General features: G+C 39.7%; 56 protein-coding genes and 1 pseudogene (2 of these 57 running past the window's edge). 28 read left to right on the plus strand and 29 right to left on the minus strand.

The genetic code is table 11. The features are described from left to right. Positions 1–797, minus strand: partial view of an aldo/keto reductase gene (locus SULAR_RS02485; RefSeq protein ID WP_008242662.1) — the 5' portion only. It extends 229 nt beyond the left edge of the window; 797 of the gene's 1,026 nt are visible here — the first part of the coding sequence; its start codon is at positions 795–797; its stop codon lies off the left edge, out of view. Between the two features lie 258 nt (positions 798–1,055). Between SULAR_RS02485 and SULAR_RS02490 the strand changes: the two genes are divergently transcribed. Then, complete coding sequence (locus SULAR_RS02490; protein WP_081501822.1) at positions 1,056–3,992, plus strand: hypothetical protein; 2,937 nt, start codon at positions 1,056–1,058, stop codon at positions 3,990–3,992. Between the two features lie 180 nt (positions 3,993–4,172). Continuing rightward, positions 4,173–4,940 (plus strand): hypothetical protein, encoded by a 768-nt coding sequence (locus tag SULAR_RS02495; RefSeq protein ID WP_008242665.1) that lies wholly within the window; start codon positions 4,173–4,175, stop codon positions 4,938–4,940. On the opposite strand, the gene SULAR_RS10835 is transcribed toward SULAR_RS02495, so the two are convergent. Next, positions 4,933–6,072, minus strand: coding sequence for a GGDEF domain-containing protein (locus tag SULAR_RS10835; protein WP_008242667.1), 1,140 nt, complete (start codon positions 6,070–6,072; stop codon positions 4,933–4,935). The two genes, SULAR_RS02495 and SULAR_RS10835, sit on opposite strands and share 8 nt — an antisense overlap. A gap of 171 nt (positions 6,073–6,243) precedes the next feature. On the opposite strand from SULAR_RS10835, the gene SULAR_RS02505 reads away from it, so the two are divergent. From SULAR_RS02505 to SULAR_RS02520, 4 genes are all read left to right on the plus strand, one after another. After that, on the plus strand, positions 6,244–6,684 hold the full coding sequence (locus SULAR_RS02505) for a hypothetical protein (protein WP_008242669.1): 441 nt from the start codon (positions 6,244–6,246) through the stop codon (positions 6,682–6,684). Between the two features lie 756 nt (positions 6,685–7,440). After that, entirely contained in the window at positions 7,441–8,094 is a 654-nt protein-coding gene (locus SULAR_RS02510) for a TetR/AcrR family transcriptional regulator (protein WP_008242670.1), read from the plus strand. Between the two features lie 29 nt (positions 8,095–8,123). Next, on the plus strand, positions 8,124–8,732 hold the full coding sequence (locus SULAR_RS02515; protein WP_008242671.1) for a class I SAM-dependent methyltransferase: 609 nt from the start codon (positions 8,124–8,126) through the stop codon (positions 8,730–8,732). A gap of 16 nt (positions 8,733–8,748) precedes the next feature. Continuing rightward, positions 8,749–9,360, plus strand: a complete 612-nt coding sequence (locus SULAR_RS02520) for a DUF2238 domain-containing protein (protein ID WP_008242674.1) — start codon at positions 8,749–8,751, stop codon at positions 9,358–9,360. A 39-nt stretch (positions 9,361–9,399) separates the two neighbouring features. Here the strand turns inward: SULAR_RS02520 and SULAR_RS02525 are convergent, their stop codons facing one another. Then, positions 9,400–10,935 (minus strand): cache domain-containing protein, encoded by a 1,536-nt coding sequence (locus tag SULAR_RS02525; RefSeq protein ID WP_081501824.1) that lies wholly within the window; start codon positions 10,933–10,935, stop codon positions 9,400–9,402. Positions 10,936–11,259: 324 nt separating this feature from the next. On the opposite strand from SULAR_RS02525, the gene SULAR_RS02530 reads away from it, so the two are divergent. Then, complete coding sequence (locus SULAR_RS02530) at positions 11,260–11,712, plus strand: hypothetical protein (RefSeq protein ID WP_008242678.1); 453 nt, start codon at positions 11,260–11,262, stop codon at positions 11,710–11,712. Between the two features lie 389 nt (positions 11,713–12,101). Here SULAR_RS02530 and SULAR_RS02535 read toward each other — a convergent pair whose 3' ends face one another. From SULAR_RS02535 to SULAR_RS02550, 4 genes are all read right to left on the minus strand, one after another. Beyond that, on the minus strand, positions 12,102–12,674 hold the full coding sequence (locus SULAR_RS02535; protein ID WP_008242680.1) for a DUF3365 domain-containing protein: 573 nt from the start codon (positions 12,672–12,674) through the stop codon (positions 12,102–12,104). Between the two features lie 38 nt (positions 12,675–12,712). Continuing rightward, positions 12,713–13,648 (minus strand): class I SAM-dependent methyltransferase, encoded by a 936-nt coding sequence (locus SULAR_RS02540; RefSeq protein ID WP_008242682.1) that lies wholly within the window; start codon positions 13,646–13,648, stop codon positions 12,713–12,715. 222 nt (positions 13,649–13,870) lie between these two features. Continuing rightward, complete coding sequence (locus tag SULAR_RS02545; RefSeq protein ID WP_008242684.1) at positions 13,871–14,164, minus strand: EF-hand domain-containing protein; 294 nt, start codon at positions 14,162–14,164, stop codon at positions 13,871–13,873. Between the two features lie 200 nt (positions 14,165–14,364). After that, positions 14,365–15,015, minus strand: coding sequence for an EF-hand domain-containing protein (locus tag SULAR_RS02550; protein WP_008242686.1), 651 nt, complete (start codon positions 15,013–15,015; stop codon positions 14,365–14,367). Between the two features lie 148 nt (positions 15,016–15,163). Here SULAR_RS02550 and SULAR_RS02555 point away from each other — a divergent pair, with 148 nt between their 5' ends. After that, positions 15,164–16,399: an NAD(P)/FAD-dependent oxidoreductase gene (locus tag SULAR_RS02555; RefSeq protein WP_008242688.1), complete on the plus strand. Its 1,236-nt coding sequence runs from the start codon at positions 15,164–15,166 to the stop codon at positions 16,397–16,399. A gap of 241 nt (positions 16,400–16,640) precedes the next feature. On the opposite strand, the gene SULAR_RS02560 is transcribed toward SULAR_RS02555, so the two are convergent. From SULAR_RS02560 to SULAR_RS02575, 5 genes are all read right to left on the minus strand, one after another. Then, positions 16,641–18,146: a DUF2254 family protein gene (locus SULAR_RS02560; protein ID WP_008242690.1), complete on the minus strand. Its 1,506-nt coding sequence runs from the start codon at positions 18,144–18,146 to the stop codon at positions 16,641–16,643. Positions 18,147–18,492: 346 nt separating this feature from the next. Then, complete coding sequence (locus SULAR_RS02565; protein ID WP_037999891.1) at positions 18,493–18,714, minus strand: YMGG-like glycine zipper-containing protein; 222 nt, start codon at positions 18,712–18,714, stop codon at positions 18,493–18,495. Positions 18,715–18,864: 150 nt separating this feature from the next. Then, the gene (locus SULAR_RS02570; RefSeq protein WP_008242692.1) at positions 18,865–19,086 is read right to left on the minus strand and encodes a hypothetical protein; all 222 of its coding nucleotides are present in this window, start codon (positions 19,084–19,086) and stop codon (positions 18,865–18,867) included. Positions 19,087–19,175: 89 nt separating this feature from the next. Continuing rightward, the gene (locus SULAR_RS11100; RefSeq protein ID WP_008242693.1) at positions 19,176–19,325 is read right to left on the minus strand and encodes a lmo0937 family membrane protein; all 150 of its coding nucleotides are present in this window, start codon (positions 19,323–19,325) and stop codon (positions 19,176–19,178) included. Between the two features lie 306 nt (positions 19,326–19,631). Next, positions 19,632–20,087: a hypothetical protein gene (locus tag SULAR_RS02575; RefSeq protein WP_008242694.1), complete on the minus strand. Its 456-nt coding sequence runs from the start codon at positions 20,085–20,087 to the stop codon at positions 19,632–19,634. A 385-nt stretch (positions 20,088–20,472) separates the two neighbouring features. On the opposite strand from SULAR_RS02575, the gene SULAR_RS02580 reads away from it, so the two are divergent. Further along, the gene (locus SULAR_RS02580) at positions 20,473–21,477 is read left to right on the plus strand and encodes an endonuclease/exonuclease/phosphatase family protein (RefSeq protein ID WP_008242695.1); all 1,005 of its coding nucleotides are present in this window, start codon (positions 20,473–20,475) and stop codon (positions 21,475–21,477) included. A gap of 15 nt (positions 21,478–21,492) precedes the next feature. On the opposite strand, the gene SULAR_RS02585 is transcribed toward SULAR_RS02580, so the two are convergent. Next, complete coding sequence (locus tag SULAR_RS02585; protein ID WP_008242696.1) at positions 21,493–22,170, minus strand: uracil-DNA glycosylase family protein; 678 nt, start codon at positions 22,168–22,170, stop codon at positions 21,493–21,495. A 147-nt stretch (positions 22,171–22,317) separates the two neighbouring features. Here SULAR_RS02585 and SULAR_RS02590 point away from each other — a divergent pair, with 147 nt between their 5' ends. From SULAR_RS02590 to SULAR_RS02605, 4 genes are all read left to right on the plus strand, one after another. Further along, entirely contained in the window at positions 22,318–23,901 is a 1,584-nt protein-coding gene (locus SULAR_RS02590; RefSeq protein WP_008242697.1) for a SulP family inorganic anion transporter, read from the plus strand. A gap of 123 nt (positions 23,902–24,024) precedes the next feature. Further along, on the plus strand, positions 24,025–24,717 hold the full coding sequence (locus SULAR_RS02595; RefSeq protein ID WP_008242698.1) for a rhodanese-like domain-containing protein: 693 nt from the start codon (positions 24,025–24,027) through the stop codon (positions 24,715–24,717). An 81-nt stretch (positions 24,718–24,798) separates the two neighbouring features. Next, positions 24,799–25,485 carry a rhodanese-like domain-containing protein gene (locus SULAR_RS02600; protein ID WP_008242699.1) on the plus strand — a complete coding sequence of 229 codons (687 nt, stop codon included), beginning with the start codon at positions 24,799–24,801 and terminating at the stop codon, positions 25,483–25,485. Positions 25,486–25,629: 144 nt separating this feature from the next. Then, entirely contained in the window at positions 25,630–26,328 is a 699-nt protein-coding gene (locus SULAR_RS02605; RefSeq protein ID WP_008242700.1) for a rhodanese-like domain-containing protein, read from the plus strand. A gap of 161 nt (positions 26,329–26,489) precedes the next feature. On the opposite strand, the gene SULAR_RS02610 is transcribed toward SULAR_RS02605, so the two are convergent. From SULAR_RS02610 to SULAR_RS11320, 5 genes are all read right to left on the minus strand, one after another. Further along, positions 26,490–26,699 carry a hypothetical protein gene (locus tag SULAR_RS02610; protein ID WP_008242702.1) on the minus strand — a complete coding sequence of 70 codons (210 nt, stop codon included), beginning with the start codon at positions 26,697–26,699 and terminating at the stop codon, positions 26,490–26,492. 16 nt (positions 26,700–26,715) lie between these two features. Further along, entirely contained in the window at positions 26,716–27,249 is a 534-nt protein-coding gene (gene mog / locus SULAR_RS02615) for a molybdopterin adenylyltransferase (protein WP_008242706.1), read from the minus strand. Positions 27,250–27,323: 74 nt separating this feature from the next. Beyond that, complete coding sequence (locus tag SULAR_RS02620) at positions 27,324–28,142, minus strand: SDR family NAD(P)-dependent oxidoreductase (RefSeq protein WP_008242707.1); 819 nt, start codon at positions 28,140–28,142, stop codon at positions 27,324–27,326. A gap of 4 nt (positions 28,143–28,146) precedes the next feature. Further along, on the minus strand, positions 28,147–28,824 hold the full coding sequence (locus tag SULAR_RS02625) for a 3-methyladenine DNA glycosylase (protein WP_008242708.1): 678 nt from the start codon (positions 28,822–28,824) through the stop codon (positions 28,147–28,149). Positions 28,825–28,833: 9 nt separating this feature from the next. Next, positions 28,834–29,646, minus strand: a complete 813-nt coding sequence (locus SULAR_RS11320; RefSeq protein WP_008242709.1) for an NUDIX hydrolase — start codon at positions 29,644–29,646, stop codon at positions 28,834–28,836. A 312-nt stretch (positions 29,647–29,958) separates the two neighbouring features. Here SULAR_RS11320 and SULAR_RS02640 point away from each other — a divergent pair, with 312 nt between their 5' ends. The 4 genes from SULAR_RS02640 to SULAR_RS02655 all read left to right on the plus strand — a co-directional run bounded on the left by SULAR_RS02640 (position 29,959) and on the right by SULAR_RS02655 (position 34,375). Then, entirely contained in the window at positions 29,959–30,354 is a 396-nt protein-coding gene (locus SULAR_RS02640; protein ID WP_008242710.1) for a DUF2391 family protein, read from the plus strand. A 141-nt stretch (positions 30,355–30,495) separates the two neighbouring features. Beyond that, positions 30,496–32,292 carry a sodium:proton antiporter gene (locus SULAR_RS02645; protein WP_008242711.1) on the plus strand — a complete coding sequence of 599 codons (1,797 nt, stop codon included), beginning with the start codon at positions 30,496–30,498 and terminating at the stop codon, positions 32,290–32,292. Further along, positions 32,289–33,353: an AI-2E family transporter gene (locus SULAR_RS02650; RefSeq protein WP_008242712.1), complete on the plus strand. Its 1,065-nt coding sequence runs from the start codon at positions 32,289–32,291 to the stop codon at positions 33,351–33,353. The genes SULAR_RS02645 and SULAR_RS02650 overlap by 4 nt, the downstream gene beginning before the upstream one ends. 38 nt (positions 33,354–33,391) lie before the next feature. Beyond that, a complete protein-coding gene (locus SULAR_RS02655) occupies positions 33,392–34,375 on the plus strand; it encodes a patatin-like phospholipase family protein (RefSeq protein ID WP_008242713.1) in 984 nt (327 codons plus the stop codon). Between the two features lie 46 nt (positions 34,376–34,421). Here the strand turns inward: SULAR_RS02655 and bioV are convergent, their stop codons facing one another. From bioV to SULAR_RS02685, 6 genes and pseudogenes are all read right to left on the minus strand, one after another. Next, positions 34,422–34,934 carry a pimelyl-ACP methyl ester esterase BioV gene (gene bioV / locus SULAR_RS02660; RefSeq protein ID WP_008242714.1) on the minus strand — a complete coding sequence of 171 codons (513 nt, stop codon included), beginning with the start codon at positions 34,932–34,934 and terminating at the stop codon, positions 34,422–34,424. A gap of 16 nt (positions 34,935–34,950) precedes the next feature. Further along, positions 34,951–36,627, minus strand: coding sequence for an AAA family ATPase (locus tag SULAR_RS02665; RefSeq protein WP_008242717.1), 1,677 nt, complete (start codon positions 36,625–36,627; stop codon positions 34,951–34,953). Next, a pseudogene (mtaB, locus tag SULAR_RS02670) lies at positions 36,602–37,852 on the minus strand (tRNA (N(6)-L-threonylcarbamoyladenosine(37)-C(2))-methylthiotransferase MtaB). The gene SULAR_RS02665 and the pseudogene mtaB overlap by 26 nt, the downstream one beginning before the upstream one ends. Continuing rightward, the gene (locus SULAR_RS02675) at positions 37,852–39,519 is read right to left on the minus strand and encodes a mechanosensitive ion channel domain-containing protein (RefSeq protein WP_008242720.1); all 1,668 of its coding nucleotides are present in this window, start codon (positions 39,517–39,519) and stop codon (positions 37,852–37,854) included. The pseudogene mtaB and the gene SULAR_RS02675 overlap by 1 nt, the downstream one beginning before the upstream one ends. Then, entirely contained in the window at positions 39,516–40,568 is a 1,053-nt protein-coding gene (gene aroB / locus SULAR_RS02680) for a 3-dehydroquinate synthase (protein WP_008242722.1), read from the minus strand. Before aroB ends, SULAR_RS02675 begins: the two co-directional genes overlap by 4 nt. A 91-nt stretch (positions 40,569–40,659) precedes the next feature. Beyond that, a complete protein-coding gene (locus SULAR_RS02685) occupies positions 40,660–41,892 on the minus strand; it encodes a COG3400 family protein (protein WP_008242725.1) in 1,233 nt (410 codons plus the stop codon). Positions 41,893–42,234: 342 nt separating this feature from the next. Here SULAR_RS02685 and tgt point away from each other — a divergent pair, with 342 nt between their 5' ends. Then, positions 42,235–43,353, plus strand: coding sequence for a tRNA guanosine(34) transglycosylase Tgt (gene tgt / locus SULAR_RS02690; protein WP_008242727.1), 1,119 nt, complete (start codon positions 42,235–42,237; stop codon positions 43,351–43,353). Between the two features lie 51 nt (positions 43,354–43,404). Here the strand turns inward: tgt and SULAR_RS02695 are convergent, their stop codons facing one another. Next, positions 43,405–44,295 carry a 5'-nucleotidase gene (locus tag SULAR_RS02695; RefSeq protein WP_008242735.1) on the minus strand — a complete coding sequence of 297 codons (891 nt, stop codon included), beginning with the start codon at positions 44,293–44,295 and terminating at the stop codon, positions 43,405–43,407. Between the two features lie 115 nt (positions 44,296–44,410). On the opposite strand from SULAR_RS02695, the gene SULAR_RS02700 reads away from it, so the two are divergent. Genes SULAR_RS02700 through SULAR_RS02710 form a run of 3 tightly spaced genes read left to right on the plus strand, consistent with a single transcriptional unit; the run spans position 44,411 to position 47,248 of the window. After that, positions 44,411–44,758: a gamma-glutamylcyclotransferase gene (locus tag SULAR_RS02700; RefSeq protein ID WP_008242736.1), complete on the plus strand. Its 348-nt coding sequence runs from the start codon at positions 44,411–44,413 to the stop codon at positions 44,756–44,758. Positions 44,759–44,808: 50 nt separating this feature from the next. Then, complete coding sequence (locus tag SULAR_RS02705; protein ID WP_008242739.1) at positions 44,809–45,372, plus strand: LemA family protein; 564 nt, start codon at positions 44,809–44,811, stop codon at positions 45,370–45,372. Between the two features lie 4 nt (positions 45,373–45,376). Next, the gene (locus SULAR_RS02710; RefSeq protein WP_008242741.1) at positions 45,377–47,248 is read left to right on the plus strand and encodes a DUF2207 domain-containing protein; all 1,872 of its coding nucleotides are present in this window, start codon (positions 45,377–45,379) and stop codon (positions 47,246–47,248) included. A gap of 102 nt (positions 47,249–47,350) precedes the next feature. Here SULAR_RS02710 and wrbA read toward each other — a convergent pair whose 3' ends face one another. After that, on the minus strand, positions 47,351–47,962 hold the full coding sequence (gene wrbA / locus SULAR_RS02715; protein WP_008242742.1) for an NAD(P)H:quinone oxidoreductase: 612 nt from the start codon (positions 47,960–47,962) through the stop codon (positions 47,351–47,353). 239 nt (positions 47,963–48,201) lie between these two features. Between wrbA and SULAR_RS02720 the strand changes: the two genes are divergently transcribed. Beyond that, positions 48,202–48,450, plus strand: a complete 249-nt coding sequence (locus SULAR_RS02720; protein WP_008242743.1) for a hypothetical protein — start codon at positions 48,202–48,204, stop codon at positions 48,448–48,450. A 213-nt stretch (positions 48,451–48,663) separates the two neighbouring features. Here the strand turns inward: SULAR_RS02720 and SULAR_RS02725 are convergent, their stop codons facing one another. Beyond that, a complete protein-coding gene (locus SULAR_RS02725) occupies positions 48,664–49,029 on the minus strand; it encodes a hypothetical protein (RefSeq protein ID WP_008242744.1) in 366 nt (121 codons plus the stop codon). A gap of 95 nt (positions 49,030–49,124) precedes the next feature. Further along, complete coding sequence (gene truD, locus SULAR_RS02730; protein ID WP_008242745.1) at positions 49,125–50,192, minus strand: tRNA pseudouridine(13) synthase TruD; 1,068 nt, start codon at positions 50,190–50,192, stop codon at positions 49,125–49,127. Positions 50,193–50,407: 215 nt separating this feature from the next. Between truD and SULAR_RS02735 the strand changes: the two genes are divergently transcribed. From SULAR_RS02735 to SULAR_RS02745, 3 genes are read left to right on the plus strand one after another with little or no spacing between them, the layout of a single operon-like run. Further along, a complete protein-coding gene (locus tag SULAR_RS02735) occupies positions 50,408–51,082 on the plus strand; it encodes a phosphoglycolate phosphatase (protein WP_008242746.1) in 675 nt (224 codons plus the stop codon). Continuing rightward, the gene (locus SULAR_RS02740) at positions 51,079–52,536 is read left to right on the plus strand and encodes an FAD-dependent oxidoreductase (protein WP_008242748.1); all 1,458 of its coding nucleotides are present in this window, start codon (positions 51,079–51,081) and stop codon (positions 52,534–52,536) included. Before SULAR_RS02735 ends, SULAR_RS02740 begins: the two co-directional genes overlap by 4 nt. Further along, on the plus strand, positions 52,533–53,144 hold the full coding sequence (locus tag SULAR_RS02745) for a hypothetical protein (RefSeq protein WP_008242749.1): 612 nt from the start codon (positions 52,533–52,535) through the stop codon (positions 53,142–53,144). Before SULAR_RS02740 ends, SULAR_RS02745 begins: the two co-directional genes overlap by 4 nt. 2 nt (positions 53,145–53,146) lie before the next feature. On the opposite strand, the gene SULAR_RS02750 is transcribed toward SULAR_RS02745, so the two are convergent. Beyond that, entirely contained in the window at positions 53,147–53,989 is an 843-nt protein-coding gene (locus tag SULAR_RS02750; protein WP_008242751.1) for a thiamine-phosphate kinase, read from the minus strand. Positions 53,990–54,131: 142 nt separating this feature from the next. On the opposite strand from SULAR_RS02750, the gene SULAR_RS02755 reads away from it, so the two are divergent. From SULAR_RS02755 to SULAR_RS02765, 3 genes are all read left to right on the plus strand, one after another. Continuing rightward, positions 54,132–55,190: a hypothetical protein gene (locus SULAR_RS02755; protein ID WP_008242753.1), complete on the plus strand. Its 1,059-nt coding sequence runs from the start codon at positions 54,132–54,134 to the stop codon at positions 55,188–55,190. Positions 55,191–55,329: 139 nt separating this feature from the next. Continuing rightward, positions 55,330–57,057 (plus strand): FAD-binding protein, encoded by a 1,728-nt coding sequence (locus SULAR_RS02760; RefSeq protein WP_008242755.1) that lies wholly within the window; start codon positions 55,330–55,332, stop codon positions 57,055–57,057. A gap of 10 nt (positions 57,058–57,067) precedes the next feature. Then, positions 57,068–57,671: the 5' portion of a succinate dehydrogenase/fumarate reductase iron-sulfur subunit gene (locus tag SULAR_RS02765; protein ID WP_008242756.1), read on the plus strand. It continues 386 nt past the right edge of the window; the window shows 604 of its 990 coding nt (coding positions 1–604); it begins with the start codon at positions 57,068–57,070; its stop codon lies off the right edge, out of view.

Below are 57,671 nucleotides of genomic sequence, written 5' to 3' on the forward strand. Positions count from 1 at the left end.
AATGTCTTGACGTTCATGAAACGTTGTGCCATCAGTCGTTGTCTTTGGTTAGGGGACTTGAGGTATGTTGCAAATCTTCCTTTTGCATCTTCAGGTTTGAGTCCCTGGTTGTATTTTCCTGAGAGTACGCCTCCTGCCAGCGGTGAGTAGGGGAGTAGTGAAACCTGTTCTTTTTCACAAAGTGTGGAAAGCTCATCTAAAAATCTACGGTTTAACATAGAAAAATTGTTCTGTATAGACTCAAATCGTGCCAATTCTTTATATTGGGAAGTCATCAGTGCTTTACTGGTGCCGTATGCAGTGTCATTGGAAGTCCCTATATAACGTACTTTTCCTGATTTTACCAGCCTGTCAAAAGCTTCTAATGACTCTTCTATAGGAACGATAGTATCTGGCCAATGCATCTGATAAAGGTCTATATAGTCTGTTTTTAACCGTTTCAAGCTTCCTTCTATGGCACGTTCAATGTGAAATCTGTCGATAGAGGTCATTCCATGACGGATAGGAGGTACAAACCAGCCGCTTGCAGCCCCTGCAACTTTGGTAGCCAGGATGATGGAATCACGTTCTTTTGTTTTCATCCATTCTCCTACCCACTCTTCTGTGATTCCTGCAAGTTTTGCATCAGGTGGAACAGGGTAGAGTTCAGCGGTGTCATAAAAATTGACACCATGATGATAGGCTTTATCCATGATGGCAAAGGCTTCTTTTTTGTCACACTGTGTTCCAAAGGTCATAGTTCCCATACAGATGGGTGAAACACGAAGTCCGGTTTTTCCTATGTATCTATATTCCATACTGATCCTTGTAAAATGTAGTATTAAATCATAGCTTAAGTTTTCTAAGGCTTTGGTCTCTTGTTTTTCTTCCTGTCTGAATATGTTTCGGAGGGGATAACAGATTAACTATTTGTTAATGAATAATGAATAGCATATATTATATGGATATATGTTTTTCCATAATCTTATATTAAAGGTGGGAGTTAAAATGAGAAAAATTTTAAATAAAAAAATTTAAAAATCACGGGTGTATTAAGTGCTGCTTTAATTAGCGGTATGGTTTATATGACCGGCTGTGGCGGTGGTGGCGGTGGTGGCGGCACCGGAAGCCTAAGTAAATGTAGCACCCCTATAGACGCCTCTTTTACAGATGGATTTGCGGGACAGACACGGATAGGTGGTGCGACGACAAGTGCAGAACTACTCAATGTTGCTGATTCTAATTGGACGCTTTATAACACTGCGAATGAACTGCATGCCACTATGGTTGATAATCCTGAAAGTAATAGTAGCTTGGAAGTAGAAGGTTATATTCATGATATAGAAATTGTAAAATACGGAGGTAATAATAACACCTATGCGTTGTTAGCCATGGGAGAAGAGGGGATCGGTGTGGTTGATGTCACAAACCCTGCTGCTATGGTACAAAGGACAGACCTTAGTGTGAAGGTTAATTACGAAAAGACAGGTATTACTATTGCTGAAGGTAGTGGAAGTCTTGCTGATATTAATATCTCCAGTAGCCGTGCACCTATTAGTTCACTTGCTGTTTATAATGAAGGAACTGACGTCAATCCATCCTGGCAGTTGATCATTGGTGATGAAGGCTATGGTTTGCACAAGACAGCCTTGGATAATCTCTTCAACCATATACTTTGTCCAGATGATAATGCTACCTTACTTATTAATAGTGAAGTATATACCTTGCAGTATGCGGGTGAAAATCCATGGGGTGGTCCAAAGAGTTTAACACTATATGGGGAAGGTACCAGTACTAGACTATTTGTAGCCCAAGGCTTTCTTGGAATGGGGATCTACGATCCTGTAAATTTAGTAAAGGTTGGACAATATAATCTCTATACAGATGCAACTGAGAACAATAATGGTGAGGACTGGTTCTATGATATGGATATTTCAGCTATAGCATCTACAGATATTTGTACGGGAATGCCAGATTTCAATCAAGCCAGTGATGAGATTAATGGTACGACTCCAACACCATGGGCTGATTTCGAGTTCTACGGAAAATATTACTATGATGCGCGAAATGTAGAAGTGGCTACAGTTGGAGCCAATACTTATGCCTATATTGCCTATGGTTTGGCTGGTCTAGTAGCTGTAGATGTTTCTAACTACAATACAACTACCGCTGCATGTGGGAATACAGGTACGTACCTAGGATATGTCCCTGCAATGCCGGTAAAAGGACCAACGGATAGACTGATCGGGAATCAGGATGGTTCTACCGTCTTCTCACGTGCGGGGGCTGGTATGCTTCAAGATGCGGGTGTTGTAGATGTAAAAGTTGATACAAAAATAGATCCAACCAAAGTGTTCTTTACGGACCATTTTGGTGGACTGATGGTGGTTGACCATGCTGAAGATCCTGTAACATTTTGGAAAGAAGGTACTGGTGACTGGGGTGCAGTTAATGATACAGATCCTGGAACAGAACATGTACCTTCTTATGATTTTGTTACCTCTTATAATATGACTCCTGATCCGCTTGGTGGCGATGAGGCACTTCCGACGTTCACTACTGATGCACCGATCCTCTTATCAACTGGTGAAGTAGGCGGTCATGGTAATGCCTTGGCTCTTATGGATAGCATGGATCTAAATAATACTAATACTTCACCAGCCGATGTAGTTATGGCAGCAGGAGCAGGTGGTCTTAACTTTATTGACTTGTATGATGGACCAGCAGTAACACAGTATGACTTCAATGTAACGGACTACTTAGCAACGACGAATGAAATTGGTGCAGCGCCAGTTGGATTGGATGCACCAGCGATCAGTGTGGGTCATGCTGCAGGTGTCGGGACTTATGACAATATTCTCTACCTTGCCGACGGTCCACATGGTATGATGGCCTGGAAAGTAGCAGATGAAAGTTGTAACAACATTGATACAGACCTAGTGAGACTTGTGGGCAATACACTGCAAAGTGAAAGTGTAATAGGAGACATTAATCCGACACCGCATGCAGATGAAGTAGTAGTTACCAATGATGGAGTGACAAAGTCAGCAATGGTAGCATCTCTGAGTGTGGGACTCCGACGTGTGAATGTCGATGTGCTGGGTACAGATGGTGCTCCAGAGCTACTCTATCCAACTGCAGGAGACATTTACGAGCACAGCATTGAAGAAACCAAACTTGGAAATATTTCCTATGAAGATAGGATTTATGACGTTGAAGTGAAAGAAAATTTGGCATATACAGCAGATGGTCTTAGCGGTGTAACTGTATACAACTTAGATGAAACACCTGATGGTAGTAATGCTGCTATCATTGTTGATAATATTAAAGGAACAGGTGGTGATCGTATCAATAATGCAACAGGTATAGCGTTGTCAGGTAATTATGCATTCGTTGCCGGTGGTGCTACAGGGATTACCGTCATCGATATTAGTGATCCGAGTAATTTGTCAATTATTAAAACATTCCAGCCTATCAAGTGGGAGGATCTAGAGTTAGATCCTAAGGCTCACAATGCAGATGGTGTAGCGGTGGATGTAACGATTTTGGATGGTTTTGCCTTCTTTACCTATGATAGCTTTGGTGTTTTAGCCTATAGGATATCGGACTTGATCGATCCTAATTATCAAAATCCAGATGATGTTAGTCGACCTGGTGCACCATCACAAAACCGTCCGAATGCAGTAGGCTATTTCAAGATACAGAATACTGCAACATATACAACCAGTCTAGTTGCTGATTTTTCAGATTGGGGCGGTGGTGCTGCTGGAATAGATGCGATTAGTGCCACAAATGGTAAAAAGATCATCTATATAGCTTATGGAAATGCTGGGGTTGTAAAACTTGACTGGTCTAATCTATGGACAAGTCCAGCGCCTGCAACTTCTTATGAGACAATAGATCCAATCTTGGAGCAACATGCCAATACATCCGGTAAGGCAACGGATGTAGTTGTCTGGAATGGGCGTGTCTATGTAGCAGATGGTGCCGGTGGTTTGGTACTATTGAAATAAAAATCTTATAATATTTCCTTTTTGGAAGATCAGAGGGTACCTTCTTTGATGAAGGTACTACCCCTGACTACTTTAAATCTACACATATTTTCATTCGGTATACTACTTTAAAAAGATCCTAGGAAACAAATAGTATCGAAATACAATTATAGTAACGTACACATAAAAAGGATACTTTATATGCAAGATAAATATGTAGCAGATGTCGGGGACTTTGGAAAGTTTCATCTTTTTCGTTATCTGTTCAATCATCAAGAGAGTCCGATGCATGGAAAGGAACTTGCACAGATATGGTTCATGCATGAAGGTGAGGGGGAAAAGAATAATGACGGTAGACATATAGACTATTTTGACCGTATGACAGGGTGTGATGAATACCTGGAAGGTTCTCTACGAAACCTTATTATGAGAGATAAACGTGAAGTGAGAGAATTGGAGTCTTTAGCATTACTCCCCAATGCAAAGTATTTTTATGAAAAAGTTCCCAAGTCTTTACAAGAGCGTACTATCTGGCTAAACACGGCCCTGACATTTTCAAGTAAAGTACCAGTAGTAGCTGTCGAACCAGACAATGGTATGGCTCTTAAGTGCAATAGGAAAGAACAACGTTTTGAGTTTCTTACCTTGGAAGCGCATCATGGACAAAAATCCTCTTCTCAGAAGTATATTTTTGCAGAGGAAGTCAGTTCTTTTTATCGATTGTCTTCTGTTGAAGTTTGTATCGTTTACCAGCATTTAAGTCGTTGCTTTGCACATAATGGTCAGATAGAGTCTCTCTTATATGATTTACAAAAAAAGTATTTTCACGTTATAGCTATCAAACACAAGCCTTATTCCCCTCGTGCCTTTTTCTTTATATGCAAATCAGAGGATATTAAAGAGAGTATAGAGCGAAGACTCGATAAGTTTACTATTGAATTTTCCGAATTTTGGGAACTCTTTAGATAGAAAAATTGAGTATTTCAGCCTGCTCTGATGTCTGTGGGCAATCTATATCATTCTCTGAAAATGATGCACAACATGTCCGGTTTCTTCCTTCTTTTTTGGCTTTGTAAAGTGCCATATCAGAACGAGAAAACATATCACTAAATGAAGTGTCTGTTGCATTATTTTGGGCGATTCCAATAGAAGTTCGTACAGACACGTTATAACCTTCATAGTGAACAGTGACATTTTCAACTGCTTTACGAATTTTTTCAGCCAAAGTATAAGCATCTTTTTTATCTATTTGAGATAGAAGTATCGCAAATTCTTCACCACCTATACGGGAAAATATGTCACTTTTTCTTAATAGGTTTTTGACAGTTTGAACAAAACATATCAATAATTGATCGCCTGTCTGATGACCGTATGTATCATTGACCTTTTTAAAGTGGTCCAAGTCCAGTAACAGAAGTGTCAAACTCAAATGATCCTGCTGTGCTGTTTTAAAATAGTGTTCGGAAATTTGATTGAACATACGTCTATTCATAATACCTGTCAGGTAATCTGTAGAAGCCAATACACTTAAACTGCTGTTTTGCTGTTTTAAACTGGTTTCATAATTGATGATTTTATTGGTATATATAAAGGATAAAAAGCTTCCTATGATCAGCCCCAAAATAGCTGAATGAATAGCTACATCTGATAGATGCAGATCGATAGTGAAATTGGCGATCAGTATAATTGCTATAGAAGATAGTGTATAGAGTAGTCCACTTATTTTTCCATTGATCATATAGGCAACAAAAATCAACAGATAGAACCATATGATCCTAAACTCATCTTGTGGTACAAAAATAAGTGCTGATGTAAATGTGATCAATGAGATCACAAGTAGAGCGTGTGATGCAGCTGTATCATTTTGTTTGGAGAGTCTGAGAAAGAATATAAGCATCAGTGTCAGTAAACTATACATATAATTTACTTTGGTATGAATAGGGCCTATATCATTCATACCTAAGTCACTCAGTAAAGCAAAAAGAAGAGAAAAAAAAGCGACAATGATCAAAATAGAATTCAGCATTTTAAATTTAAACTGTAGAAGGTTTTCCTCACCCGTAAACTTAAAACCACTTTGTAAAAAATTGTTCATATTCATGCTTTTGCCTCTTCCCTTATCAAATAATAGCATATTTCCATAAGAATTATCTACTACAGTATGTGTCAAAAGAAGAAGAGATAGATGAGGTATATACGTGAGTATAGTTATATTGAAATAAAAATAAAATCCATTAACCTTATTAGACTATGATATGTGAAAGGATTTTTAATGCATAAACAAAACTTTATCACTTTGACACTGATCATTTCAGGATTGGCCTTGAATCCAGTGATGGCAAATGCAGTATTCACTACGGTTACCTATAACCAAAATATAAACGATTCTGTTTCATCGGGTATTTCATCATTATTATATAGTAGGGGATTGGAGAAAGAGGCAGCAGATGAAATCACTGAAAACCTTGTCAGTGAAGAAGTGGAAGATCTACTGAAAGGACTTATAGAAGATCTTGAGAGTGAAAAGATTGTAAGTAGAAAAGAAGTTTTGGAGTATTTGAGTACAAAGGCTTTACACAAAGAAAATGTTGATTTTCATTCCTATGATCATCTGGTAGGTATGGTTTCAAAGATCAAACAACGATCTTTAGAAAATAAAACATTAAAACAACTTCAAAAGATGGCGCAAAACAATAAATACATATTTGTGTAGAGATACACAAATACTATATGTTATGGAGTAATAATATACTTTGGTTAACATAATATAAATTCTATCAAAAAAGTAAATCTCTTCTCTCTCATGAATTAGAGCAAAGGTTAAATGGTTTTTGAAAAAGTCATTTTTATAAAAATCGGTAGATGTGTATCTATGTATAAAATTTCTTATATCAGAACTTTTATATTGTGTTGTATGAAAAATGAAAAAAATGGTTATACACAGATTTTAATGTATTCAAAATTTAACCGATCTTATAATATGTATCTGATTAGATTTTTTTAACCAAGAGATATAATATAGTTAGAAATTTAACACACCTCATTTTTCAATCAATCCAAACATAATACAAAATGAAATGATCAAAACCCCAAGATACTTTTTTGTGAATGAGGAATAATAAAATATTCACACAAATGTATTAAAAAGTTATCTTCTCAAGATGATCTAGGGTAATTCACAAGAGAATTCTAATATTTATTAGTATTAGTAAGATGAAATACTCCTTCCCGTTTCCAAAAGAAAACATATATCTGTTTCATGTCATTCAAAGTACCGTATATAGGGGCGATGATGGATTATATATGAACAAGTGTTCATTGTAAGAATCAGTTTAGGGTAAATAAAAGAACATTTGTTCATTTATAATTTATGTAATAAAATTAAATATGAACGTTTGTTCTTTTATGTTGAATATCTCTACTTGACAAATGAACACTTGTTCACTATAATGTCACTAAAGGAGCCACAATGAACGAGCAGAGCGTTAGTTCTTCCCCTACTAAAGGAAGTAAAACCAAAGATAAAATACTCAAAATATCCCTGAAACTCTTTTCTACTAAAGGATATAAGGCAACAACGGTTAGAGATATCGCTGGTGCTATGGATATGAAACAAAGTGCACTTTATAACCACTTTAAGAACAAGGATGAGATCCTTGAAACACTGGTAAGTGAGCTTACCTCTTCTGCAATAGTGACTATATTTAGCGATAAAGAGGCCTCAGAGCTTCATAAACAAGGAAAGTCTTTGTTAATGTCTATTGCCACTACTTTTAAGCTTATAGGCTTTGACGGGCAAAATGAGGCACTTTTAAAGCTATTGATGCAGGAGATCTATAGAAATGAGCGTATCAGGGAGATCTATAACGAGTATTTCTACCAGGAGAACGTTAAAAAGCTCTCAAGCATCTTCTTTATGATGATGCAGGATGAGATGATCAAGTCCTCGGACCCTCTTTTACTGGCAAATGAGTTCATTTCTCCCCTATTTTTTTATCAGATGCAGGTTTCTTTGCTAAAATTAGATAAAAAATCGACCTCTTCAGTCGTCTCAATGTTCGAGAAACATGTAGATTTCTTCTGGGATAATATAAAACTGGAAAAACAAGAGACCCTATTTTAGGGAAATACTAAATAATATTAAGGATTAGAATGGAAACAAAAGTGGATCATTTCGCTGAAAAATCAAAAACGTGGGATATGAACAGCAAACGCGTACAGAATGCACAAGGCATAGCCGAACTAATAGTAAATAATATTAAACTGGATAAATCTATGGAACTTATGGATTTTGGTGCAGGAACGGGGCTTTTAAGTTACTTTGTCGCCCCCTATGTAGAGAAAATCGTGGCTGTAGACAACTCCCCTTCTATGCTTCGAGAATTTCAAAGTAAATGCGGTCAATTCTCATGTAATACTGAAGTAATAGAGAAGGATCTGAGTACTGATACACTTGAACGAAAGTTTGATGGAATCATTTCATCCATGACGATCCACCATTTGGAAGATATTCCTGCCCTCTTCTCAAAATTCTATAAGATGCTGGATGAGCATGGCTTTATTGCTATTGCTGATCTGGATAGTGAAGATGGCACTTTCCATAGTGACAATGAAGGTGTCTTTCATTACGGTTTTGATCGACATTTGCTTGCAGAGTACGCTCAAAAAGCAGGATTCAAGGATGTGACCTTCAGTTTAGCCAATAAAATATCTAAACCACATGCCGAATTCACTGTTTTTTTAATGACAGCAAAGAAATAATATTAGAGAATATTAAATGAAATATCTTTGGTTAGGTATCTTTATACCTGTTTTAATATGGTCTGCAGCTTTACCTAAAGATCCATTTACATGGTTTTTAGAAGTGTTACCGGTTTTCATAGGTTTGGTCATTTTACTTTTAACCTATAAAAAGTTTCCGTTAACTTCCCTACTCTATACACTTATATTAATTCATATGATAATTTTGATGGTGGGAGGACATTATACTTATGCTGAAGTCCCTCTGTTTGACTGGATCAAAGAGGTTTTTGACCAAAATCGGAACAATTATGACAAGGTAGGTCATTTTGCACAGGGATTCATCCCTGCCATACTCGCCAGAGAGATACTGATACGTAAACATATCGTACTAGGCAGTAAAATATGGCTAAATACCATCATTGTAAGCCTTGTTTTGGCATTTTCAGCCTTGTATGAACTTATAGAATGGTGGGTGGCTCTTGCTATTGGTGAAGATGCTGAAGCCTTCCTGGGAACACAGGGATATATGTGGGATACACAGTCAGATATGGGATATGCACTATTTGGAGCGATCATGGCGCTTATAATACTTTCTAGGGTCCATGACAAACAGTTAGACTTATTATCGCGGAGTCAAACTGCTTGAGCGTTAGGCGCAGTCCTGCCCCACGGAACTGTGGCAGTGCTACTTCTTCTCATATGGGCGATAGGCTAGAACGACCCGCCATTCACGGTTGTGGAGTCTCACACTCTGCCAGATAGCATTTTTGATGGCCTTTTTGTTGGACTCGGGTGAAAGATAGATATAGCTCCCTTCCCCTGCTGGATCAGAGACAATCTTCTTGCTGAGTTTTAGCAGGTTTCCGTAGCCTGCATAGATAGGATCGCTGAAAAGCATCCTACCGATCTCTCCCTTATCCTGATCGTAGAGTATCATACTGTCTGGCTGCATAATCCAGAGTTCATAATCATCGGGGATCGTGGTTTTCTTAAGCAGAGAATCGACCAGCAGTTCAGGGCGGATCAAGAGGTTGATAGAGCCTGAGAATCTCTTCTTATTGTCGTAGATTGGACGGGATACGACCACTGCCGTAAAATGTTCGACGGCTGTAAATCCGCTGCTGAGCAGTGGTTCAGGTTTTTTCAGCATGGCCTTGATATGCTTCTGGGAACTTATGTCCGTATTCTCGAAGTTCTTGTATTCACGTGGCTCTACCAGTCGCATTATTCCCTTCGCATCGATAAAAGAGGCTTCGACAATATCGGAGCTCTCATCAAGAAGGGTGTTGAGAAGTCTTCTGATCTCACTTTCTTTTTTGACATCCACCCTACTTTTCTCGATCAATGTTGCCAGTGATTCGTCAATATGGTTCAAACGGTTTTGCAGATCGGGTACAAAGCGATCGAGCGAAAGTTTAAGTTGTGGTGGAGTCACTGCTTTTGCCCCCTCAATCTTGGCAAGGAACATCCACCATTCCATATTTTGCAGTTTCTGGTAATATCCGTGACGGAGGTTGTCCAGCTCATACTGCACGGGTCCGCTTTCCGTTTTTATTGCTTCTGAAATGGCATCATGCAGTGATTCACTCCCCTGTGTGAGAGCATTCATAAAGATAAAATCACTGTCGTTGTCAAGCATCATCATCCCCTCTGAGTTCAGGACAAACCAGGTGTAGTCATAGGGTAAATCAAATTCGCGGTTGAGTTTATCATGCAGCTCATCCAGGAAGATCGAGGCACCAAGTGCACCTGTCACTTTACCATCTGTCGCTATGGGAGCAGCCATCAGAGCTGATTTCTTCCCGGAAGAACGGCTGTAGATAGGATAACCCATCACTGTGTTGTCGGCAAAGAGCGACTTAAAATAACCCCGGTTGCTCAGATTTAGATTGGTGTAGTCAAGTGTTACAGTGTAGTAGTTGCCATCGGGCAGAACATAGAAATAGACCCCCGGCGTAACTTCTTTTAGCTGTTTCAGGTAGTCTTTGATCCCTTCCCAATCGCCGTTTTTAGCCTCAGGAGTAGAGGCGATCAGTTCAAGAGACGATAGTGTATTCATTAACACAGTATCCAGATAGTTCGATGCCGCGTTGAGTGTGGTTTTTGGAACTGCTGTCTGCTGGATTGGAACAGCTTCTGCTGCCAAAGATGCGTTTGCCAAGATGCAAATAAACAGTGTTGAAATGATCTTTTTCATTTTTTCTCCTTCAATCTCTCTCATAACAAAACATTTATGGCCTGTCACTTATTCTCTAGAAACATCATTGAACGATTTAATGTATAACTAACTTATTCTAGCATATTTTTTACTTCAAAATTCAGGTATAAATTTTGAGGTCATTCGATAGCTAAAATTTTTTAGAAACTTACTTTAGAACTATTGTAGTACCTGTACTTTTATCTCACTTAGATGATGTACAGCTGAGAACTAGTGCCTTGAGATGAATATAGAGGAAAATTTGATTCAAGATTACTTTTTCACAAATGCTTCATGCATTTTTTGTATAATTAAATGATAATAACTCACATAAATAAAGGATCTTACATGAAAAAAGCATTTTTGACCGTTGGTACATTAGCATTTTTAGCTTCCCCTTCACTATTTGCAGTAGATGCTATAAAAACACAAACAACGCTTCAAACACAACAAATGTTACAAAATGGTGCAGGTATGGGTGGTAAAAAACAATATAAACATCTATACAAACATCAATATGAGTATCAGGGTACTAACAGTAAACAGCAAGGTGCAGGAACGGGTCAGGGTAAAGGGAATATGACAGGTGGTATGGGTCAAGGCAAAGGCCAAGGTAATATGTCTGGTCAAGGTAAAGGCCAAAGGAATATGACAGGTGGTATGGGTCAAGGTAAAGGCCAAGGGAATATGTCAGGTATGGGCCAAGGCAATAGAGGTGGAAAAGGTATGCAAGGGAATGGTGGTAAAAAAGGTGGAAATGGTATGAGAGGCGGTAAAGGCGGTGGTGGAGGAAAACGGTAATAATATCAGTCTGATACACCTTTCTACATTTATCACACAGCGGCTCTAAGGGTGTTTCTTTAAGAGATGCCCTTTTTTTACTTAGTGATTATATTGTATAAAAGTAACAATAAACAGGTTGAATAGACCCATTAACATCATAGTTATCACAAATGATTTTTCATGTTTTTTCCAACGATTGACATTTATTACTGTTAATAGTACTTTTTTCATTTTCACCCTTCCCCGATTCTTCATTGAAAATATAACATTTTGATGTCATATTTATGTAACATAAATATGAACTATTTGAAATAAAGTGTCAATTGCTAGAGAAGGATATGAATGGATATTATAGTAGTATCACCTTATGGCAGAAAGATGGGTGACATCTTCCTGTCAGGTTTGTTTTAACGTTTTTTGATCTCTGAAACGATGACTCCCCTAAATGCACCTAAAGTGTAGTGACTCGCATTCTCATCAGGATATGATTCATGTATCACTGCTTGTATCTCAGGAGAGATGTTCTCACCGTGACACTTGAGACATGCTGTTTCTGCTATCAATGGTTTATAGTAACGTGTGGCTTCTTTGGTGTTCACTTTTCTTACCATCATCGCTGTGGCTCTTTTATTTTGGATTGAATCCTCAATCTCTTTCATGATTTCAATATCTTTTGTATCAGGCTTATTGATACTATTTCTTGTTCTCAGAGAAGTTCTTCTTACTTTGGCATAGTCCGGTAGCTGTGTATTGACTTCATTGGTAATAAGTTGTGCTTGTGCTGTACAAAAACCAATGGCACTCAAACCACTCGGATCCGCCTGAAGTTGTGCTTTCAGTTGACTTTTAAGTGTCCCTCCAAGCATCTTGATATACTTGATACCTTCTTGTGTTTGACTTAGAGCTTGCGTACCATGGTTCTGTGATGCATGTATACCTGCAGTACACACTAAAGATGCAATAAATAGTTGTAATTTCATAGAGATACCTTTTAGTTTGGGATATTTTTAAATTCTACTCAAATAATCTTTGTGGCAGTTAAAAAAATATACTGCTTCCCTGTCAGTGTGACTCTGAACTTCTTCTGCTGCAGGTACTTTTTGCAAAAAATGATATCATTAAAAAGCAGTGACATTTCACTCATTGCATAATTGGGTGCCTTGGCCCCATAGATCATCTCTCCACCTATCCATCTACTGTTTGGAAAACCTAAGATGATAGCGGCATCTTTTTCAAGATAGTTTTGCACCAATGACATAAAAAAAGGCTTGAAATTGATACTTGGACTTTGCAATGTTCCTATGCTTACAAGTAGATCGAATTTCCCTAGATTTAAACGCTCTAAGACATTGATATCATGTGTATGAAATGTCACATTCTCTTCAGGAAAACATTTTTCAGCATAGGTAATAGCAGATTTTGAGTGGTCAATACCTACAAGCTTCATTTTTTCATAGGTGAGTGTATCTAAACTATTTTTGATGATCTTGAACTCATCTCCTGTATTGATACCAAGGTTCAGGATTGATCTTCTTTGAGTGAGCCTGGCATTTTTCAGGGCTTGAGTATAGTAGTAAAGAAATGCTGGCTCTTCCATTTTTTGTATTTGAGAAAAATGTGACTCCACACCATATTTCTCTTCTTTGGAACTTGGGGATTCACTATGAAAAGAGCGTTGTGTCTCTAGCTTTTTAAAATGGAGTTTTACTAGAGGATAGGTACTTTTTGTAGGAGTCATCATTTTGCACATTAAAAGTTCTGCCAGGTCTGTCCATGATTTGTAGCCCCGATAAACATAGCTTTCTCCTGCTATCTCTAATATCTTACCGGCATACCCTTCTCCAAGATCTGGATCAACTGTTTCAAAGCTGATATATTCCCCTGCTTCACATGCCTTTGACTTTACACTGAGTATTGTGAGGATATCTTGCATTGATTGGGTGGTAAATATCAAATGAATACTCCGTATTTGAATATAATATTATTTAGTATTAGGGTAATGTTGGCTTGTAATGGTGTATTTTATCATAGATGTTTGAAAGGTGAGTTTGTATGTTATATGATGACCCATTTCCACAAAAAGTGGGAATGGGTTGGACAAGCATCAATTATATATCTCGTCTCTTCATTGACTCTAGACTGTTTCTTGTCTCCTTATAGCTATAGATTTCTCTTGTTAGCCAAAGGTGACACAGGCTTGAGTATGATGTATCGTTTTATGTAAAAGAAACTCTTTTCTACTGATAGCGCCATCGTTATCGGCATCTATCTCTGTAAATGAATGGGCTTCTCCTGCATTCTTAAGCATTCGACCTTCTGCGGCCCTCTGTTCCATACGAATAGTACGGGCTTTTTCCAATTCACTTTGGGTGATCTTGCCATCATTGTTAAGATCAAATTCGGAAAACCTAGGTTGATCTATAGCCCATACACCCGAAGCGAACAGTGCTATGATTATTAGCTTTTTCATGGTTTTTTCCTATGAAATTGGATTTATTTTCTCTGTATCAGAAAATTATCCTACTCTATCACTTTAGTGTGTAAAGTATGTGTATTGAAGAGGATAATATGGTAAAAGATATTGAAGAAAATATTGTTTATATCTGCTATTCCCACCACTCTGTGGGAATAAACAGTATATATATCTATTAAAATGTAGAAGTGTTAAGATTAGGGACAATTTCCTGACGGACAATTTCCTCTGTTTTTCATTCTCTGAGTTTGGTGTACATTGAATTCCTCCTGGCTGATGACTCCATCCTTATTAGTATCGATCTCTGCAAAGCTGGATGCATTTCTCATCATACTTTTTCTTTGTCCCATACCTGTGCTTGGACAATTTCCAGTACATTTTTTCATCTGTTCTGTTTGATGTATCTGGAACTCTTCTTTGTTTAATGCACCGTCGTTGTTTTTATCCATATCGGAAAATGCCGGAGCCTTTCCTGCATTTCTCAACATTTTACCCTCTTTGGCTTTCTGGCTCATACGTTTTGCACGTGCTTCTTCCAATTCGCTTTGGGTGATCTTGCCATCATTGTTAAGATCATATTCTTCAAACGTTGGCTGCATAATATGTTTACAACAGTTACGCTTACTCGTCATACCCATACCTTTCCCCATACCGTTTGTCCTCATATATTTTTGTCGTTCTTCAGGAGTCATACTCTGCATACGTTTTTGCATCTCTTGCTGGAAAGCAGGACGATCATCCACAGGTACACTTCCTCGCATGTTCATCATCTCTTCTGTACTCATATTGGAAAAATCTGCAGCCCACGCTACTGAAGCCAATAGTCCAATCATTATTATATTTTTCATTTATTTGTTCCTTTCATTCCTTGGGTTTGTTTTTTTCTATTAGAATGTGACAATATTGTACTCTATTTTATATGTATTATTTGTGAAATTGATGAGGGGTTTATGCGATTTTTTGTTATGATGTTGATTATTTTAGAAGGAATCTTCAGTGTCAAAGTATGATCTCATCGTAGTAGGTTCCGGGGCAGCAGGTATGATGGCTGCCATTACTGCTGCACGTGCAGGCAACTCTGTACTGCTTTTGGAAAAACTCTCCAAGATAGGCGCAAAACTCAAAGCCACAGGTGGTGGACGCTGCAACCTGACCAACACACTTTCAAATGAAGATTTTATGGCACGTTTTGGACGGGACGGACGTTTTATGACCCCCGCTCTGGAAGCTTTGGACCATAAAGCACTGATGACATTTTTTAAAGAGATTGGTGTGGAGAGCCATGCTCCCGATGGATATAGGGTTTTCCCTGTAACCCATAGCTCTTCTACGATCATACATGCAATGGAAAAGGAGATGCAACACCTTGGTGTAAAAGTATTGTGCTCACAAAAAGTTGAGACATTGGAGCATGATGGTGAGAAGGTTACCGGTGTTAAGACAGTTACAGATACATTCATAGGTGATAATATTGTGATCGCTACAGGCGGGTTGGGTTATCCTGTATTGGGAGCTGAGGGTGACGGTTACCCCATAGCAAAATCTGTAGGACATAAAGTAACCGATCTCTACCCTGCTATGATGCCACTTAAAACAAAAGAGACCTGGGTAGAAAACTGTAGGGCAGATACCATTGCAAAGGTCGCTATGCATGTTAATATGAAAAAATATAAAAGACTCTCTGCCAAAGGAGATCTCATCTTTACCAAAGGTGGTATACGCGGTCCGGTGGTCCTTGATTTCTCCAGAGAGATCACTCCTCTTTTGAGTAAATTTGATGAAGTGCCTATACTCGCAAACTTTACCAAAGGGATGAATGAAGAGCAGATCCGTGACCATTTCAAGCAGGAACTGCTCAAAGATCCTCACCGTAACACACTACAACTGCTTCAAACCCTCCTTCCTGAGTCTGTCAGTTTGGAACTCTGCAAACTTGCTGAAGTTGACCCTGCTCTGGCTTTGGGTAAGCAGGCGGGTTCGGCAAGAGATAGACTCATCAGACTTCTGGCATGGACGCCGCTTACCATAAATGGACATGATGGTTTTAAAATGGCTATGATCACCCGTGGGGGCATCCATCTCAAGGAGATTGATCCTTATACCATGCAAAGTAAGAAAATAAAGGGACTCTATTTCTGCGGGGAGATCATGAATCTTGATGGCCCCTGCGGCGGATATAATCTACAATGGTCATTTGCCAGTGGATATTTGGCAGGTATGTTAAGATCATAGAACATTAAAATGTCTCAATGTGTAAGCCTCTCCAAGAAGAAAATAGGAAACCTTATAAAATTATATATTTTATAAGGTTTTGAAAATAAGACTATTAGAAGAAGTCTTAAATTATCTCTAAATTCTGGTTTATATAGATTACAGTTTCTGCTTTGAACTGTAATGTCCACACTGAAATTTGCTAAATGGGCTTTACGTGGCAGTTTCCTGTTCGGTATCACAACACTATTCTTTCTCTTCCTCAACGCTCAAAGAAAGCGGCTTTGAGTGCTTCGCGCACCTCCGACAGCCGCCTTGCGAACCGATCGCGATCATGTTTGGATTCGATGCTGCGATCGGCCAGATCGGCAATATACTGCACCTGTTCGTCGAGTGCGCGTAAGTGACTCAGTCTAACCGTGCGACTGGCGATGGTACCGATGGCGCTGAGCATTCGCGCCATAATGGCGACGTTGCCTGTGGCACTAGCCCGAATCTGATCGAACGCCTCAGCCAACATACCCTCAAAGGTTGGAACGATGGCGATCAGGCGCAACGTTTCTCCCTCGTAACGGTTCGATGGCGGGAATTGCCGACAAGATAGCGAGGTCAGAATCGCTGTCAAATAATCCACACACATCACCGCCGTCGAGGTGTCATTAACACCGGGCGAAAGTGCCTTTAAGGCCATATCCACAATTTGCCTGATACCGAAAGCAGGATCTTGTTCAACCGTACGATGACGATTAATACTATAAGCCTCATTCAGGGTAGCAATCGTCTCCTGATCTGGTGGGTACGTCAGGGCGAGTGATACCAGTGCAGTATCTTGCACAACGAACGCTCCGATGCCGTGCTCCATCCGCACAATAGTTCTCCTGTCCTTCGCCAGGCTCAGGATAGCGTCATGATCTACGTTTTGTATATAGCCGCTCACCTTTGCCGGGACCGCGTACCAGGTTTTCTCATCCAGAGATGGAAGGAGTCGCTCGTTTTTTTCATCCTCGGCTTTATCGGCGGTGGTGTCCCGTTTTTCCGGGAACAACCGACTAATGGATGCGTTGGTTTCATGCGCAACAGAGGCTATAATGCTGGAAGCCTGAATCGACGAGGCGATGTGATGAATGAAAAAAATGAGGACGGCAATGCCAGAAAACACCAGAACAAATGCGAAAAATACCGCTAGGCTAGGCACAAATGGCGCATCGCCAGTGCGTATAGCGTGCATCACAATCAAACAATAGACAAAAATTCCTGCAAAGGTCCCCAGCGTGACCTGTGTGACATGACTGCGCATGAAGTTCCGCAGAATGCGAGAGGTGTATTGGCTCGAAGCCAGCGCAAGTGCCAGCAGAGTCATGGAGAACGTGATGCCCATAACGGTCATCATCGAACCGGCAAGCGTTGATAACATATCGCGCGCGCCATCCGCCCCGACCCCAAATATCCGTGGCCACTGGGACAGCCATTGGTCACTCACGGAGTAGTCTATTTGAATCAACACTACCGCGTAAACAACGCTGCTTAGGACGATCAAAAAAGGTAAAAACCAGAAGCTCGATCGTAGATTAGCCCAAAACTGTATTAACTTATTCATGATAAGGTATGTGCCAACAACAAAACTGACAGCGCCAGTAATGTAGAATGTCATTATCTTCTCTGTATCTGAACCTGTCGTTATTTGTGAACCGACAAAACCAGATAATTGATACCCCCATAATGCAAGGCCAAGACCTATAGCCACTAGACCAATACCAATAATTTTCATTGTAGTTCCTGAAGCCATTGTTATGTTAAACCCCCATCGTTGAAAGAGACTAAATATTTTTATATCGTAGCTAACAGTTTAATTAACGAGACCCATTGTCTCATAATACATTCTTATACCTATAGTGTACCTAAAAATTTACTTGTTATTAAGATCACCATCTCTTATCTTTTGTGTTGAATATGTAAACATAAGCTACTCAAATATGACGTAATGTTCTATTCACAATAAAAAAGATTTGATTTAAAAATTTAAGTAGATCGTATTGTAGAGTAATTCTATTATGCGTTAGATCGGAGAACTTGGATTAGAATCTAGTTCTCCTGATTGTTAAAAGGGTGTTTATCTATTTTGTGTCTTCGTAATATCCAACACCCGCACCTATAGCTGTACCAACGGCTGCTGATTTAAGTACTGAACGTCCAGATACGGCACCAACTACTGCTCCAGTACCGGCTCCGATCAGAGCACCTTTTTGTGTTTTTGGGCCAGGCTGAGCACATCCCGACATCAATCCTACAACTGAAACAGCAACTAACATCTTTTTAAAGTTTATACTTTTCATCATTGTTCTCCTATTAGTTTAGATTAACTTATTATATCATTAATTTTTCTTCATTATCAAATCTTGAGTAAGTTATGTAGTCAGTCTTTAATTTCATTTTGGCTAACTATCAAATGAATGCCTGATCTACCTACTTATTCAAAAATACTCTATTTAGCTTCGTCTGTTTCCAAAAAGCAAGATCAATCCACCTAATACTATGGCACCAGCACCAGCCCAAACTGGAATCTGTACCGTCTGTTTTTCTTCTACCGTCATCTCGACTGGTCCTACCTTGATCGCATCTGTATCCTTAGTGTAGCTGAAACTGCTGTACGCTAAACCTAATGCACCGGCTATGATCAGTATGATCCCAAAAATTTTGATTGCATTCATTTTACTTCCTTTTTGATTTGATTCCCTGCCAGATACAAGTAACTAAAAAATAGAAACCAGGTGTTCTGTGCAGAGCTATTTTTGACTCTTTAGAGTATACGACGACCTTGAATAACACGAATCACAATCACCACAATTGCGATGACTAGAAGAATATGGATGAATCCGCCCATAGTATATGAGCTGACAAGCCCAAGAGCCCAAAGTATAATTAGAATAATTGCAATCGTTTCAAGCATTTTATTTTCCTTTTTTTATAGAATATTATGAAAGTGTGTATTGCCTGTGTAGTGAATTCTAGTGAGTAAACTAGATGAGTCGTAGTATAGGCGTAGCAAGACGAAATAATTTTGCTCAGACCGTTGGTTAGGGTTTTGTTTTTTATGGCTGTCTTCCTAGATCAGTTAACTTTGGTTCACATTTCTAGTATATGACCAATAATACCTTTAAAAAAAACACCAAAATCTTTCTCTGAGGGGGTTGACCTTATTTTTTAGAAGAGTTAATATAACTCCTGGTTGCCAATAATAGTTTAACAGCTGTTATCATTTTTCTTCTTGTGTCATTTTCTGGTAAGCACCCAAACCGATGACTAGCATCACAGCAGTTAATAGTAAAAAGGTTGGATACACCAATAAACTGATATCTTTTTTCGCTGCGGAAAAAACGAATACCAAAGCCTCAAGCGTGACGGCGATAATAATAATGATAAGAAATTTGACTAAGATCACTCTCTGTTTCTGAACCGTCTCTTCGCCATGGACTTTGAACACTTCCTCCTCCATCAAAAATCTCGACACATCAAAGATGGCTGTTCCAATCACAATGAAGCCGACTGCATCTAGAAGGGCTTTGGTAAGTAACATTTTCTCGTGCAGTGAAGCCCAAATATCATAGAGCGCATAAACAATCATCGTGAGGCTGATAATTCCAAGTGATAAACTGATAAGACCATACACGGTTCGACTAATTCTTTCAGTAATAAGTTTTGAGGTATTCATAATGACTCCTTGGTCTTGATTTGTATCTTAACTCATCATTATTTATTAACGGAATACAATGTCTGATTATAACGTAATATTTGCATTAGGAGTCAATTAAAAGTGCTCCCTAATTTATCAAATAAACCATCAAAAGGAAAATTACTCCTTCCATTGAAGAGTTAAAAATATGTAAATAAATATATTTCTAAAATGGTTAACTGATTCAAAACGTTATAATCTAACATATTTTATAACGTTTCTCGCTGTAGCGACGTTTGCAAGGTAAAATATTTTTCCCTCCAATAGAAAACCTTATAAAAAGTTCTAAAATGTGATGTTTTATAATGAAAATCATACAAAAAACCATATAGTGTAATTTCCAATAAAAGTGTATACTTCCATCATGAAACTTAGAGTAGGTACCTTTAACCTTTATCAATTTGTCGAGCCGCCTTTTGCATGCTATACACGCAAAGGCAAGTACAACCAAAGACAGTGGCTTGAAAAAACGTTGTGGATAAAAAAGCAAATACTTCGTATGGATTGTGACATCATAGGGTTTCAAGAGGTCTTCTCTAAAAAGGTCTTGGAGACACTTGTAAAAGAGTTGGGCTTTGAGTACTTTGCAACCGTCGATGATGCTAAGCTAAGTGAAACAACACCACATAAATACACAACTACCACCGTTGCCATAGCCTCCAAACACCCTATATCAAACATACAAGGTGTTAATCTACATGCTCCCAGTCTGGAAAAGCACCATTTTAAAGATGAGTTTGCATTTTCCAGAGTCCCCATAAAAGCAACGCTCTCACTGCCAAACGGGCAAGCGCTTTTGGTCTACGTATGCCATCTTAAATCAAACAGGCTAAACGCGTTTGAATATGTTTTTAAAAAAGAGGATACCTTGGCACAGAAAAAAGAGCGTGTCTTTAAACTATTGGAAGAGAAGCGATCTAGCGCCCTAAAGCAGAGATTGTGTGAGGCATCTTCACTGTTCTATGACATTCAAAGTTCACGACATACACCTGCCCTGCTCTTGTGTGACCTGAACGATAAGGAGTATTCCCTGACCATTGAAGCACTCACCAACCCGTCCTACCATGATGATACAAGTGAGGATACTCCTCTTTTATATGATGCAAGTTACCAATACAAAGAAAAGGTATATAACCCTCACCCGGAACAAAAAAAGCCAAAACGAACACCTACGAGTTACTTTAAAAACAAGGGGAATGTGCTTGATTATATTTTTATTTCAGAGCATTTTCACAAAGAGAACTCACAAAAGGTAGGAACAGTCACCGACTACCATGTTTTGGATGCGCACTTACAAACATATAAAGATGGCTCCCTCATCCAAAGTGACCATGCACAGGTGGTGTGTGAGTTGACTTTGGATGCCTAAATGTAGTTCCTAAGTCTATAGATGTTTGTTTAAAATATCGATATAGTGGTCGATATACTTCTGCTTTTCTTTACGTCTATACTGCATGACCCATCTTGGATGGGGCACTACTTCTATACTTTCAAAACATCGGTGCATTTTGTTAAACGCTTCAAGATACTTGAGGTTTTTGCCTGTGCCTACGCAGATGATCTTTGGCTTGGCTTGAGGAATGGAGATCTGTTGTAAAAGTGTTTGGGTAATGTAGGGCTCGAGGCTTGCGAGGGTCTCTTTATCATCATAGTAGTTATAGTTCTTCCCCTCTTTGAGCAGACCAAGAGGCATCGTGGTCGTAAAGAAAAAATCACCGTAAAACTTCTCTACACCGCCATAGGCTTCTATGACCTCGAACATAAAAGCTGCACTCAGTTCTATACGTTTATCAAAATCATTGGCTATATCGCATATCTGCTCTAAATGATAGGCATCACTGAACCCTACTCCCGTCACACCTGAACCTAGCCTGCCCGGGTTAATACCTATGAGATAGGTACGCGGATTTGTATCGTTGTAGTATTTGTTAAAAAAAGTCTCCATCATCTCTCTGGTTTGCGGGTTATCGAAAGGATAGATCAACTCTATCCCTTTGGGAAGAGAGGGTTCTTTTGACAAGGTAAAATAAAAATCTAGTATCTGTTGGGCAAACGTATACATATTTGAGCCTTACTTTTATAAAAATTATAGCTTTGAATACATAAAGAAACAACGCTTTTATTTTAAGATTCAACCATTATGCACTTCATTAGGACATTCTAGACTATTATGGTAAAATTCCGACCATAATTAAAGCAAGGAATTGATGTGTTTAACATTCAAAACTATTCGAAACAAAACATTAAAAATGACATTCTTTCGGGTGCATTGGTCGCTGTTGCCCTTGTACCTGAAGCGATAGCATTTTCATTTATTGCCGGTGTCTCTCCGGTGGTCGGGCTTTACGGCGCATTTATCATCGGGCTTATTACTGCACTTCTTGGGGGTAAGCCGGGAATGATCTCTGGTGCTACAGGTTCTGTGGCAGTGGTATTTGTAGGACTCGGTCTTTCTGTTAGATCTATGTACCCTGAGCTTGATACGGAAGCTTTTAGCATGATGGTACTGCATTACATCCTATTGACATCCATTATAGCTGGACTCATACAGATAGCGATCGGTGTATTGAAGATGGGTAAGTTCATTCGTCTTGTGCCGCAGCCTGCCCTCTTTGGTTTTGTGAATGGTCTTGCTATTGTTATAGCCATGGCACAGCTTCCTTTCCTTGCACCTCAAAATATGGAACAATATACCAACTGGATAGATATCGTCTTTGCAAGTTTTACAGAAAACTATGTAATGTATATGATTGTGGCTGTGACAATGCTAACAATGCATTTTTTACCTAAGTTCAGTAAAGCTGTCCCTGCAGGACTTGTAGCGATCGTTGTACTGACGCTGATCACGTATTTTATGCACATCGATACGAAAGTGGTTGGTAACCTTGCAGACCTTTCCAATGTTTCTCTGCCTTCGTTCGTAATGCCTCTCACTGAACTCTTTACATGGGAATCCATGGCTGTGATCTTGCCAACTGCACTGATTGTTGCACTGGTCGGACTTATAGAGTCTTTATTGACCCTCTCTGTACTCGATGAGATGGGTGGAGAGCGTGGTTCAGGAAACAAAGAGTGTATCGCTCTTGGTATCGGGAACTCTACTTCGGGACTCTTTGGGGGTATGGCAGGATGTGCGATGATAGGCCAATCGGTCATCAACTTTACCTCTGGTGGTCTGGGCCGTCTTTCTTCCTTTACTGCAGCTGTACTGCTTATCATTCTTGTGGTGAGTTTTTCGCATATCATTGCAGTTATCCCTATAGCAGTGCTTGTGGGTATCATGTTTATGGTAAGTATTGGTACTTTTGAGTTCTCTTCTATTAAACGTATCACGCATATGCCTCGTTCAGATGCATTTGTATTGATTGTAGTGACCATCATCACGGTACTTGAGGATCTTGCAGTAGCAGTGATCGCAGGTATTATTATCTCTGCACTGGTATTTGCATGGGAACATGCCAAGATCTTTGCACGTACTTCTACCGATGATAAGGGTAAAAAGATCTACACACTTGAGGGACCGCTATTCTTTGCTTCGGTGACTTCATTTAATGAACAGTTTGATATAGAAAATGATCCAGACACTGTTGTTATAGACTTCAAGGATGCCAGAGTTATGGATAGTTCCGGTGCAGAAGCCATAGATAGCATCACGGACAAATACAAACAAGCAGGAAAAAAACTTACACTTAGACACCTTTCCAAAGACTGTAAAAGTTTGTTAAAAACGGCTGGACCTTTCTGTACCTATGAAGAGGATGACCCGACCTATAAAGTCGCAGCCAATATATAAATGATCTTATGACATGCCAGCATCTTTCAAGAGATAGAAAATGCTGGCATCTTTTTTTGCGTTACACACTCTTTCCATACTCTCTATACTATTATATAGCATTATCAGTACTAAAGGAAAAGGATGTTTTATAAATACTGTACATTTGTATTAGTGATTAGCTCTCTCCTCTTGGCAGAAGAGATTGGACTGGAGTATGAAGGTATACCAGTAAAAACCATGGATGCAGCAGGTAAGAATGTATACACCGTTGTAAAACGTGAGATCCCGGAAGCGTGTAAAAAAATACCTATCAATAATATAATGCTATGGACAGGAAACTACGCCCATCCTAATGTACCTGAAGTATGCAAATCTACTTTCGTACATACTGTTGGTGGTCATATATACCCTATGTATCTAGATACAGATATCACTACCTATGGTGAACTGGAAGTGTTGGCTTTTGTCAAACAGATGCAGACAGATGATTCACTGATGCTTATAGACGTTTGTAAAAAAGAGTTCTATCATTATCGGACCATCCCCGGAGCAGTCAATATGCCTTTTAATCACTTTAAAGATCCAACAAACTATGTGTTTGAATTTGAACAGCATATGAAAGATCTAGGCGTTTCTGTGAATGATGAAAATGATAGTTTGGACTTTACTCATGCCAAAACGATCACTCTCTTTTGTAATGGACCCTGGTGCAGCCTATCTGTAACAGCAATTCTGGCTTTACTTGATATAGGGTATCCTCCTGAAAAGATTAAGTGGTACCGTGGAGGATTGCAGGAATGGTTGGCAGCAGGCATGACTTCTACAAGAAAATGATTTTACAAAGTGTAGCCTTAGACTTCATTACACACATTTTCTACACACACTATGTTATGGTCATTCAAAAAAGGATGTATCATGTTTTATAAAATGACAATCATCTCATTACTTTTAACTTCTTCCATAATGGCTGGAAATAATGGTTTTGAATATGAGGGAATACCTGTAAAAATGGTCGATATAAACGGTAAGATAAAAGAGTTTATTGTAAAACGTGATATTCCCGAAGAGTGCATAAAAGTGCCTATCACGAATAAGATGTTATGGACCGGAAACTATGCCAATGCAAAAGTACCTGAAGCATGTAAATCTACCTATGTGAGTACGAAAGGTAAGATCCTTCCTATGCAGTTGCATGAAGATATAGATACCTATGGAGAATTAGAAGTTTTGGCCTTTATGAAAGAGATGCAAGAAAATGATTCGATGATGCTAATAGATGGCCGTAAACAGGTATGGTATGATTATCGTACAATTCCGGGTGCTATCAATATGCCTTTTCATCATTTCAAAGAACGAAAAAGTTTCGAATTCGAATTTGAACATGAAATAAGGAGATTGGGTGTAAAGATAAATGAGGATGATACATTTGACTTTACAAAAGCAAAAACCATTACAATATTTTGTAATGGCCCATGGTGCAGCCAATCCGTCGCAATGATCATAGCCCTTCTTGACATAGGATATCCGCCTGAAAAGATCAAGTGGTACCGCGGGGGTATGCAAACATGGTTAGCTGCAGGTATGACCTCCACAAGGGATTAGAAACCTTTTCAGAGAATGATTCTCTAAGATATAATTATAAAATAAACTTATTTAATATTATAAACTACACATATAATACACACTCATTTCCTATACTTCATGTAAAACTCACAAATGAAAATCATAAATAAAAAAGGAAAAAATATGTTTAAAACCATTCTTTTATGTATTGTCTTGATCTCTTTTTCCAAAGGAGATGATAGCACCTTACAACTTAATCGTGTAGTTACTGAGCATATCAATAATAAAGGTGAGAGAAAACCTATTATAGTCAAGCGTGATATTGACCCTATATGTAAAAATATCCATATAAGTAATGAAGTGATTTGGCAGGGAAACTATGCTAATTCTAAAGTTCCTGAAGCATGTAAGTCTACTTTTGTTACCTGTGCCGGACAAACAATATTTCCAATGCAGTTACATAAAAAGATAGAAACCTATGGGGAAGTAGAAGTGATGGAGTTTATCAAACAAATGCAAGAGAGTGAGTCTATGCTTTTGATTGACACACGTGCTGGAAAGTGGTATACATATCGTACCATACCAGGCGCGATCAATATCTATTATAAATATATCATGAAGCCCCATATTTTTCAGGATGACTATGAAGCATCCATGGATATGCTCGGTGTTATTGGCAATAAAAAGCCTTTTGATTTTTCCAAGGCCAAAACAATTTTACTATTTTGTAACGGGGCATGGTGTAGCCAATCTCCCAAAATGGTCAAATCCTTGCTGGCTCTGGGCTATCCTCCAGAAAAGATCAAATGGTACAGAGGCGGCATGGAGGACTGGCTGGGGTTAAGTATGAGCACTACCAACAAGTATAAAGCAAGACTTTAGTGCAGGGATTTAAAGAAAGAATATCCCTGCAATCAGAAATAAAAAGGGTAGAATCCCTAACAAAAAGATCTTTTTTTGGGTTTTAACTGTTTTAAAGATACCCCAGAAAAAAAGGATCACACTTAAGACAAAGAGTATGAGAATGATACTGTTTGTCATGTTTATTTATCTAACTCTTCTTTCCCCAGTTTATCTACCATCTTGATACTATCTAAAGCATTATTGAGTATCTTTTTCGTTGATGTTAGAGGTTTCATATGAAGGTTTGTCTGTTTTTTATCGAGACTTTCATCCATGAGTACATCCATGACCTCTTTTTCAAGCTCTTTGATGATCTCATTGATCTTATTTTCTATAAAATCTATATTCATATTATTTAGTATGTCCTTATTTTGCTTTCGGTCTGAAGATCTTTATAACGTCTTCATTTGCTTCTATGAAAGAGCCTCCGATAAGGTCTATACAGTATGGAACAGCAGGGAAAACAGCATCCAAACACTCACGGATAGACTTTGGTTTTCCCGGTAGATTAATGATCAGTGAACTGTGGCAGATACCAGCCGTCTGGCGTGAAAGTATGGCTGTTGGGACATACTGTAGACTCACTGCTCTCATCTGTTCTCCAAATCCAGGAAGAAGTTTTTGACAGACATTTTCTGTCGCTTCGGTCGTCACATCTCTCTTGGCTGGGCCTGTTCCGCCGGTAGTCACGATTAGATCACACTTTTTATCCCTTGCAAGTTCTATCAGTGTTGTCTCGATAAGGCTCTGTTCATCAGGTATACATCTGTATTCATACTCACATTCATTGAGCAAGTACTCTTTCATTGTATCCATGATAGCCACCCCTGAGATATCTTCATAGATACCTTGTGACGCTCTGTCGCTTGTAGTAACAACACCTATTTTTATCTTATCCATATACAATCCTATTGTTTTATTACGCAGATTATAGCAAAACTCTTTTAATACAATTTTGGTGCTTCTTCTTAGCGCTAATCGATCTTCATCAAGAGTTTGTCTAGGTATGAAGTACTTAGGATGCGTTTGATATAGCCTAGAAGATATGTGGCTTTTGTAATATAGTAACGGGGTTTTGGACGGTCTGCCAATATAATTTTGTGGACCACTGCAGCAACCGACTCAGGCCCCTCTTTAAACGGTACTTTCTGTTGTGTTCTCTCTTTAAGACTGCGATGGTATTTCTCCTTGAAGACGGAATGTTCTATATCAACATTCTCTGCAAGTTTTTCTACGGCTGTTTGTCTAAAATGGCTTATGATGGGGCCAGTATTAAGAAGTACAGGATAGATGTTCGTATCCTGAAGTTCAAGTCGAAGCGTATCTGTAAGCCCCTCTATGGCGTATTTACTTGCATTGTAGGCACCTCGCCCAAAAAGAGAGATGATGCCGAGTACAGAACTGTGCTGAATGATCTTCCCATACCCCTGCTTTCTCATTACAGGAATGATCTGTCTTGTACATTCATGCAACCCAAACACATTGGTTTCAAACTGTTCTCGCAGTACAGGGACTGTAATGTCTTCTACCGCACCTGGTTGCCCATAGCCGGCATTGTTGAACCAGACATCTATCTTTCCATCTAGTTCAAGTACTTTGTTGATCACTGCTGTGATCTCATCAGGGTGTCTGACATCCAGTTGCATGGCATGTTCAAAGCCCAGTGCTTTTAACATCTCTACATCTTTTGTATCTCTTGCGGTAGGATATACTTTGATAAATTTGTCTTGGAGATATTTTGCAGTTTCAAGTCCGATACCTGTACTGCATCCTGTGATGACGATATTGGTCACTGTTTTATCCTTCTATATACTTTTTGAGTATTTCGGTATTGACGTTCTGACCCCGTATGTGCTCTTTGGCAAACTCTACGATCATCCCATGAAAACGTGCATAAAGGGTATGTCGTGTCAATGCCTTGCCAAACATTTGGGTTATTTTATCAAAGTTTGCTTCGATCCCCTCTTGCATCCATGCCTGTATTTGCATATAGTTCTCAAAACTGTAGCCCAAAGCATTAAGGAGTCTGGCTGTATAGCTGTCGACAACAAAAACTTCACGTCCGCATCCGTAACAAAGGATGGAATCCGCACTCTCCATGCCTATCCCTTTTTGTTCAAGCAGCCATTCCCTGCTTACTTCATTTTGAAATTTTTCAAAGGTATGAAAGTCATGGAGTATATTTTGACAAAGTTGTTGAAGCCTCTGGGCTTTGGTATTGTAAAAACCACTGGGTTTTATGAGTGTAGAGATCTGCCCTGATTCTGCTTTACTAAGTGCTTCCAGTGACATCAGACCAGCTTCTTTTAAATTGGCCAGTGATGCCTCTACCTTCTCCCATTTTGTCTGCTGCGTCAAGATCGCACCGATAATGACTTCAAAGGTACAGCTTTTGGGCCACCAGAGGGGATCTCTGTTCGTTTTGGGATAGCCCATGTTTTGAAGGGCACACAGCAGATCATAACTACTTTGCAAACGATACCCTTACTTGTCTGTAGAGCGCTGTTGTAGATAATCTTTCAAGATCACACTGTGGTCAAAGACCAATTGATCCATGGGTATCTCTTCCAATGCGTAAACTTTTGCCTCTTTGGCATCATCTCCGCCTTTGGGTTGACCTTGAGACTTTGTTATGAAAACAATACTTGCCGTATGAAACCTTGGGTCACGATCAGGATCAGAATAGACACCAAGCAGTTTGCTTATCTCTACCTCCAGGTTGGTTTCCTCTTGCATCTCCCGCCATAAAGCATCTTCTACACGCTCACCCACATCCACAAAACCACCAGGCAGAGCCAACCCCCTTGGATCATTTTTACGCTCAATAAGTATAATACCCTTAAATCTATCTCCCTCATACAACTCTATAATACCATCCGTAGTAAGATGGGGTGTTTTAGGCGTAAAAGGCATAGAAGGTGATTGTTGTATCTTAAGCAGTGCAACAGCTTGTGCCAGAGAAAGAAAAAACGTAGCAGTAAGAAGTCCAAGAGAAACGGCTGACCTGAAGGCTTCACTGGCTTGCAGCAGAAAATACGAGTGTATCATTACAGCGAAGAGTCCACCAGCAACCAATAACCATGAAAAAACAATACCGACTGCACGTCCTTGTAAGAGTGCCAGATAACCATAGAGAACCAACCCTACTAAGAGTAAATTGAGGATCAGAAATAACTGAATGCCACCCGGCATCCCGAACAGTTCCCACTCATGCCAGTAAGCAGAGTCAATCTCATGGGTAATGAGAACAGCTGCATTCAGAAGGTAGAGCCATATAATAATGGGCTTTACTTTCATTCATTCTCCTTTTAATCTACTTTTTCTTTTGTAATTTTTGCCTTTACCTCGTTCCACCTCTCCGCAGATGGAATACATAGGTAATTTTAACATAATCCTCACATAATAAGTCTACCAAAACCTATTAATTTCTATTAACCACTTTCCCTCATTATAATCTCTGGTACTAGAATATATCTTCTTTTACATAGACACGTAATACACTCTGCATTAATTTACCAACTGGATATATTCTTTATGGACACGGGTTATGCGGGGCACTTGAATTATGATATAATTTATTGATCCTTTAGTAAAGAAAGTAGGTAAAAAATGAAGCTTCGTATCAATACTGAAGATATCATTCAAATAGCTATAGGTGCATTTGCCCTTGCCGTGCCGATCTCTTTTACAGAAGAAGCATGGAAGATGAGTGTGACTTTACCATTTTATAACCTCTTGTTGGTTTTTATACTTTCTGTGACTTTTTTAGGATTTTATGCCTACTACAGTGTCTTCCAAAAGCAGGTATCAAAGCGCTACGATATATTCATCTTACGTATTTTTATTGCCTACTTTATCTCTGCCCTGGTAGTAGTTTTAGTTTTACTGGCTTTAAATAAGTTACCCGTTATAGATGAGCCCCTCATAGCGTTAAAAAGATTAATATTAATTACTATGCCTGCATCAATGGGCGCCATTGTTGTAGACAGTTTCAATAAGGAATGATCTAAAAAGGAGAAAGTATATGGAACGGGATCTTACGATTGAAAACTCTATGCTATCTGATAGAGTATTAGGCTTTTCTATAGGTATCGGGCCTTTATTTATTACGGATTTTCGGCAATTTCAGGGATCGGTAGTTTCAATATGACAGAACATATACTCCTTACATTAGCATTGGTCAGCTTTTTTGGTATCTTGAGCCAGTGGCTCTCCTGGTACATTAAACAGCCATCGATCATTTTTCTGCTTCTGTTTGGTATAGTGATTGGACCGGTGGCAGGACTGTTTGATCCGGATGCAGTGTTGGGTGAACTTCTTTTCCCTTTTGTCTCTATGGGAGTTGCTATTATACTTTTTGAAGGTGGCTTGACACTTCGTTTTCATGAGATCAAAGGTTTGACCAGACCGCTTTATATGCTTCTTACAGTTGGTTTGGTAGTCACATGGGCCATAGTGGCTCTGGCTACACATCTATTGGTAGGACTTTCATGGGAAATCTCCATACTCTTTGGTGCACTGATGACGGTAACAGGACCAACGGTCATTAAGCCGCTGCTCAGAACGGTACGTCCTTATGCCGACCTTGCCAATATCCTTCACTGGGAAGGTGTGATCCTGGATGTAGCTGTAGCGATCCTGATAGTCCTTGTCTATAAGACTATTACCCTGCAGCATTCTGGAACAATGATTCCACTTTCCCTGGCTTATATTGTTGCTACAGGTATGATCAGCGGTACAATAGGGGCTCTCTTGCTTGCATTTTTATTACGTCGATACCTTCTACCCCATTTTTTGCACCATGTATTTACTTTAACCCTGGTATTGATGATCTTTACACTCTCTAATGCGATCGCACATGAATCAGGATTATTAGCGGTGACGCTCATGGGTATGATGCTGGCAAATATGAAAAATGTAGATATAGAAGAGATACTCTTTTTTAAAGAGAGCTTGAGTCTTCTACTTATCTCCGTACTTTTTATCATTCTTTCTGCACGTTTGGATCTTTCAGCGCTGATTGACATAGGCTGGTCTGCATTGGGACTGTTGGGGATCATCCTCTTTATTGCACGCCCTCTTTCTGTGATGGTATCAACACTCTTTTCTGACCTTACACTACGTGCCAGGATATTTTTGAGCTGGATCGCTCCTCGCGGTATCATCGCTGCTGCTGTTTCGGCACTTTTTGCTATACGCTTGGAGGAATTTGGATATGTGGAAGCAAAACTGCTGGTGCCACTGACATTCATGGTCATTATTGGTACGATATTGCTACAGGGGTTGAGTGCAAAACCACTGGCCAAACGCTTAAACCTGCAAGAAGCAGAGCCCTCCGGTATGCTTATCCTTGGAGCCAACAGGGTCTCTCGTGAGATCGCTAGATCACTGAAGGAACAAGGGGTTGCTGTAAAGTTGGCAGATACAGATTGGGAGAATATCAGTCATGCAAGAATGGAGGGGTTTGATACCTATTATGGACGTGTCATATCTGATCATGCAGATCGCAATATGGAACTGGCAGGCATAGGAGGTCTGTTGGCCATAAGTCCCCATGCTACACTGAATGCTTTGGCATCTGTACGGTTCAAGTCCGAGTTTGGCACTGAAAATATCTATTACCTTCAGAACGCTGAGGGTCGGAAACTTGAAAAGAGCAAAGCATCACACTCTACGATTGTAGGGCGTCAACTCTTCACGGAAGATGTGACCTTTACTAAACTATCTTCTTTGTTGCATGGTGAAGGAGAGATCAAGACAACCACCTTGTCTGAGAAGTTCGATATAGAGGCCTATAAAAAAGCACATGAGAGTAAGGTTATTCCATTATACTTGATAGATACAGACGGGAAATTACATTTCTTTACCACAGATCATGAGCTCAAGCCAAAAGAAGGATGGAAGATCACAAGTTTGATATACAAGCATAAGGAAAAACAATGAAAAACGAGATAGCCAATAAATTTCAGCAAGGTTTTGTTCTGCTCCTGCTCTTTATAGCTCTGACGGGATTCATCGGGATGATCCATGAATTTTTGATCGCACTGATCCTGGCTGCGATCTTTTCGGGACTGCTTTATCCTTTTTACCGTAAACTTTTTGACTATTTCAAAAAAAGATCTGCTCTGGCAGCGAGTACTACACTGATCGTCACTGCGTTGACTTTTGGTTTGCCGCTGGCCACTTTTACAGGTATGGTAACAGGTGAAGCCATAGAGATCACTAAAAAGGCACGTCCTATAGTCAAAGAAGTTTTGGACAATAATCTCTCTTTAGGTGAACATTTACCTGAATGGTTACCTTTTAAAGAGAAACTTGAACCTTTTCATGAGACTATTATCAAGAAAGCCTCTGAGGCAGCCAGTGCGATGGGAAGTTGGCTGGTTTCAAGTCTGTCAAGTGCTACCAAAGGTACAGTGGGATTTTTTATCGGTCTGTTCATTATGTTTTATGCTATGTTCCATTTCTTGATACATGGACCGCAACTACTCCGTACACTCTCTTCTTTGCTGCCTCTTTCGGAAGAGGATCGGACTGAAGTGATGAGCCGCGGCTTGATGGTGACCAGGGCATCTCTGAAAGGCATCATCATTGTAGGGTTCGTTGAGGGTGTATTGGTCGGTCTGGGCTTATGGATGGCCGGTATCGAAGGTTCAGCATTTTGGGGGAGTATTGTTTTTCTTCTAGCTGCTATTCCAGGATTAGGGGCATCCTTGATCTGGTTGCCGGCAGCACTCTATTTACTATTTACAGGCAGTACCGGATGGGGTATAGCTCTCGTGGTTTGGGGTGTATTGGTAGTAGGAATGGTGGATAATATCTTGCGTCCATGGATCGTTGGGAATGATGCAAAATTGCCTGACCTGGTCATACTCATATCGATCTTTGGAGGTATACTCTCCTTTGGTCCTCTGGGAATCATTATTGGTCCAGTGATCGCAGCTCTTTTGGACACGATTTTAAACATTTACAAAAGGACGTTTCAGCATCTGTTGACTTCCTGAACTAAGGCATAGAAAATAATGTATAAGGCTGACTGAACATGATAAAGCAGATTTTTTTACAGATAGTATTGATGCTATTGCTGCCACTTCTACTTTTTGCAGACAGTCAACAGATAAAAAAGGATAGTAATATGCAAAAAGATAATAAAACTGTCTCCTTGGTCCTTGGCAGCGGAGGAGCCAGAGGATATGCACATATTGGTGTCATAGAAACGCTTGAAAAGAAAGGATATACGATCAAATCTATTTCGGGATCTTCTATGGGTGCACTGATAGGAGGACTTTATGCGGCAGGAAAACTGGATGCATATAAAAAGTGGGTACTCTCTCTTGATTTTATAGACACGCTTAAGCTGATTGACATCTCACTAGCTCATGGAGGTATAGTTAATATCGACTCTGTGTATCAAAAAATAGAACAGATGATAGGTGATATTACCATAGAAGATCTGCCTATCACCTATATGGCGGTGGCATCAGATATCAAAAATCGTAAAAAAGTATGCTTCAGGGAAGGAAAGCTTATTGATGCTATAAGAGCTTCTATCGCCATACCTACCGTGTTTACACCAGTCATTGAAAATGATATGATCCTTGTAGATGGAGGTGTATTGGAGCCCTTACCCATAGCCTCCGTCTTATCCGATGATACGGATATTATTATTGCAGTGAACCTGAATGCGAATATACAAAATACCTATCATATAGAGAGACTAGAAAAAGAGAAAAAAGCAGAAAATAGATTGTATAAAAAGACTCTAGAGCTAGTAGATAAAGCCAAGGAGGCCATAGGTAAGGATAGCTCTAAAGAAAAGCCTCCGATAGATATTTTGTATATACTGAACAAAAGTCTAGATGCCACACAAAGTCTCATAATAGAGAATACCCTCAAGGAATATGAACCTGATCTAATGATAGAGATACCTAGAGATGCTTGTGAAGCTTATGAGTTTGACAAAGCCTATGAGATGATAGAGATAGGTATAAGAGCTACACAAAAAAGTTTAGAAACTGTAAAATAATTAGGTTATGAGTAGATTATTCTACCCCTTTACGGATGTCTAGTATTTAGTCTTTGAGTAGATGTCCTGCATTTTTCATGAAATAGGTAGTAGTCAAAGGTTTGAAGAATTCAAATGCCTTTTGTGCATCTATGATCTTGTCCTTTTCTCCCAGAAAGACTTCTATGGTAGTACCTCTATCAAGGACTTTCTGTATCTTTTCATTCTCCCAAGTGTAGCTAAGCAGTGCTTCAAGCTCTTTTTTGGTTCCAACATTCAAATAGTCTGAAAGATTGAAGTTTGAAGGATAAGCAGCATTTTCCAGGAACTGTTTCACGTACGCTTCCTGCCCAGCTTCAAAGTAACGCAGCTGTGTACGTATAAAACTTGGTTTTTCTGTTTGAAAAAAAGCCGGTGAGAGAAGTATCAGCCTGTCTATACGCTCTGTAGAGTTATATACATACTCAAATGCCTGTTGTGCCCCATAGGAAAAACCGGCAACACCATATTTGCTTGGTGTCATATAGGGAATGAAGAGTTCCTTTTCATTTTGAAGCGAAAATCCATTAAAGTATTTCATTAGAAGGCACTCCTCTCTAAAAGATCTTACGTAAGATCACACGGCACTCTTCAGGCGTGATATTTTCATGTGCCAAGAGGAAAGCAGTGACTTCACTCAGTGCTTGATCCAGGGTAGTTAAAAGTTTTGTGATCTCTGAAACAGAGTCACGTAGAAGTTCCTCTTCCTGCTGTGTGGTTACGATGAAGTTGTCACTCATCACATACTCATACACCACTTTTCTAACGATCTCTTTTGCCTGAGCAATGTCAGTACTTGCATTGGTGAATTGTTCATTATAGTGTATCTTTGTAGCGATGCTGCCTGCAAGATAGACTTTAATACGTGAAAGCAGCTGGCTTTTGGAGAGTATCTCATGTTCCTGGTTGAGAAGCCTTGTGTTGACGATACCGATTTTTTCATATTCCACATCCAGCCAGGTAGCGATAACAGCTTTTGCGGCCTGATAAACGGCTTGAATCTCTCTCTCCTCTTCGGTAAAAGAGAGTATTTTTCGTTTTCCCAGTAAAACTTTCTCTTTGACTGCTTCAAAATCTGAAGTTTCTACGACACTACGCCCTTCTCTCATCGCATAGATAGCGGCTTCGTTGGTCAGTGTATCCAATGCTGCAGAGTTGAAACCGACGGTCATACGTGCCACAAGATCGATGTCTACATTGTTTGGTTTGTGTGCAAGATAGAGCTCAAGTGTTTTGGCCCTGTCTTCCAGGTCTGGCAGTGAAATATGTATACGTCTATCAAAACGCCCTGCTCTTAGCAGTGCTTCATCGAGCATCTCTATTTTATTGGTCGCACCGATGACGATGACACCTGAACTCTCTTCAAAACCATCCATTTCCGTGAGCAGTTGATTAAGTGTGGCTTCTCTCTCATCATTTCTGAATTCACCGCGGCTTTTACCTACAGCATCGATCTCATCGATAAAAACAATACTCGGTGCCATCTGTTTGGCTTTTTTAAAGAGTTCAGAAACCCTTTTTGCACCCATGCCTACATAGATATGGACAAAAGAAGCCCCACTTTGGTAAAAGAAAGGTACATTGGCTTCACCCGCGACGGCTTTGGAGATAAGTGTTTTACCTACACCGGGAGGACCTACAAGGAGCACACCTTTGGGTAGACGAATGTCCAAGTCACGATATTTCTGCGGTGCTTTGAGAAAATCAATGATTTCTTCAAGCTCCTCTTTCACATCTTTTATCCCTGCGACATCTGCAAAAGTGATAGTGGATGTCAATGCCTGTACTGGAGCATTGACAGGTGTATCATCGTCTTTAGAGGCTGCACGTATATGTTTGAGTTGTTGCAGTCTGTTCTGCTGCATTAATCTATATAAAAAACCAAATGCCGCGATAATGATAAGAAAGGAAAGAAGATCATAGATGTCACTATTGTCCTGACGTACTTCAACAGGGTATTTGGTGAAAAAAGCTGTTTTGTTCACTGCATCTTTGTAGATCTTATAGGTGTCTGTATCAGTCTTTAGTCGTATGAGATCACCATCTATAATGACTTTTTGTATTTTGTTTTCAGTGTAGAGAGCATTGGCCTGATCGTGGGTAATGAGTGTATCTGTATCCCTAAGAATAGCAAATGAAAGTAAGAACACCAACAGTACAAGCAGTCCTACAATCACTTTTACATTCGAGGGATTCAGCATTGATGGATCAAACTTTGGCTTTATTGCCTTCATTGCTTACCTCCACATCATTTAGCAGGACCCAGTTTGAAGTGAGGTCTTCATCACTTGTTACAGATACTTTATTAAAATATTGGTCAAAGCCTTGATAGACACCATCTTAACCACTCTCTAGGAGTACTTCAAGGTTTTGTGTATGCTCCCGTCTGAACGCAAAGTTCTTTGCTTTTATGATAGCTGTAAGTTCACGATGACGCTCTTTGGCTATGTTGCCCCTTACTTCTGGTTTCATGGTTGCTGAAGGGGTATTGTCCCGCTTTGAATAGGAGAAAGCATGTACATGGGTCAAAGGTAATTCTTTCACTCTGGAGATCGCCTCAGACCACTCTTTTTCATCTTCACCTGGATGTCCTACGATGTAGTCCGTCCCCAATGCATAGCCCTGGTCGGCAATTTTTCTGAAAAGTGCCAGATCGCTCTTAAACTCATTTCTTCTGTTCATCAGTTTGAGCATTTTATCGCTGGTATGCTGCAGGGCAATGTGCATATGTTTTGCCATCCAAGGTTCATTGAGAAGCTCCAAGAATTCATCGTCGATCTGTATAGGCTCCATACTTCCTATACGTATACGTCGAACACCACGGATCATACTCATCTTTTTAAGCAGTTTGGCCATGGAGGTGTTGTGATCCTGTCCGTAACTTCCTACATTGGTTCCTGTAAGGATAAATTCTCCAAATCCATTGGCTGCAAGTTTGTTGATCTGCTCTAAAATAGTCTCTTCTTTATGGGAGCGTGCATCACCACGTACTGCAGGTATGATACAGTAGGAACATCTAAAGTCACACCCCTCCTGGATCTTGATAAAAGCACGGCTTTTACCTACAAACTCTTCAACAATAGTCGAATCAATATGCTCAAGATCACCGATCTGATAAAATGGGTTTTCATTTTTAAGTATAGCGTTGATGTTCTCTTTTTCAGAATGACCTATGACACCAAATACTTTTTTGTCTTCAAAGAGTGATTCACCTTTTGAGTGTGATCCACAGCCTGCTAGAATCACTTTTGCATCCGGATTTTTACGCTGCATAGAGGAGATATAGTTACGGACAGAAGAGTCTGCACCATTGGTCACGGTACAGGAGTTCACAACGATGATATCAGAGCTCAGCTCATTATCTGTCAGTTCATAATCTTTCAGTTTTGACATCATGACCTGTGTATCAAACTGGTTCGTACGACATCCAAAGGTTTTAAAATAGACTTTTTTCATCATCAAAGTCCTTGAGGAGGATTGATCGTATCTAATCCTATTTCCGGTTTAGGTACATTTTTATCCACATAAATAGATTGTGTAGGGAATGCAAGTTGTATCTTCTCTTCTTCTTGAATACGTGCGATGATCTCAATGGAAATAGTACTTCTCAGAGTCATCGTCGCATAAGAGTTTGTCAGATACCATGCAGATATTTTTAAACCGTAAGGTTCAATATGTGTAAAGATACGAGGCTCAACATTGGTGTTTCTCATACCATATTTACTTCTTAGTTTGTTCAGTTGTTTTCTTGTGATCTCTGTATACCCTTTTGAGTATTTTTTGGTGATCTCTTTAGCGATCTGTGTAGCTTTATTTGCATCAGAATCAAAAGTAATGACAAAGTCTATCCCATCCCATACTGTTTTGAGTCCAGAGTGAGAGTAATTTGCGATCATATCAGTAAATATGAAGTTGTTTGGAATGAAGATCATACGTCCTGCTCTTCGGTTGGTCATGTAAGAAGTGAGGTTGACATCCTCATGCATGGTCATACGGAGCATGGAGATATCTACGATATCCCCTACATACTCTACACCTTCACGTACAAATCGAACCCTGTCACCTACATGGATAGCACCGCCAAGTACGATGGTCGCCCACCCCATAAGGGACATAAACCAGTCTTTCATCGCAATAGCAATACCCGCTGAGGCAAAACCAAGGATCGTGACCAGATAACTCACGTTCTCTATATAGGCAAGGAGTAAGGTTAAGATCAAAATACTCACAAAAGAGATGTTGAGTGCTTTGTTGATGGCATAAAAGCGTTCATCTTCTGACATATATTTTTTAACGAAATGTTTAATGAAGAAGAGAATGAAAAGAAAGAACAGGATGATCCCACCGATCGTCATCGTTCTTTGTATCTCTCTTTGAATATCATTTTTGAGCTTGAGCTCGATCTCATCGATTTTTTTACTGTACACATTCTTGGTGGTTTTAAATATTTCCAGGACAGGAATAAATGTTTTAATTTGATCTATCGTGTCCTGCTGCTCATTGATGAACTCTATGTTCAGAGGGTCCAACTTTAAAAGTTTTTTAAGAAGAAGCTGTTTCTCTTTAAACTTTTCAACGATATGATAGAGAGATTCATAGCGGTTGTTGTACTCTTCCATATCGGATTGGAGTTTTTCTCTATACGATACTGCAGAGATAAGAGCAAAAGGACTATCTACTTTAGGTACAGCAGTGATCTCAGGCGGGGTAAGAAACTTTTTAAATGGGTCTTTTTCATACTCTTCTAGCAGTTGAAGTTTGCCAAGAAGTGTGATCTTGGTGTCTTGAGCATTTTGATACTCTTCTTTTTGAGCTTGTGTTTTTCGTTTGATTTTTTCCAAGCGTGCAATGTTTTCATCCAGTACAATCTGTTGTTTTTCAAGTTCTTTGTAGGTATGGTAATTACTATAGATCTTTGACCAGATATTGTTATCACTCAGTTCTTTTTGCAGTGTTTCTTTTTGCACAAGAAGCTGATCTATTCTCTGTACATCCAAAGGCAGTTTTTCTGTTTTATTGGCCTCTATGATCGTTTCTGTAGTAGTATTTTGCTCTAAGGCAGGTTCAGCAAAGGCTGGAACAGAAGATAAAAGAGAAAAAGCTATAAGAATGTTTTTAAAACTCATTTCTTTTCTCCAAAGCTTTGAAGTACTTTTTTTACTACACTTTCATCAATATCGGATGCCATTTTATAGTTACCCATTCCATTAGGTAAGATAAATTTGATACTCCCTTTCGCACTTTTTTTGTCTAAAAAGAAATGCTCATAAAAGTCATCTACATCTTTGATCACATAGTCGGTAGGCAAAGAGGCATTTTCCAAAAGTGTTTTGACCGCATCGGCCTCATCTTGTGTAAACAGGCCAAGTTCTACTGCCAAAGCGTTGGCCATGACCATACCTATAGCGACTGCTTCTCCATGTAAATAAGTCGTATAGTTGGTTTCATTTTCAACAACATGACCAAAGGTATGCCCGTAGTTCAGTACAGCACGTATACCTGCTTCTTTTTCATCCTGATTGACCACCCATGCCTTAAGTTCGACACTCTTCTTGATCACCTCTTTAAGTGTTTCAGTGTCACTGAAATCCGATTTTTGCAGGAACTCAAAATAGTTTTTGTCAAACATGACTGCCATTTTGACTATCTCCGCGATACCTGCAGCAAACTCTCTTGGAGGCAGTGTTTTTAAAAATGCAGGGTCTATGTAGACAGCTTTTGGCTGATAAAATGCACCTATGAGATTTTTCCCATATTTGTTATTGACCCCTGTTTTACCTCCTACACTCGCATCCACTTGACTCAGTAGTGTGGTAGGTATCTGGATAAAGTCTATCCCTCTTTGATAAATGCTTGCAGTAAATCCTGTCATATCTCCTATCACACCCCCACCAAAGGCGATAAGCAGTGATTTTCTATCGAGCTTATGTTCAAAACATTCATTCAGTATATTTTCAACGGTTTCCAGGGTCTTGTACCCTTCCCCATCAGGGATCGTCACAACATTGAGTTTTGTGGCATGTATGTGAGAAAGAAGTGTTTCAAGATGGTACCCCGCAACTGTCGGGTTTGTCACTACAACAACATTGGTGTCAAAAGTAAGTTGGGGTAATGCATCAATAGTAATATCATAAGTGATGTTTTGAGCATGAGCTAATTCGATAGGGACGATCATATTGGTAAAACCTTGCGCGTTATTATTGGCTCTATTTTATCTTATTTGTGATTAAGTATCGTTTTAAAGGATTTTAGACCCCATAGAGCCTTTATGTCATCGCAAAAGGCACTAGCAGTTTGGGATGCTTATTGGTAGTAAGAAGAAAGTCTTGTATCCTGTTGGAGATGAATTTTCTAAGGCTATCAGTATTGAGCCGTTTTTCAAAAGGTGCGATCTGAAGTATATCTTCCATGTTTGAAAGTTCACGTATAGGGTTAGCCACCTTTTGTTCGATGTTCACCTCCATATTAAAGATATGGGCCAGTGTCTCGTAATGATCTATGATCATCTTTTTACTCTCAAAATCGCCTTCGGGGTTAAAGTCACCCAGAGTAAGCCCTAATCCCAGTGTCTCTGATATATCAAACGCTGTAGATGAAATGGATTCCATTTTTTCATTTTCACTCATCAGTACAACAGAGTTTTTAATGTTATACAGCAGTTTATCCCCAAAAAGGAAGACCAGTTTTTTTAGATCATAGAGTGTCTCTTTAAGCCCATCTGCTTCAAATGTAGGGATGCTGTTCATCACAAGCCCGATATCAAATTCATGTATATCATTTTTGATGAGAAATGCAGCATTTTCATTCTCATAGGAGATAGAGATCGTCACACGTTCTGATTCCAAGGTTTTAAGCTCTTCGATCAAATCAAAATCATTAGGGTATAAAATACGTACGAAGAGTGCTTTGTCTTCCAGTTTTTCTATAAGATAAATACTCTGTTTCAGACAGAGTAATGCCTCTTTTTTATCATGTCTAAGATCCAGGATAAGATAGATGTTTTTACCAAATGGTTCAGGGAACAGACCTATTCTTTTATTGATGGTCTTGTATACACCATTAAGTACGATAGGTTGTCCCAGGATAAGTAGGGTATCGTTTGGACGAATCATCGTAGTATCTTCCGGAAGGATCAGTTTTTCATCTCTGTAGAGCGCAGAGATCTTCCATTTTTGCTGAAGGATCGATCCTACATGTCTATAGGCGTAAGAACTTCCAAAGGGTACATGGACTTCCATGATCTCTCCCTGGCCAAGTCCGACATTCTGTGCGACCAAAGGTACATTGGGTAGTTGGTCATAAAGATGGGCCGCTATCAGTTTATCGCTATGTACGATGGTAATGTTCTCATGGTCCTTCCCTATCGTATGGTCATCCCATTGGTTTACAAGGGTAATACGTATCTTTGGTTTGATCATGGCTATATTTTTTAGCACATATCGGGCATCCTCTATATCTTCCATGACAACAAAAAGATTTGAGAACTTGGTCTCATTCATAATACGATTCAATTTTGAAAAACTTGTAGGATCCGCATCAATGATCGTAATGTTTTGGCCTATTTTTTCAGGTATCGTATGCTCTTTGTAGCATGTGACATAATATTCGTTGTCTGCAACCCTGTTTTTACTGACCCATTCTATAAAATGTTTGGCAATGCTACCGCTGGCTAAAATAAGTATATTTTTGATGAAAATCCTTTATATCATAACCCCATAAGTCAAAGGGTTGTAATGACTTTTCTTATCTATACGACAGGATCATATGAAGCGTCACTTTTGTCTTATTTTGTAAAATATAGATATACTTCCGTAATTATTTTTGAGGGATATTATAACACAATGGAATTTCAGATAGATAAAACAGATGGTAAAGCAAGAGCCTGTACGATAAAAACAGCACATTCTACGATACAAACACCGGTATTTATGCCTGTAGGTACGGTAGGTGCCGTCAAAGCACTTGATGCAACGGATCTTGCTACATTTATCAAACCGGAGATCATATTGGGAAATACCTATCATTTGTACATGCGTCCGGGTGATGAAACGATCAAGACCATGGGCAAATTGCATGGGTTTACGAAGTACCCTAAAAGCTTTCTGACAGACAGCGGCGGATTCCAGGCTTTTTCACTCTCAGATAACGTCAAGATCGATGAAAACGGCATTACTTTTAGAAGTCACCTGGATGGAAGTAAACACTATTTTACACCTAAAAAAGTGATAGATATCCAGCATAACCTGGGATCAGATATTATGATGATACTGGATGATCTTGTGGCGCTGCCTGCTACCCAGGAACGTATCAAAGCAAGTATTGAACGTACCACACGCTGGGCGCAGGAATCTATAGACTACTTCAGAGCCAAGCAAGAAGAAGGTATCGGTGTGTATCAAAATATTTTTGCCATTATCCAAGGAGGTACCGATAAGGCTTTTCGTGAGAAATCTGCCAAAGAACTCTGTGCGATGGATTATGATGGTTTTGCTATTGGCGGTCTTAGCGTAGGAGAGGCAAATCAGGATATGTATGACACGGTAGAGTGGACCACACAGTTCATGCCAGAAGAGAAGCCACGCTATCTTATGGGGGTAGGAACTCCTGAAGATTTGGTGGAGAACGTAGCACGTGGTGTAGATATGTTTGACTGTGTGATGCCTACAAGAAATGCACGTAACGGAACACTTTTTACAAGCTTTGGTAAAGTCAACATCAAAAAGGCTGAATATACGACTGATGAAGGACCTGTCGACCCTGAATGCGACTGTATGGTCTGTAAAACCTACTCAAGATCATATTTACGTCACCTTTTCCGTGCAAGAGAGATCACTTACTTCAGGCTGGCAACGATCCATAACCTCTATTATTATCTTAATTTGATGAGCCAGATGAGAGAAGCTATTTTAGAGAATAGATTCGATGCATTTAAAGTGGAGTTCTATGAAAAACGGAAGTAATATTTAACGACTTTAATACTAAGAAATATTATTAAATTATATTAAATACTATTATCGTCTATACGGGACTTTGGCAGAAGGGGTCTCTTTGGATGTATGCTCTAAATGTGTATCCTGATCATCAAAAAATATATCTGCACCGAATGCTTTCACAACCTCATATTTTTGTACACCGCCCTGGAAAAAGGCTTCATCTACACGAACACCCCACCCCTCTAAGGTTCCTAATACTCTTTCATGTGTGGAAAAGTTTCTTGCCGTTACCAGTGCTGTACGTATAGGTGATTTTTCCATGGGAAACTTGTCCTGTATCTCTGATATCGTTTTAAGGAACTTGAAAAATGGTCCTTGACTCAACGGATTCTTGGCATTTTCACGTTCGTGTTCTATGAACGCTTCCAGACCTTTTTCCTGATAGACTCTCTCACTCTCGTCTCCAAAGAGGACAGCATCCCCATCGAAGGCTATTTTTACCATATCACTCTCCTCAGAGGTGATAGGTGTATGAGGAAGTATGGTTGCAGCAGCCACCCCCGAGTTGACGGCTTCTTCAACATCCGGGGAGTGTACAGAAAGGAACAAGTCTACTTTAAACGCTTCAAGATATCTACTTACAGGCGTACCAGCAGTCCATCCGGTACGTTCTATATCTAGATTATAGTGTTCTATAGATCGTCCTATACGTAAACCAGTTGCAGCATTATTGCGAGAAAGGATGATCACTTCTATCAGTTTGTTATCAAATTTTTTGTTAATAGCAAGCAGGTTCTGTACAAATTTAAATGCAGAACCTTTGGATAAAGGGTCATCCAAATGAGACAGTTGATAATCATAATATGCTTCGAGTCCTTCTTTATCAAAGATACTGTTTTCTTCCTCAAGGCTAAAGAGTGCACGGGATGAGATCGCAATGACAAGTTTGTCTTTTAAGTCATACGCCATAGGTTTCCTTATAGATGTTTGTCGTATTGTAGTCAATTTTTCTTTAGGGGGCAGAGAGAAGAGTTTACCAAATAAAACCTGTGCTAGAATTCTTTTACCAAATCAAAGGTTGAAAATGGAAACACTGTTTGTCTATGGCACGCTGATGCCAAATTGCCCCAATGGCCATGTACTGGAAAATATCACAGGTAAATTTGTCCCCTCAACCGTACGAGGAAACCTTATCGGTGCCGGTTGGTCAGCCTCAATGGGATATCCGGGCATTAAACTCGACCCTGATGGTGATACGGTACATGGTTACCTGTTTTACTCACGGAATCTTGATGAGCATTGGGAGTATCTCGATGAATTTGAAGGAGATGAGTTTGTACGTACTGCTGTGAGTGTAGAGAGATATGATGAACTTGATGTCGATACTTTTATCTATGTCCTCAAGGAAGAGAAAGAACATTTAGAAGAGTAGAAAAGTATCTTTGGTTATAATAAAGCTATACAACACTTAAAGGAAGAGAAATGAGTTTTGGAAATATTGTTTTACTGATCATTGTAGCTGTCGCTGCGTATCTTGTTGTTATTTATAACAGGTTTATATCATTGCGTACGGGTATCGATGCATCATGGTCTGATATCGATGTGCAGTTGAAGCGTCGCTATGATCTTATCCCGGCACTGGTGGATACAGTCAAAGGCTATAAGGATTATGAAGCAGAGACACTTGAAAAAGTGATACAGGCACGTCAGCAGGGATTGGATGCAGGAAGCATCGATGAAAAGGCTGCCGCAGCCAATATGATCTCCGGGGCCCTGGGTAAACTCTTTGCTCTGGCTGAAGCCTACCCGGATCTTAAGGCGAACACTACCTTTATGAAACTGCAAAATGAGCTGTCAAGCATAGAAGATGCGCTCCAAAATGCAAGACGTTACTATAATGCCATCGTAAGAGATTATAACTATAGACTTGATGCTTTTCCTGATCTTTACGTGGCAAAAAAGTTTAACTTTACTCCTCGCGAGTATTTTGAGCTTGATGAGAGTGAAGCCGAAGCTGCGAAAAAGATGCCTAAAATAGACTTTTGATCTGATGAAAACACTACTCATCCTCGCCCTCCTTTTTTGGGGCTTGAATACCTCTGCTTATGCTGAAAAGATCTCAAATTATAAGATAGATGTTACGGTAGAACAGAGTGGTGAACTCTCTATCGTAGAGTCTATCACCTATGACTTTGAAGGTTTAAGAAAGCACGGGATCTTCCGTGATATACCTTACACCATCAAAAGAAACAACCTTATAAAAGATCTGGGGCTCTATGACTTTTCGGTGCAGCTTGATGGGGGTATCATAGAGTGGCAGCAGTCCACTCTTGCTTCTACGCAGGCAGGAGATGTCATACGTTTGAAGATTGGTTCAGCTCATACCTATATTACTGGAAAACACCTCTATAAGATCGCTTACCGTGTAAAAAAAGGTGTGCTTCCGGCTGCTCAAAATGAAGAAGATGATGCCATACGTTGGAATGTTATCGGTACAGGTTGGCAGATCCCTATTCATAATGTTGAAGCAAATTTCTTCCTGCCCTCCTCTCTGAGTCAATATGACATCGTACTCTCAACGTCTACAGGTCGTTATGGTTCAAAGGCTTCTTCCGCTAAAAGCGTGTGGATTGATCCAAGACAACTGCAAGTAAAAGTAGTAAAACTGTATCCCCATGAAGGAGCAACGGTCGAGCTAGCTTATCCGGCCGATCTTTTAGATCAAAATGGACTGGAGAATGTCAAAGCCACTTTTGTGGAGTGGTTTTTAGCCCATATCCACTGGGCTGCATTGATTGGTTTTTTGCTCTATTTTTATCATACCTACACCAAGAACAGAGGATTTGTTGACAAACGGTCTATCGCAGTACAATATGAACCTCCAAAAGGGCTCAGTCTGTTAGAATCAGGACTTGTTCTGGACAAGTTCACTGACAATAAAGACTTTGCAGCAGCTGTCCTTGAACTGGCACACTTGGGACACCTTGAGATAGACCAAAGAGAGAAGAAACTTGATCCTCTTTTGATACGTAAAGAGAGTAATACAGCAAATTTAAGAATGGACCAGAAGTATCTACTTGATCATGTACTTTTTAAAGGAAAAAACAGTTTTATGCTCTCCTCTGGATCCGAAGAAAAAGCATCAGCACTGCAAAAAGGATTCAAATATATCAACGATAACCTTTACACCTGGTCGGTGGCAGATGGATATATGGTAGAGAATCCACAAAGGGTACGTAAAAACTTTTTAGCCAAGAGTATTCTACTTTTATTGCCTGTTGTAGGATTGGTGCTTTACAACCTCTATCTGCAGTTTGGAGAAGAGGTGATCTTTCTTCTTATCTTTCCTCTTGTCTTTGGTGGTGTAGGTCTAAATATTATGACGCTGAATAAAAACTGGTTCTCTAAAATAACAGGTCTTATCTTTGCTATAGCAGGAATGATGCCTTTTCTTGCCATACACAAGGAAGGGATACACTTCCATGAATTGATACTAGGTCCTTTGGGGGTTTTGATCGTACTGGTGGCATCTTTGGTTTTTACCTATAGGAAAATAGGAAAATTTACACAAAAAGGTGCTTATGCATCGAAACATCTACTGGGATTGAAAGAGTTTATCAAACGGGTAAAGCAAGATGAAATAAAAAGACGTTTAGCGATGGACCCGCTTTACCTGGAAAAAATGTTGCCGTATGCCGTTCTTTTTGATGAATCGGACCATTGGCTCACCTTTTATGATATTCTACATGTAGACACGCCATATTGGTATCATGGAAATGTTTCAGGTCTGGGTCGATTCTCCTCTTCTCTCAGTGCAGCATCTACTTCGCCTTCCAAGAGTTCTAACGGCGGTAGCGGCTTCTCAGGTGGAGGTGGCTTCTCCGGCGGCGGCGGTGGCGGCGGCGGCGGTGGCAGTTGGTAACTGAACTTATAGGATCTATGAAACCATAAAAGTCTATCCTATACTGAGCATCAGCGCCTCTTTATGTAATCCAGTCACTAAAGCATATTCTTGAGCATTTTATCACGTGATGAGTTTCTTTGCGATCTCTGCGACATATGCTCCCTGGTATCGTGCTCCGGAAAGCTCATTTTTACTTGGGAACCGACTGCCATCACCACCAGCGATCGTTGATGCACCATATGGAGAACAACCACTGATCTCTTCCATCATCATTTGTCCCTGGAACGTATAAGGCAAACCTGCAATGATCATACCGTGATGCAAGAGTGTAACATGGAAGGTCAATATCGTGGATTCCTGTCCACCATGCTGGGTACTTGAACTCGTAATAACACTTCCTACTTTGCCTACCAACGATCCTTCCATCCATAGTTTCCCGGTACTATCAAGAAATTGTCGCATCTGTCCACACATATTTCCAAATCGGGTAGGTGTTCCGAAAATGATCGCATCAGCCTCACTCAGCTCCTTTACCGTGCATATAGGTATATGAGACTGCTGTTTCTGGGCTTCAGTCGCACCCATTTTTTCTAATATTCCCTCGGACAAAGTCTCTGGAACTCGGCGAATGATAGCTTCTGCATTTGCAACAGATCGTACGCCTTCAGCAGCTTCTTCTGCCAGCCTGTAGATATACCCGTACATTGAATAGTAAACGATCAATACCTTCATCTTAACACCCTATTTTTTATATCACTATAGTTAAAATTTGTGTACTTTCTATGTAGCAGTTACATAATTCATAGTGTGAAAGCTTAAAAATATGTCAATTTGACATATTTGTAGCTTTTCTAGGATCCTTTACCCTACAATGTCGTCATGTATAACAAAAAAAAGAAAGACTCTATATCTGTGACCTACTGGACAACCCTGCTGTTCCCTATCCATCTTACTATGTATTAAGCTGTGCTATGCATAGTAATGAGATGTTGCAAACGGCTCTGATAGCCCTGCATAGTTTTGATTTCAGCTATTATGAAACGGCCAAAAGCTATGAAGATATCTTTGCCATGTTCCACTCAGGAACCTTCCCTATCTATAAAGAAAAATACATTGTTGGATATTTTGGAAATAAAATGATGTATCTGGAATCAAATGGATGGAAAGGAATGCCTGCAACAGAGGAGATATTTAAGATAGAAAATTGGCTTGTGTGTTAGATTTAAAAAAATAATTTGAACAAATTTTAGTTATAAGTTTTAAATTAAGAGTAATTTTATCTTATTTGGTTACAATTCGGTCATATCTTAGGTATGGCAGTTTTTTTTATTCTTCCTCCTTTTAGAAAAACATTGTTGTCTCGACTACCAACGAAACAAACCCAACCTTGCTGTATCTAAGATAAAATTTCCTTCAATTTACAATTTCAGTAACTATCTATATCTGTGGCGATTATCGTATTGTTTTCGATTTTGATAATAACCATATTGACCTACACGTGCACTATAACGGTGTCCATGATGGTATCGATATCCATTATGGTAATAGTGCCCATCTCTAAATCTGTAACCTTTATAATAATAAAATCCATCACGATAATATCCACCATAATAATATCTACCGTCGTAATAATAGTATGGACGATCATAATAATGTGGGTAACTAAATACGGATGCCGCAACAACACCAACCCCTACACCAGTAGCAAAAGCGCGTTCCTGCGGATTACAAGCATTAAAGATCAATGCTGAAGTCAGTATGCTTGCTGCACCTATGAGTTTAAGATTCCTTCTTACCATCCTACTTTCCTTTATAGTGATCATTGAATTAAATGATAAACTAGAAGTATGTAATAAGTGTGAAATCATTAAGGCATCTAAAGGATACTTTTGATCTATGCCTCTCCACCTCTCAACACGTCTAATACGTTTGTAGCGTATGAACCTTTAGGCAATACAAAATTCAGTTCATAGTGGGCTTTTTCTTCGATATATGTTTTCTTAATATCCGTTACCTGTATCCAGGCATACCTTCTGGCACCATTGAGGTTTATCTCCTCAGCAAATGGTGATTCTATGAGACCTGCTGTACCTTCTGCTCTCTTTGTTTTTTTACCGGGAAGCAGTCCTGCAGGTGCGATGTCTTTTTCTGCAAAACGTTTGGCTTCTTCTTCCAGGTTCTCCACCGTAAATAAACGTCCGTAAGGATAGTGCATCATTACATCACCCTCTACCAGTTTGAAGAAGTTTGGCTGTGACTTTGTACCTTTGAGTGAGCCTTTGGGTAAGTTCAATACCTGCTCCGTTTCAGCTTCAGTGAACTTTTCAAGCAAGTGACTCAGTTCCATACGTTTTGAGAGCCATTGGTTGAAAAGATAGCTTTGGTAGGCACCCATCAAAAACTCTTTTGTTTTTCTGTCACGTATTTTCAGGCTTCCCTCTATCAGTTTTTTACCATCTTCCCAGTTGTTTCCATCTGTCCCGAAACGTTGGTTTCCAAAGTAGTTTGGTACACCATTTTCGTCGATCCACTTCAGTACAGAATCCAGTTTGTCTTTTTGGACACCAAGCACTTTTTTCAGACGAATTTTGAAACGATTACCTTTCAGATGCCCTACACGTATCTTGTTATTGTGGAGGACCATAGAGAGGATCTTGATCTTATCATGTGAAAAGGCCTTTAACTTCTCCTCAAATTTCGCTGGCAAAGAGATGTACTGAATCGTCATAGCATGTTTGTCTTTTAACCCTGCATATCCCATGTCACGGCGTCGTATGCCTACATGGTTGGAAATGACATCAAGCATCTCCCATGTCGTCAACTCTTTTTTACGTACTTGAAGTACCAGATGTTCACCCTCACCCGTAAACTCATACAGTGGTATCTCTTCAACAGTAAAGTCTCGAGGAGAAGAGTTAAATACAAATTCATTTTTGACGTTCAGTGGGTAGATTAGCTGCATGGATTTCTTTCAAAAGTTAATAATTCCAGCATTTTAGCTAAAAAATGTATAATCGCCCAACTAAACATGCACAATACATAAATTATCGGTTATTTGTACGAACGAACATAATTCACCTACAAACGGTGTTCTTTTATTTGTACTATAAATGAAAATTTGGTATTGTATATAAAAATTATATTAATTATTCAATAACATTATATAAAAGGTAAAATTTGAAATTCACTAATAAAGAAGTCATTTTATTTGATCTGGATGGCACACTGATCGACAGTGTACCGGACTTGGCAACCGCAGTAAATCATATGTTAAATGCATTACACCGTGAAACGTTCAGTGAAGATACGATTCGTTACTGGGTGGGGAACGGGGCACAGGTTTTGGTCAAACGTGCTTTATCAGGACAAACAGAAATAGACGAGAAGCTGGATCCTACTTTGTTTGAAAAGGCTTTAGATATCTTTTTAACGTTCTATGGAGAAAATCTTTGTATCGATACGGCGGCGTATCCCAATGTATCAACCACACTGCATACCTTAAAGGAAAAAGGCTACCGTTTGGTGATCGTGACCAATAAACCTTTTGATTTTGTCGGCCCTATCCTGGAAGCCCTCGGGCTTGATGGCGTGTTTGACTTTTGGTTGGGAGGAGACAGTTTGGAGAAAAAGAAACCAGACCCCCTCCCTTTGCTGCATGCTTGCGAGCATATGAATGTCAGCATATCGCAATGTGTGATGGTAGGCGATTCTAGAAATGACCTCTTGGCTGCCAAAAACTGTGGTATGCAAAGTGTTGGTGTAACTTATGGGTATAATTATGGTGAAGAGATAGGAATATACGACCCAACATTTATCATAGATGATTTTTCGGAGTTAAATGCACTGTTATGAGTATGATAGAAAAGAGTAAAGTAAAAATTGCCATTATAGGGGGAGGTGCTGCAGGATCAAGTGCAGCACTCTATTTTGGTCAACTTGGTCTAAATGTGACACTGTTTGAAAAGAGTGCAAGTTTAGTGAGTGGGCCACCATGGTGTCATTTACATGCAGGGGGCAATCTCTATCGTGAGATCTCTGATGCACAGTGCATTACTTTACTAAAACAATCCATAGACTTTTTGCGCTTCTACCCTTTTGTAGTGGACTACAGACCTACGGTCATAGTGTTACCCACTACTGACAGTTCCAATCCTGAGGCACTACTACCACGCCTTAAGTTACTGACAGAGGAATATAAAGCCCATATCGCCAAAGACCCGAAGAATGAAGTACTGGGAAAACCGGAGAACTATTATCGGATCTACACCAAAGAAGAGATACAAGGACTCAGAGAAAAAGCATTGGTCCAAAGACCGAAAACCTCTGATGAATGGATGATACCTGTAGCCAAAAATATCGATATGGATAAAGTACAGTTTCCTCTTATTATGGTTCAAGAGTATGGACTAAACCTCTTTAGGCTTGCTGCTGGTGCTGAAATGACCCTTGAAGCACTAGAGTGCGTTTCGCTCAATATGAATAGTATCGTTTATAATGTACAGCAAAATTTTGAAACGGAAGGGTGGGATATCAGTTATGTCAAGGATGATATCAGCCATACAGACTCTTTTGACTATCTCATCAATGCTGCGGGCTTTAGAACAGGAAAGATCGATGATCTTTTGGGTGCACCTTGTAAGTCTATGGTTGAATTCAAAGCAGCGTATGTGAGTCACTGGGATGGGTGTGAAGGTACACAATTCCCTGAAGTTGTTTTTCATGGAGAGCGTGGTACACCACGAGGTATGGGACAATTCACGCCCTACCCCGGCGGGTATTTTCAACTGCATGGCATGACCAAAGATATCACACTCTATGAAGATGGTCTGGTTGCAAATTCTCTTGTCAGTTGCCAACCCAGACTGGGTCAGGATTTTATAGACAAAATAGAAAAGTCCTGGACACAAGAAGAGACCCAAAAACGTACAAAGGCGGCTATCGAACATCTCTCTCAGTACATACCGTCCTTCAAGAGTGCTACTGTAGGAAGCAAACCTCTTTTTGGTGCACAGCAGATCCCTGGAGATGACCCGACTTTACGTGTAGCAGAAGTCTCTTTTCCTCGAGAACGTTATGCCAGATGTGAGATCGTCAAAGTTTCTTCAGTCTTGGATATGATAGATGCCATGACACAACAATTTATTGACTTAGGCTATCTAGAAGCCAATATTTTAGGTAAGCGTGACTTTACTCATGCCACAGACTTGGATGAAACCGCATTAAAACAAAGAGCTGAATCTATAGCAGTAAAACGTGACTATCCACGTGCTTTAGCCAACAGAAATATTTCAAAGCAGGTCTCATGAAAATCTTTTCTCTTATACTATTTACGTTAAACATCCTCTTCGCTACGGCAGAGCTTGAACATGTCACACTGGGAAATCAGGACTTTTCCATAGTCACGGAGGCTTATGATATCTATGACTCTAAAGGTGAAGTAATGAAGTTCTATAAAGAAGAACGCAATAACGATCTTACCTTTGTATTGAGTCTGATCTTGAAAGACAAAACAGGTACCTGTGCAGATAAAAGTACGCAAGAAGGTGCCTATGAGATAAACGGTACGACTATCACGCTCTACAGTTTTTGGGACAGAAAAGGAAAAGTGTATGACAGCCCTTATGGGGCAAGGATACAGCAGTATGAAATGCTCCCGGATCATACGGTAGTATTGAGATCAAGTAAAGTTTATATAGAAACAGCAAGAAAAAGTTATGACAAAGAGAGTGGGATGCAATACCTTTTTACCCCGCCAAAAACAGCGTTGGAAAAAGAGGCACTTCAAGCCTATGTGCAGTCTGTAGAGAAAGAGTATAAAGGCGTCTTTGTCTTTGGAGAAGAAGCAAAAATGCTTTTAGACGAAGTGCATGAAGCATTTAGGCGAAAGATGAAGTCTGCATGGCAAGGTAATTAACCTTACTCTGTACTATTTTGAAAATGCTGGCTTTTACATGGATATCTGTCACTGTTTTTAGCCACTTTTGCAAAGACACTTAAAGGGGTATTGGTCTCTTCTGCTATTTTCATAACATCACTATAATGTTCAGGAGCGAAGCTTACAAGCATTTCATACTCTTCCCCGCTGTGCCCTATTTCAGGCGAAATTTCTTCAAATATATCAAATCCATATTTATTAATATCTAATAGTTTGTTCGTGTCACAATAGAGTCCGTCTGAAATGTCCATGCCCGTACGTAAAAAAGGTCTTGCACTCGCTATAAAGTCTGCCCTTAATGTAGGCTCGAAAAAGCGTGCATCATTGGCTATCTTTTCCCCTCTGAAAAGTGCATCAAGATTACGTTTGCTCTCTCCCAATGTTCCTGTATAGGCCAAGAGGTCCCCTACTTGTAAACCTGTACGCAGAAGCGGTGTATCGCTTTTGGAAATGATCGTAATAGAGAGATGTAGTTTGTCACCACCAATGGTATCTCCACCAATGATCTCGCAGTGGTACTCTTTCGCTGTACTTTCCATACTCTGTATCAATTCATCTATCTCTGATTCTGTCATCGTCTTAGGGATAGAGACAGTGACGAGTGCAAACTGTGGCCGTGCATTCATAGCAATGGCATCAGAGAGATTGATAAGCATCGCTTTTCGACCTATCTGAGCGATGCTCATCCATTCACGCTTGAAATGTGTATCTTCAAAGAAGGCATCCATACTATAGAGTGTATCACCTATCACTGCAGCATCATCACCGATGTATTTTGAACTTAAAGAGTGAATAAGGTAGTGTTCTTTATCTTGTTTAGGCATAGTTTCTGTCCTTTGAGCACTTAAATCTTTAGAATTGGTAGAATTGTAACATAGTTCAAGTGTTTTAGCTTTAGTAAGAGTCAAATTGTCTCATTCATAGTTCTATAAGTTATACTAAACAATCTTTATTAAGGAAATACCTATGTCATATAAACTTGAAATAAGAGCATTCTTTTTTAATGCTAAAACAGACTATCTGCCTTACTACAAAAACTTCACTATCCATGTGAATGATGATGCAACAGCCAAAGACCTGCTGGTAAAGATACAAGAAGAGAACGAGAACTTCAGTTTTCCGAAACAAAAACTTCTTATGAAGATTAATGGTCTTGTTGTCGAGGCGAAGCAACCTGTTTCAGCTCTGGTGGAAAGACTTGGAACCTCTTTACAAATAGATCCGGTAAACAGCTATCGTTCTAACGATGGACTGAAGATCAATGACAGTGACTTTATGAATAGTTTTGAACTTTTGGCTCCCTATGCTTCGGAATCAGATCTAAAATACTACAAAACATTGTATGCACTTCACTATGCATCAGAAACAGAAAACTTTGACCGTGAGTACATCGGTGATGCAATACTCGTTCTGGCACATAAAATGATCACAGAAGGCTCAGAGCATAAAGAAGCCATACTTGAAGCGGTCACTTCTGTGAACTCTGGACTCTTTGACTGTGAATATGAAAATAACCTCTTTAATGCGCAAGACCACAGTGCTGCGATCAATACGCTCAAAGCGATGGTCAAACCAGAAGAAGGCCCTTCTCTCTGTGCAAGACTTATGGCACGCTTTTCTAAAAAAGAGGTTGAAGTTTCTGTACCAAAAAGAGCAGCAGAGACGATTGAAAACCTGGAAGAGAAGCAGATTGCACATTATCATGGTCCAGCTTCCCATGATACTATGCATAAGTTGATCGCTGACAGAGGTATGAAAGGTGTACACTTTTCAAGATCAGGAAAGCTTGCCGGACTCGGGATACTGGAAGAGAACAAAGATCTCGCATTCAAAAAAGCAGGTGCCATACTTTTAGATGCCTATGACCATGGTGCAGAAGTGCTTGTTGTTGAAGATATTGACGTAATGGACATGTTCAAGAAAAACTTTTCTGCTATAGAAAGAACGATAGGTAGAAAGATGATAGGTCTAGAACTTATCTCTGCAAATGATTTTGTTTCGCAACTGAATTCTATCGCAGCATGATCAAAAGTAGCGTTGGCTGAATTGCCACGCTACGAAACACTACACCTCCCCAAATTTCATCACTTATACCAATTTCTAACGAAAATTAATGCTAAGAAGATATAATAAAGCCAAATTGTAACAAAAGGATATGGATACTATGAGCAAAAACTCAGATATTAAAATCTACGAATATGACGCAGTCATCGTTGGTTCTGGACTCGCTGGACTTGCAGCAGCGAAAGAGTTGACAGAAGCAGGGAAAAAGACAGCGGTCATTACAAAACTTCACCCATTAAGATCTCACTCAGGTGCAGCACAAGGTGGAATCAACGCTGCTCTTGGTAAAGATGATTCTACAGAACTTCATGAGTTTGACACGGTGAAAGGTTCTGACTATCTTGCAGACCAGGATTGCGTTGAATTGATGTGTACAAAAGCTCCTGAGACTATCAGATGGGCAGAGAGAATGGGAGCTGTATTCTCAAGAAATGAAGAAGGTAATATTGCTATCAGACCTTTTGGTGGACAGTCTCAACCTAGAGCATGTTATGCAAAAGACAGAACAGGACTTACACTGCTTCAGACTATTTATGAACAGGCATTCCGTGCAGGTGTAGAGATATTTGATGAGTGGTATGCTGCTGATCTTCTTTATGAAGATGGAAAAGTATCTGGTGTTGCTGCGTATAATATCCGTAACTCAGAACCGGCTATATTCAATGCAAAGGTGACGATGTTCGCTACAGGTGGTCATGCCAGAGCCTATAGATTTAACTCAAATGCACATGCAAATACAGGTGACTCACTTTCTATCGTAGCACGTCACGGTCTTCCTCTAGAAGATATGGAATTTGTTCAGTTCCACCCAAGTGGACTTGGTGGTTCAGGTGTACTTATCTCAGAAGCGGCGCGTGGTGAAGGTGGTCGTCTTTTTAACTCTGAAGGTGAAAGATTTATGAGCAAGTATGCACCAAACGCTATGGAACTTGCTTCACGTGACGTTGTATCCAGAGCTATTATGGAAGAGGTACGTCAAGGTAGAGGTGTAGGTAAAGATGGTCAGTCAGTGAACATTGACCTTACGCATCTTGATCCTGAGATCATCTTGACACGTCTTCCGGAGCTACGTGAACTTGCTATTGCCTTCCAAGGGCAGGATATGCTTAAAGAGCCTATTCATATCTCGGCAACAGCACACTACTCTATGGGTGGTATTCCTGTAAATATCAACTGTCAGGTTCGTAAAAATCCAAGAGAATTGGTAGAAGGTTTCTATGCGGCCGGTGAGTGTTCATGTGTATCGGTGCATGGAGCGAATCGTTTGGGTGCAAACTCAGTGCTTGAAGCCCTACTTTTTGGTCGTCATGCAGGTGAAAACATGATCAAGGCACTTGATGAAGGTATAGAGTTACGTAAAGCCTCTGCTTCAGATGCAAACAGAATGATCGAAGAGATGCACAAGATCAAAACTTCAAACGGTATTGAAACAGTTCCTGGACTCAGAACTGAACTTCAAAACGGGATGACTGCAGATGCAGGTGTATTTAGAAGCAAAGAGTCTTTAGAGAGACAAATAGCACTTATCGATAACTTGTTGGAAAGATTTAATAATATTCGTATTGATGACAAGTCAGATACCTATAATACAGACCTTCAAGAAGCTTTAGAACTTGGACATATGTTAGAGTTCTCCAAGTTCATTGTTGTGGGAGCACTTAACAGAGAAGAGAGCCGTGGCGGACACTACCGTGAAGACTTCCCTAAGAGAGATGATGAAAGATTCCTCAAACATACCTATGCATATATGGATAAAGATTTTAACATTACTCAAGAATGGGGTGATGTAGTGCTTGGTAAGTTTGAGCCTAAAGAAAGAACATATTAAGGAGGTCATGATGAGTGAAACAAGAAAAGTAACAATAAAAGCATTCAGATTTAATGCTGAAACAGACTATCTTCCATATACAAAACAGTATGAAATGGAAGTAGGAAAAGATGATTTGATCCTTGACCTTATGAACAGAATTAAATGGGAACATGATGGAAGTTTCTCTTATAGACGTTCTTGCCGTCATGGTATCTGTGGTGCCTGTGCCATTAAGGTTAATGGTAAAGCAGTGCTTGCTTGTAAACAAAATGCGATTGAACTCTTAGACCTTTTTGATAATGATATTACACTTGAGCCAAGTTCGAAGAAACGTGCGATCAAAGATATGATCATTGACAAATCAGATTTCTGGGAAAAACATGCGGCGATCAAGCCTTATGTCGTTGCAGATGTTGAGCCTCATCCAACACATGAGACAAAACAGTCTATTTCTGAGTTCAATAACTTCTTGGATTCAGATCTTTGTATCCAATGTGGTGCGTGTCACTACTCTTGTCCTGCACTTGAAGTGAACCCGGACTTCTTCGGACCGGCTGCCTTTGCTGCGGCATATAGATTTACTGTAGATACCAGAGACACTGCTGGTGCAGAACGTCTGGAGTTGACGGCAC

This window comes from Sulfurovum sp. AR, assembly GCF_000296775.1.
GTDB lineage: Bacteria > Campylobacterota > Campylobacteria > Campylobacterales > Sulfurovaceae > Sulfurovum > Sulfurovum xiamenensis.

Bases quoted from the DNA above. Each gene is read 5' to 3' on its own strand.
- SULAR_RS02490 (WP_081501822.1), top strand. From the start codon at position 1,056: ATGGTTTATATGACCGGCTGTGGCGGTGGTGGCGGTGGTGGCGGCACC.
- SULAR_RS02495 (WP_008242665.1), top strand. From the start codon at position 4,173: ATGCAAGATAAATATGTAGCAGATGTCGGGGACTTTGGAAAGTTTCAT.
- SULAR_RS10835 (WP_008242667.1), bottom strand. From the start codon at position 6,072: ATGAATATGAACAATTTTTTACAAAGTGGTTTTAAGTTTACGGGTGAG.
- SULAR_RS02505 (WP_008242669.1), top strand. From the start codon at position 6,244: ATGCATAAACAAAACTTTATCACTTTGACACTGATCATTTCAGGATTG.
- SULAR_RS02510 (WP_008242670.1), top strand. From the start codon at position 7,441: ATGAACGAGCAGAGCGTTAGTTCTTCCCCTACTAAAGGAAGTAAAACC.
- SULAR_RS02515 (WP_008242671.1), top strand. From the start codon at position 8,124: ATGGAAACAAAAGTGGATCATTTCGCTGAAAAATCAAAAACGTGGGAT.
- SULAR_RS02520 (WP_008242674.1), top strand. From the start codon at position 8,749: ATGAAATATCTTTGGTTAGGTATCTTTATACCTGTTTTAATATGGTCT.
- SULAR_RS02525 (WP_081501824.1), bottom strand. From the start codon at position 10,935: ATGAGAGAGATTGAAGGAGAAAAAATGAAAAAGATCATTTCAACACTG.
- SULAR_RS02530 (WP_008242678.1), top strand. From the start codon at position 11,260: ATGAAAAAAGCATTTTTGACCGTTGGTACATTAGCATTTTTAGCTTCC.
- SULAR_RS02535 (WP_008242680.1), bottom strand. From the start codon at position 12,674: ATGAAATTACAACTATTTATTGCATCTTTAGTGTGTACTGCAGGTATA.
- SULAR_RS02545 (WP_008242684.1), bottom strand. From the start codon at position 14,164: ATGAAAAAGCTAATAATCATAGCACTGTTCGCTTCGGGTGTATGGGCT.
- SULAR_RS02550 (WP_008242686.1), bottom strand. From the start codon at position 15,015: ATGAAAAATATAATAATGATTGGACTATTGGCTTCAGTAGCGTGGGCT.
- SULAR_RS02560 (WP_008242690.1), bottom strand. From the start codon at position 18,146: ATGAAAATTATTGGTATTGGTCTAGTGGCTATAGGTCTTGGCCTTGCA.
- SULAR_RS02565 (WP_037999891.1), bottom strand. From the start codon at position 18,714: ATGATGAAAAGTATAAACTTTAAAAAGATGTTAGTTGCTGTTTCAGTT.
- SULAR_RS02570 (WP_008242692.1), bottom strand. From the start codon at position 19,086: ATGAATGCAATCAAAATTTTTGGGATCATACTGATCATAGCCGGTGCA.
- SULAR_RS11100 (WP_008242693.1), bottom strand. From the start codon at position 19,325: ATGCTTGAAACGATTGCAATTATTCTAATTATACTTTGGGCTCTTGGG.
- SULAR_RS02575 (WP_008242694.1), bottom strand. From the start codon at position 20,087: ATGAATACCTCAAAACTTATTACTGAAAGAATTAGTCGAACCGTGTAT.
- SULAR_RS02580 (WP_008242695.1), top strand. From the start codon at position 20,473: ATGAAACTTAGAGTAGGTACCTTTAACCTTTATCAATTTGTCGAGCCG.
- SULAR_RS02585 (WP_008242696.1), bottom strand. From the start codon at position 22,170: ATGTATACGTTTGCCCAACAGATACTAGATTTTTATTTTACCTTGTCA.
- SULAR_RS02595 (WP_008242698.1), top strand. From the start codon at position 24,025: ATGTTTTATAAATACTGTACATTTGTATTAGTGATTAGCTCTCTCCTC.
- SULAR_RS02600 (WP_008242699.1), top strand. From the start codon at position 24,799: ATGTTTTATAAAATGACAATCATCTCATTACTTTTAACTTCTTCCATA.
- SULAR_RS02605 (WP_008242700.1), top strand. From the start codon at position 25,630: ATGTTTAAAACCATTCTTTTATGTATTGTCTTGATCTCTTTTTCCAAA.
- SULAR_RS02610 (WP_008242702.1), bottom strand. From the start codon at position 26,699: ATGAATATAGATTTTATAGAAAATAAGATCAATGAGATCATCAAAGAG.
- mog (WP_008242706.1), bottom strand. From the start codon at position 27,249: ATGGATAAGATAAAAATAGGTGTTGTTACTACAAGCGACAGAGCGTCA.
- SULAR_RS11320 (WP_008242709.1), bottom strand. From the start codon at position 29,646: ATGAAAGTAAAGCCCATTATTATATGGCTCTACCTTCTGAATGCAGCT.
- SULAR_RS02640 (WP_008242710.1), top strand. From the start codon at position 29,959: ATGAAGCTTCGTATCAATACTGAAGATATCATTCAAATAGCTATAGGT.
- SULAR_RS02645 (WP_008242711.1), top strand. From the start codon at position 30,496: ATGACAGAACATATACTCCTTACATTAGCATTGGTCAGCTTTTTTGGT.
- SULAR_RS02650 (WP_008242712.1), top strand. From the start codon at position 32,289: ATGAAAAACGAGATAGCCAATAAATTTCAGCAAGGTTTTGTTCTGCTC.
- SULAR_RS02655 (WP_008242713.1), top strand. From the start codon at position 33,392: ATGATAAAGCAGATTTTTTTACAGATAGTATTGATGCTATTGCTGCCA.
- bioV (WP_008242714.1), bottom strand. From the start codon at position 34,934: ATGAAATACTTTAATGGATTTTCGCTTCAAAATGAAAAGGAACTCTTC.
- SULAR_RS02665 (WP_008242717.1), bottom strand. From the start codon at position 36,627: ATGAAGGCAATAAAGCCAAAGTTTGATCCATCAATGCTGAATCCCTCG.
- SULAR_RS02675 (WP_008242720.1), bottom strand. From the start codon at position 39,519: ATGAGTTTTAAAAACATTCTTATAGCTTTTTCTCTTTTATCTTCTGTT.
- aroB (WP_008242722.1), bottom strand. From the start codon at position 40,568: ATGATCGTCCCTATCGAATTAGCTCATGCTCAAAACATCACTTATGAT.
- SULAR_RS02685 (WP_008242725.1), bottom strand. From the start codon at position 41,892: ATGAATGAGACCAAGTTCTCAAATCTTTTTGTTGTCATGGAAGATATA.
- tgt (WP_008242727.1), top strand. From the start codon at position 42,235: ATGGAATTTCAGATAGATAAAACAGATGGTAAAGCAAGAGCCTGTACG.
- SULAR_RS02695 (WP_008242735.1), bottom strand. From the start codon at position 44,295: ATGGCGTATGACTTAAAAGACAAACTTGTCATTGCGATCTCATCCCGT.
- SULAR_RS02700 (WP_008242736.1), top strand. From the start codon at position 44,411: ATGGAAACACTGTTTGTCTATGGCACGCTGATGCCAAATTGCCCCAAT.
- SULAR_RS02705 (WP_008242739.1), top strand. From the start codon at position 44,809: ATGAGTTTTGGAAATATTGTTTTACTGATCATTGTAGCTGTCGCTGCG.
- SULAR_RS02710 (WP_008242741.1), top strand. From the start codon at position 45,377: ATGAAAACACTACTCATCCTCGCCCTCCTTTTTTGGGGCTTGAATACC.
- wrbA (WP_008242742.1), bottom strand. From the start codon at position 47,962: ATGAAGGTATTGATCGTTTACTATTCAATGTACGGGTATATCTACAGG.
- SULAR_RS02720 (WP_008242743.1), top strand. From the start codon at position 48,202: ATGCATAGTAATGAGATGTTGCAAACGGCTCTGATAGCCCTGCATAGT.
- SULAR_RS02725 (WP_008242744.1), bottom strand. From the start codon at position 49,029: ATGGTAAGAAGGAATCTTAAACTCATAGGTGCAGCAAGCATACTGACT.
- truD (WP_008242745.1), bottom strand. From the start codon at position 50,192: ATGCAGCTAATCTACCCACTGAACGTCAAAAATGAATTTGTATTTAAC.
- SULAR_RS02740 (WP_008242748.1), top strand. From the start codon at position 51,079: ATGAGTATGATAGAAAAGAGTAAAGTAAAAATTGCCATTATAGGGGGA.
- SULAR_RS02745 (WP_008242749.1), top strand. From the start codon at position 52,533: ATGAAAATCTTTTCTCTTATACTATTTACGTTAAACATCCTCTTCGCT.
- SULAR_RS02750 (WP_008242751.1), bottom strand. From the start codon at position 53,989: ATGCCTAAACAAGATAAAGAACACTACCTTATTCACTCTTTAAGTTCA.
- SULAR_RS02755 (WP_008242753.1), top strand. From the start codon at position 54,132: ATGTCATATAAACTTGAAATAAGAGCATTCTTTTTTAATGCTAAAACA.
- SULAR_RS02760 (WP_008242755.1), top strand. From the start codon at position 55,330: ATGAGCAAAAACTCAGATATTAAAATCTACGAATATGACGCAGTCATC.